This is a genomic window from Brucella pseudogrignonensis (assembly GCF_031454375.1).
In the GTDB taxonomy this organism is placed as follows: domain Bacteria; phylum Pseudomonadota; class Alphaproteobacteria; order Rhizobiales; family Rhizobiaceae; genus Brucella; species Brucella pseudogrignonensis_A.
The window spans coordinates 1-56,728 of the sequence record NZ_JAVDQT010000013.1; the positions used below are offsets into that span (position 1 = coordinate 1).

Below are 56,728 nucleotides of genomic sequence, written 5' to 3' on the forward strand. Positions count from 1 at the left end.
TGAAAATCTTTCCCTCATCGTCGGTGAGCTTCTGGCCCAGTTTAATAAGCGGAGCGACAATTGTTGCGCGACGACGTCTGGAAATTAGTTCATTGACAAGCCATACAGGAGTGGCATCGCCCTCGCCGATCATCTGATCCCCACGGACCGGCGGAAATGCGAAGTTTCAGCCGGCGAGCTATCTGAGGATTGCGTAGGAACGCTATGCACAACGTCATTCCGCTCAGATTTGTTGTTCCCGGGGCGTCAGGGGCGGGCCAATTGAACCGCGTCTGACGGATCGCCGGGTCAACGTCCTATAGGATATCAAAAGCTTCCAGCTTTTCATCACTGGGATCAGCAATGAGCGCACTCTCTTCGCGCCGACGAGCAATGGCACGGGTTGCAGCACAGTTCTGGCGAACAACTTGTATTTGCGCCGGCTCGTAACCGAAATGAATTGTGCACCTAATTCGAACTGGAAAGGTCAAAAACCTAATTTTTGGGCCATCTCGCCGATCATTGATTTATCTTCCACAAAAATCAGAGTTTGCAGCAAATGGATCACTTCTCGCTAAGCGCACAAAAGCTTTCGGAAAACCTGGAAACCGATATCCAGTTTGTTCTAAGCCACAGTGCTCCCGTCCAGTTTGCCGATCTGACTTCCGGCGCAAAGAATTCCAAGGAAATTCGCCTGGTAGATGAATCCCGACAACATGCAGGATCCTTCAAATATAGGGGAGCCATACTCGGAGTTAGCAAACATCCGGAAGGCGTTGTTGCTTGCGGTTCCGGAAACTTCCCCATAGCCGTCGGGTTGGCTGCATCAAAGCTTGGCATTCCAGCGACAGTCGTTATGCCTTACGATGCACCTGCTGCAAAACTAGAAATGGCCCTGAATTCTGGTTCGGAAATCCTTCTCGTACCACGATCTGACTTTGTTGATCGTGCGGAACAGGAAGCGAAAGCGCGTGGATTGCCATTGTTGCATCCGTTCAGGGACGCATCCATGCTTGTCGGCAGCTGTTCCCTTGGCGTGGAACTGGCTCATGCAATGAAGGATGATGCTTCTCCTGACGATGCTATTGTCGTCGCATGCGGCGGCGGTGGTTTAGCGGCAGGAACATCTCTGGGGCTACGGATCAATGGCCTTGAAAACGATATTTATGTAGCTGAGCCTGAGCATTATCCACGCCTGTATGCTGCTTTTAACGTATCGCATCCTGTGGAGATCGTCGCTCAAGAGCAGACAATCTGTGATGCTCTGAGAGTTACCGAAATAGGCTCACTTGCTTTTAGCATTCTCCAGAAAATCGGGGTCCGTACACTCGCAGCATCAGACGCAGGCGTCACCGAAGCGCAAACGCATATGGCCCGTGAAACAGGCATACAGGCGGAGCCCAGCGGAGCGTTGGCTTTAACAGCGGTTTCCGAACAAGAACTTCCAAGGCACTATCGCAGACTTTGGGTGATCGTGTGTGGCGGCAATGTTTGAGGTCAGCATAACTGCGCGTTTCTCTTTCGTTCGACCTAAGCGTACGATTTTGAACTAATCTTGTTCTGACCCCTCATTCAAGTGCAACCAGACATAACTCCAGTTCACCGATACGTTTAGAATCGTCCATCTCACGACGCTTGCGCAAACCTTCCACAGCCTTGCAGCCAGCGCGGTCAAACGCTGTCATGGCGTGGTAGGCCAGACGCCATTGCTTGTCAGCCAATCGCTTCACCGCAGTAGACTTACAAGCAGCACCCGTTCCTACGTTGTAGGAGAGATCGAGCATTGAAGCTTGAACGCTAATCGGAGCCTGATCAAAGGTCCGTATGCACTTGCGGAGAGGTTGTCTAAAGCCAGCTTCAAGATTCTTGATAAGCATTACCTGGCATTGCTTATCAGTATATCTGTCGCCTTTTTTGAGGCCCCTCGTTTCCCCCAGGCACACAGTCCAGACGCTGCCGAGGTTGTCGTAATAGGCGTGGTTTTCTATGCCCTCCCACGGCATAATTAGATAAGTTGCGGTGAGAGCGATTAGACCTAGACCGGACGCCAATGCTGCTTTTGCAAGTTTACTCGCTCCACGAAAAGCCTTCTGAGAAACAAGACGCATCACGAAAGCCGCGACCGATAAAAAACGATGCGAATGCGAATAAGTCAGTAGGAATCGGAAAAGCATCACCGAGAAGCGGCAATGCGACTTCAAAACCGGTTAAAAAGCCAGCAAGCAGGGGCAAGCGGACGGACCACGCCTTTCGCAGGACGTGTCGCCAGCCAGCGACAAGTTTCATGATGTTGCCTTTCGAAAGAAACCCGAAAGCGCCGCGCCTGCTGGAACGGTTCTATCCATTGTGTTTTCCTGATAATGTGAGATTATGAGCGTGCGTGGAGACTTATTGCAAGGTGTCGAAGCGCAGTCCCGGATGTGATACCCCTCCGTCCGGGGCTTTTAATTTTTCATAATGGCCTGCAACATATTAGACGCACTCAAGGCCGCCCATCATACTTGACTCGGTGTGACCCGGGAGTGCACCCACATGTATCCGGGGTTTTTATTATCGAAAGTTTTTGCTAATCGAAGTCCAGCGCGCGCGCCAAGAGTGTTCTAATGCAAGCCTTAGCTTGTTTCCTTTCGCTGGGGCTTTTATTTGACCTTGACCGCACCACGCGGCTCTGACAACGTTTGGCCAATACGGGGGCGATATGGGTATTATTGTGAAGATTATTGGTATTTTGTCACTGATTCCCGGCGCGACTATTGCTGCCTTCGGTATCGCAACGTCAGGAACTGACCGGCTTGTTCTCCTGTCCTGCGGAGTCAGTTTATGTTTGACGGGTATAATAATGATCTGCCTTGGCGTACTGATTGAGCATATCCATGATATGAGAGAAAACCACGAACGTCTGCTTAAACTGTTGGAAGGTCGCTATAAGGTCGACTCTTTATGAGTAACCCCACCTGAACGTTCACCCCTATCCCAAAGTAGGTACTGTAAATATTCTACGTTCTGATGAGTAATGAACGTACTTATCAGGGGGGTGGTGGTTAATACATTCTCCCGCTTCTCGCCAGCAGTGATGCCCGCTTCAGTTATCGTGGTACGGATGTGGTGCATACCCTGGAACGGGTATGTCGTCAGTTCGGTTATCCTGCGGTTATTCGTGTGGATAATGGCAGTGAATTTATCTCTCATGACCCGGATCTGTGGGCTTACCATAAGGGGGTGGTGCTCGACTTTTCCCGGCCCGGTAAGCTGACCGATAAAAGCAACATTGAGAGCGTCAATGGGAAGTTCGGAGCCGAGTGTCTGAACGCCGATTGGTTCATGAGCCTTAAACCCAAACAATTCCACTTCTCTGTGGTCCAAATTCGGTGAGCACGTCACACGGGCACGAAAAGATTTGATGGGTATTTGTCAATAATTGACTTATTATACTTCGCGTTTATATAAACTTTATCGCATACTTAATAAAGAGGATATTATAAATGTTAGAAGAAACCACCCTTCAAAATTTAGATTACACAAGATGCCAACTGACAGCTCAGATTGTCGCGGCGTGGACAGCAAATAATTCTGCCCGTACAGAAGAACTCCTGGAAACCATACACATTGTTCATAAAGCTCTGTCAGAGCTTCAGGCGAGCGGTCTCGATATGAAAGCTGAAGCAGTCGCTGTTGAAGCTCCGAAGCCAGCTGTTGCTATCAATAAATCTGTGAAAGATAAAACGATTACCTGCCTCTTCTGCGGCAAAACGTTTAAGAGTATTCGGCGACACCTTGGCACCGCTCATCAGATAACACCTGACGAGTATCGCAATCATTTTTCATTGCCGCACGGCTATCCTATGGTCGCACTGGGATACAGCAAAGAGCGTTCAGATATTGCTCTGAAACTGGGCCTCGGTCGCAAATCATCCTAATATCCATATGTGCTCATTTTACAGCTTCGATGATGAAATTGATGTTCAAAGACAACTATGAGTCCGTCTCTCTCGGGCTGCCAAGTTGTCTTTAACCGGACAGCAGAGGAAAAGCGCGCTTGAGCAGAGACGCTTCAGATGACCGGTCAGTAGCTCACGAAATCAGAATATCAGCATATCAGCATTTTTCATGCAAAAAACCGCCCCGATCACTACAGCGCCGTTTGATTTGCGCGTTCTTCGGGGCAGATTCTAATGAGAATTATTCTGTCGGCCAAGCGTCCTCTTCTTCCTCTTCAATTTCCTTGAGGAAGCCAACATTTTTCGGAGAAAGAGCTTTAAAGTCGTTGTCTTTCGGCCCCCTGACCATCACCCCGAAAGTCTGATCTTCGTATCGAATACCATGACGGTTAGCTAAACATGCAGCTTTCAGCCGGATTTTATAGAAACCCTTTTTAACGTTTGCGCTGCCCATCGCTGGCGACAGATTCATCAAACCGGGAAATTGGGGAGTGTATACCGTGCGCATTGAAGCTATGGTATTATACTCGTCGCTTCGCAACGACGTTATTTCAAAGTCTGCTCCGCATTCGATGCCTGGCGATCCCCGGTCAGCCGAAGTTTTATAATTCAGCTGGAAATTATAGCGACCGTTTGTTGGTGCGTAAAAAACACCATCGTAAACAATGAGTACATTATTGACCGGATCCTGTTGTCCCGCCTTTGCACCGACTGCTTTCCCTTTATTGATCGCTGTTTGATAGTTGATCGGCGTTGAGACAGGAAGAACGGCACTGCCCCACATGTCGGATTCATCGCGAATAACGAGCTGTTTGTGAACATCGTTATAGCCGGGGAAAGTCCGCAAAAGCCACTTTCCGCGATCAATTTCAACCTTTGGTGCCGCCGCATCGGTTTTAATATTTGCAGCTGTCTTTTCTGCCGTTGGATCTGCTTTATCGTCTCCGCCAAGTTCTGCATTGCCCAGAGTATCTTTTAAAACGCCATCGTCAGCATCATCCGACGCAGTTGTTGTAATGTTTTCCTGGGGCACTTGTGGCATGACTGTGTCTTTATCCAGATCGGCTGGACTGGTCTGTTTGATGGGCGCAGCATCCCTCTCCCCTCCATCGTCAATTTCGTCATTCGACAGATTTGTTTCTTTAATCACTTTTTGCGTCGACTGCGGACTTGCTGCTTCAAGTGTCTTTTTCTGTTCGGCAGTCAGATTTTCAGGATAAAAATCTCGCGTGAAAGGATCAACTGGTGTTGGTACTTGAGAATATGCACCAACTGAAACAAGCATGGATGCGGCGAAAATTGCTATTCTTTTCATCTGTTTATGTTCCTTTTGGTGCTAATCCTGGAAGTCATATTTGGGCGTTTTGGACTTTTTCATGTTGATCGTCGGCGCGTCGTCATCGTTCGACAATTCAAGGATCTTGGGTGACGGCGGCGGTGCAGGCTTTTCTGGTTCCTTTTGTTCCTCTTGTTTGGGTGCAGGTGGGGCATTTACAGGCGTCGGTGCCGGTGTAGGTGGTGGCGGTGCTGTCTCCCTCTCATATGTTTTGAATGGAGACTGATAATCAGCTGAGCCCTTTTGCTCGACAGGTGTAGGAGCTGGCCCAACATGCTGCTGTTGCTTTTCAGGCTCTTTAGGGGATGGAGGCTCCCCCATGTAGAGCATGAAGCCGCAAAAACAGGTTCCATATGCAGCAAGGGTCACGTATCGAGATCGAGTGATGACGTCGAACATCAGTCGCCTCGCATCTCAGCGGCTGCGCGAGCTCTTTCACTTGGCGTCATTCTTTGTGGTTTTGCTGCCTGTTCAGCGGCATAATCCTGATACTCTGTAATAATCAGATCTACATCAATGAGTGTATTGCCAGGCATAATCAGGCGGATCGTCTTGGCGCCAATTTTAGAAGCGTCCGCGAGCTTTTTGCCAAACGACTTTTCAAGCACCTTCATAAATCCGCGCACGCCTTTGGATTTTTGAAGAGCTTCCATTCTAATTAGAGCTTGATAGATTAAATCAGGATCAAGCGCTTTCGCGCTATCCTCCAGCTCAAGTCCGTACTGCTTGACCAAGCTATTAATTTTAAGGACAACAATTTCAGCGGCATCCTCATCAGCCAATTGGCTAAATGTTTCGACGCTATCAACGCGGGAAAGTAAGGCACTGTCAAAACCCTCTTCTGTCAGAATTTGCGTAGTAATTTCCGCAAGCTTATCTTCATCCGGATTTCCCTTGTGGGCCTCAGTAATCCGCTCATGCCCCTTGTTTGTCGTAAAAATGAAAATAGCTTTCTTACAACTAATAGGCTTTCCTGTTTTGCCGTTGATGAAATGCCCTTCATTAAAGGGGATCAGAAAAATATCGAAAATATTCTCATGAGCTCTGTCGATCTCATCGAGAATAAAAACCGTATTTTCATTGATTTCCAACTGGCCGGTTATTTCACCAGGCTTCTCAGAGCCGCGATATATTTCCTGATTGCCTATCAAGCCGCCAAAGCTGTTTAAGTCTTTGTATTGCGACATGTCGATAAGCTTGAAGTCGTACCCAAGCACCTTCGCAATCTGCTTGCCTGCTTCCGTCTTACCGACACTTGGAGGGCCTGCAAGAATAGTGACATAGAGAGCTGTATTAGAGATGATCTGGTTAAAGCGAAGATAGAGAACTTCACCGATCGAGCGCACAACAGCCTTTTGACCAATCAAACCTGCATTCACTCTGTCCTGAAAATCATCTACATCAAAATCAACCACCTTCTTTTTGCGGTTAATTAGAACTTGCAGAGCTTCGGGATTTGAATAACGGCTAACAAGTGACATGAATGCTTTTCTCCATTTAGGTTTAAATGTTTGCGGCCAAACCTTTTCGAAGAGGCCAGCGTTGTGCGCAAAAGCAACAATTACGAGAGTAAGACAGACCCAGAATCCGATTTGAAAAAGCCGGTAATTGCTCGTCGCAATTCCTGAAATCATCGCGCCGCCCTTGAAGTAAAGAACGAGACAAACGATGATAAAAAGGATTGGGCTTGTTCTATAAAAAGCGCCGATTTTTGAGGTAATGCTACTCATCCATCACCGCCAAATGCCGATTGTTTCGGAATTTACAAATGCGGTTTTGCCATTTCTGAATGTAGCAAGAGCCTTGCCTGGGGCGCTTATGTTGAGAGTGTCACCGTTTGGCGGGATCGGCACCTCAACAACAACCATAACGCCAACAGGCACAAAGACTGTTCTCTTAAAGCCGCTAACATCAACACTCACATTTCCGCCGTTCGCGACCTGAACGCCGAACTTGTAAAGCAAGGTGCCATTGTTGTTAATGTCTGCGAGCAGAGCCGCTTTCTGGAAAGAAGTAAGCGGCATCTGCATGACTTTTTCAGAGACTTCGTTCTGAGGCACAAGATCAAGCTGCGCTTTGCCATTCAGAATGTCAGACGGCCACAGAGCATAGGAACCTATGCCGATTGCAAGTGCAGCAGCAATGATGCCGGCAGCAATCTTAGAGGTCGGTTTAGGAGACGCTTTGTCTTTCTCGTTCGAGGAAGAATTGCGTGAATTAACAGCTTCCGCTGTTTTCAGTTCGGCTTGTTTTAGATGAGGTTTCATATCGTCACCTCACTTCGCAATGTTATTTAGAACGACAATAGATTCATCGCCGTCGGCTTGAACGACATTGCCTGCAAATGACAAAGAGGCTTTCCCATCCGCTGTAAAGATAAGCGGCTCATTCCGGGCCGACAGAGGAAAAACAACTGTTTCCCTATCTCCCTTCAGCATGGCCTTTTTGATGCGCCAGTTGCCATATTCCAGCTCAAAAATACCGTCACTGTCAGCAAACAGATCCACTGCACCGAAGGCAATAAAGCCATGATGCAGGCCGTTGTGCAGAAGCTTTGCTAAGCGATCTCCCTGATTTTTGCCAAGCAGGACTTTTATTCCTGAATTTGCTTCTTCATACGTTGCAGCGCGAAAGCGATAAGTCTGCTCTTTGTCTGACGCTATAAATTGATTGATTGCGTCCGCAGCCTGACTGGAGACGTCTTTGGTGTGTTCAATTGCCTTCTCTGCAATACCTTTAGCAAAAGATAGTGGCGTCGGCGGCAGCTTAAATTGCATCTCAGCGCGCGCAGGCTGTAGCAAGAAGAACACGAACGTCATCGCAGTTAGCAAGATCGAAAATGCACAAATAGCAGCTTTCTGATTTTCAGATATGCGCATGTTACATACTCCTAACTAAGCTTTGCGGTTAAAGAAGAAGCGCTTTACGTTCAGCGCGATGAATGCATAAATTGCTGTTCTGATTACTGTTTTCACAACCCAAGGAAGGTTCTTTACGATCCACAAAAACAAGTAGAAGACGATAAAGATGCTGAGAGCACTGGCCTCGGAATGTCCAATTGGACCAAAAATGGAATTAGCCAATTCAAGAACGTAAAATGTCGCGACAGCTGCAAGCCCGAAGTGAGCGATGGTTTTTGGTCGAATTCTGATCATTCGACACCCCCTGCTCCAAATATCCGGATCTCGTCAGCGGCTTTAAGAAGCTTTCGGTCGAAGCCCGATTTCTCAAGCAACCCCTCTATTACCCCGCGCAGGCTCTCAGGCGAACCGCCAACAATTGAGCCTGGCAGATCCGCGATGCGTTTGCCGTGAACTTGTGTAGTCAGAATGTAGATGTGGGGTGGAAATTCTGTGTCGCTTTCAACTATGCCTGCATAGTTTAAGACTTCTCGTTTCGCATTTGCTGATGCACCATCAAAATCTTCCAGAACAGCAACCGCACTAGCTGCGAAATAGGGGTTTATTTCGGGAATACCTAAAGCCGAATAATCAAAGCTAGGACGGTAGGTCATATCCGTGACGATACAATCAATTCCCAATTCCGCTGCAAGTTGCTTCGCTGCTTCGGTCTTGCCTGTGCCATGGGGACCGACAAAAATCTTGACTGTAGCTTTAGCCATTTTTGCACCGCACAAATTATTAAAACTTAGTAAATTATAAGCTAGCCAAGTGCATTAAACAATACATTAGTCATTTAATTATATAAATTATATAACTTTTGTAGTGTGATCAGCGATATCAAAAAGAATGGCGGCATTACCGCCGCCATTTCTGTCAGAGCTCCTGCACATCGCGCTTTTGTGGTTACAAAAAACAGTCAAATTGAGAGAGTGAGGGTGCGCCGTTGGGCGCACCATTTCTAATCAGGCAGATGCCTTAATCGAAACGATCCGTTCCTCTTGCATTATTACTATTTTGGCAATCGCAAGGCCTAAAGCGATAGACGAGAAGAGAACTAAAGAGCCTACAGAATCTGCCTGTGATGCAGCTGGGTAAAGATCAGGGTTACGACGGAAAGTTAGGGCAAATAAAAACCACAAGAATGAATTTATCGCTGCTGCATAAATTAGAGACAGAACAAAGAAAGCTATGTCTTTAGTGTCTTCATCAACGCGCTTCATAACCCAGCTGACTGGCACCATCAATGCACCGAAAAAAACAATAAGTCCAAAGATGCTTGCACCTGTATTCTTCATGAATACAAATATGATCATATTCAAAGTCATCATCGTGTGACCAATTAGACGATCAAAAAAGCCATCGAAACAGCCAGACAACCATAGAGCTGAGATACATAGTACGGCTACAGCAACAACGAGGTTTGTTTTTAAGGTCGGTTTCATTGTTATTCTCCTGCGCGAAGCGCTTTGCTGGTTGTCAGGGGCATGCATAGGGAGAAGTGGTGCAGCCGAAGCGCATCACTAAGTAGTTAATTCAGATAACGCGGGGGCGCTGGATGTAGTTGATGAGCTTTGCTGAAATACAGAAGCATCACTGTCCGCTACAGCTGGAAACGTGAAGACCTCTGATCTTCCTTTTATCGAGAGCAAATTGTATGGAATTGCGTCATACTGTGTGCCACCCACCAAAAAGAACATTAAAGCGACTGCGATGGAAAACTCTTTATCTCTTCCAGATAGTGCACGTTCAATCACTACAGCATCGTTCAAACTGAGTTTATGAGCATTGCTAAAAACCAATGAAACTTGCTCTCGATAAGTCGCTTTAACCGCTGCCGCAACAGCCCCAGGTCTTGAGCAATCGACGCAAACAGAGCGGTATTTGTAATATCGAGCTGCCAATTGACAGAAGCGCTCCGCTGGATTTGCATCTCCCTTCATCAGACAGGAAGTGACGCAACGCTCACTTCTCTGAGATCGGTCACGCCTCTCATTTTCGAACTTTGTAGCCAATTCAATAAATTGCGGCGCTATTCTTGTTATAAAGCGATTGAATGTCAGATAATTAGCAAGCATTCCTAAGCTCCTACATTCTGCTTAAAGTTATATTCTTATATAATATAACGGTTAACTGCTGATGTAAACATATAAACTTAGAATTAATATCCTTTAGGAGCATAAAAAAAGCGCCCAAAAGGGCGCATCATTTCGATGAAGATAGAAACTTACTTTATCAAACCCGAACGGCATCCCATTGCTTCTTTTCTTCATCACTGCGGGGCAAATTGGCCGAATAACGCAACATCATCCACAAACTGAGCGCAAATTCTTTTTGCTTATGCTTTTCTGCAAACAGATTACCGTTATCATGAGTTTTGAAGTTTATTGGCGTGTTCGTAAGACCAGCATCACGTGCTGCGTTAAACGGCTGTGACAGTCGATCAGCAACGATTTTCTTTATACTTAGATCAGCTTCACTCGAAACCATCTCACCGCTTAGCACGGCGCTATTAATAACAACCACCTCATCGAGCATTTCCTTCAAACAATCTATTTCATTAATTTCTAATTCATTTTTCGTTTCAAGCTCCATAATCTCAGCACACAAAAAATGCCTAAGAGGATTAGCCAGCTGCTTGTCTGTTGAGGTCAGCAATTTTTCCTGAATCGACATTCTGATACTCCTAAGTTTTTTGCTTCTAGTATCGTATCAGGCTTCAAAAACATGTCAATATAAATTGATAAGTTATATTATTGTTATATCCATACTCAAAAACAATGAAAGGAGTGCATTTTCATGCACATCCATTTTGAAACAGGGAAGGCTCTCAGAAAGACTAATAGTGCTCGAACCTGAACACTAAGTTCGCGTTTTTGGACTTCTCTGTATATCCAATCACTTTACAACTATTTTTTTCACGCAAAGGTGCTTTGCCGCTTAGCTCAATCTTGCCTTCGCTATTGACGTGACCCTGTACCCAGTATGGAGCAGGCGCACAGCCTTTTTTGAAGGTATAAGCGATGCCTTTGACTGGATTATCGTAATACGTCACCATACCTCTGAAAACGATGCTGAAGGGCTTTATAGATGCTGAACTTGGATGAGGACCATATGAAATGGCGTCTTTACCATGTACAAGACGCATAGACTGTCCATTGTGTCCGACTGTCTCTCCTGAATCGCTATTGTAAGTGCTTTCGGTCATCACGTTCTCAATCGGCAATTCATCGTACGGTCGACCATAAGGACAAAGCGACATCCACTGGTTAGCCAATACCAATCCACCGGACGCATTATCAGTGCCTACACGCTTGCCTGATTTCAAGTCCTTGAAGGCAAACCAACCCTGAAAGTCATCGTCTGAATGTGTGCCATCGAATTTCACCTGCTGGCCATGCGGATCAGTCATTTCGCCGGTTTGACAGTTTGCTGATGCTTTATAGGCATTCGGATGCTCGGATATCAGTCCTGACACGCAGGTTTGATCTTCTGGTCTCCAATTTCCGCACCAATCTTCAGCTCCAGCTCGATCAATCTGAGCTGCAATAGAAGCGTGAGCGGTTCCAATGCCATCTGATTTGGTGATAGTGGCGACTGGCAATTGAGGGTGAAGAACAAATTCTTTCGGAAATTCTTGCGCCAAAACGGATGAAGCTAGAAGACAACCTGCTATCGATAGTATGTACCTTTTAATCACATCTGGCCCCTATATCTTGGTCATGATTTACCAACCGATCGGAAATATGTTTGAATCTCTAAATAAATACCATAAAACAAGAAATCCAAGAGAGGTAAATAATGGTACAATATATGTTTTGCCTCCAAACTTTACTTTGCTCTTTTTTCCTGTTTGCTTAGCAATGATCCTCATTGTATTCCATCGGATGACAAGAAAACTAGCTATGAATGGCATAATGAGATATATAGCCATAACTCCGCTATTGATTTCCCATGGCAATGGTAGATACACTACCCAAATAAACCATAATAATATTGCTGATATTAGTGGCAGTACAACCATCCTTCCACTAATATCCTTAGTGAAATCATTACGACACTTAACGTAGTCGTCGTATATTTTTTTCAGAAAATAACTCCCTAATACACCATGCGATTGACGATCTGCTGCTTTAAGAACCGCATCGTCAACGTCATCATTTATTAGTTCGAAAATTTCCGGCGACACTTCCTTGATTTTAGATGCAAAATCTTTTGGAGGTTGGCGTGAAAGTAAACTCGACAGTTCGTGAAGTTCATCTTTTTCTCGTTCAAGAAACTTGTTAAACCGATAAACAGGATTTGAAATTAGAATACAGGTCCCGTTTATCTCTCCACCCTTGTGTTTCGCACTATAGTTTGCTCGGTAAATTTTAAGACTCAAACCCGTTTGCATCGGCAGAATGGCAGAATCCACTCTCAAGTCCGTGTAATTATGACCTTGAAAGCTATATTCGATCTCATAAGATTTATTGTTATCATCCAAACCAGCAGAGCGAATCCAATCAAGGATTGCCTGGTCGTCTTGATGATATTTGTCGGATACGGACAATCCATTTGACGATGACTTAAGGATAACATCGCTTTTTGCTATCACCTTGACAGAGTAACAATCACTGTGCCAGCCAGTTCTAGCACAGGTATTACACCCAAATTTGCCGCCACCGTTACAGCTTAAACAGCGCGTACGGTATTGAAAGTTGCTCCAGTCACACCAATTGCATCGTACTTTCCCTTGTGCATTACAACTGCCGCATCGGTGTTGCGAATTATCTCCTACGTTATGAATTATACCTGTTCCTGAACAGGAGTAGCAGAACTTATATCCGGTAGCATTGCAGTGGTTGCACAGGCACGTTCCTTCTCCAGAACAATTATTGCAATAGAGGCTGCCAGTTCCATCACATGGATCACACCGAAGTTCACGGATAGCCGCTACGTAATCATCGATGGTTTGGTTAATCTTGCCTTGTCTGATCAATGCGTGAATGGCGGAATGATTGTTAAATTCTTGGCGTGCCGCACTGGACTGCTCAGTAATAACTGATAAGCATTCGCCATGTGAATTAAACCGCGGCGCATTACTCTGAATACGTCCTTGATAGCGGCTCGTATACCACTCTGTCGCTATTGTGGTTTTAAATAGCCACTCAGATTCCATTCGTTCTAATGAAAACTGCTCTTCAGTTATCTCAGATTTGCCACCAACAATTTTGAAAAGGTCATCAATTTCCTTTTTTAAAAGTTTTTTGCCAACAACTGGCCCAACATTATCCTTCAATGAGGTTTGATCAATTTCACTCTTACTCATTTGGAACCTGCTCAGTATCTACACGACTGCCTTGAAGGGAAGTGTATTGCTTGAAAATTGGCCATACACCGATCGCGGCAAGAGCGCTTCCCAACTGCGAGAATTCTGGTTGCAAGGCGAGTGTTTGATGAAGAACATGGTGTTTAAGTTCGGCAGGATTGGACGTAGTCAAGCTTATAGCTGTTGAATAGACCCGATTTCCTTGATTCATTACGTATGCCGCGACTATACCTAAGAAAAGGGCTGCGAAGCTTGCACTTACGACGGAACTACTCAAAAAACCCAGCGGGCGGATGCCCGAGTTCCCCACCAGCTTCAGCCCATAATTCGTAAACTTAAACAAATGCAAGATAGCTCCCGCCAGCGACAACAAGATTGCCATCACCGGCAATTCAATCGCTTTCAGTGATTGAACCCCTCGAAGCGTGTACTCACTTTTCGTCCCAAAATCCTTTGCTGATAGCTTGAGCATCATCAGCAGATTATCGGCACTCCCCTTCAGCGAGGGATTAAAAACGATGTTTTGAAATTCTTCATCAGATAGATCGCTACTAATGGTTTTAGAATTCTTCGGAAGATAAAATATCTCTTGTAGACGCTTTTGAATTGCCTTGTGTTTTACGAATTCGCTGTAGGAAAGACCTGGTGGCACATATGCACCGACAGTGTTAAGAACACCCTTTTCATAAGAATTATTTATCTCAGAACTCATTTTCTTTGAAACTATGTTCTTGAACGTCTTTTCGTCATTAGGATTATAGCCATTAGGAAAATTAAGACCTTCACTTTTGAGCCTCGACACGATCACAGAACGCTCACGTGCAGAATAATTTCTTTTCCGACCAATCCTGTATTCGACCATTCTGCGAAACTCGACCCACTTCTGAGCAGTCTGTGAAGACACTTTATCCAAAGCAGCTTTGTGATCGACGCTAGCTGTTTGATATGATCGATAACTATCACTCAGGTTTCTGAGGGCATCGTGAAATTGTGCGGCTCGAAAAGCAGATGGCTCGCCATAAAGACGCTTTGCTTCATCCTTAGCCAGCTGCTCAAGCGTAACGCCTGTTAAGCGAAACAAATTACCATCTCCGCCATCAGCGAGGGCGGGCAGGTAAGAAACAAACATTTTCCAATCGCCTGTCTCAGAAGCGACAAGGTCATTTATTCCTTTTTCCCCAAGTTGCCGCTTAGATAGATTTGTTAAAAATGCGCTCTTGAGCTCATCTCCGCTCTTGCGCCTTCCAGTTTCCTCACCAACAAAATTCAACATATCGTATGTGAATTTAACTGATGGAACGGCGACAACGGTTGCAATCAGAAATGTAGTGAGAACAGGTAATCGCGTTGCGCATATTGGAAACACAACTGATCCGACAAGCAGGATTGCAACAGCAACTCCTGTCAGCAATCGACCCACTTTTTCAACTTGATCAATATCGCCCTGAGCATCCGAAGCTAAGAAGTCGATCAAGAATACCGAATACGGAATTTCAATTGTTAGATAAATACCCGTTAAGACGAGCATAAACACTGTATACCCACGCTGCACGCAAACCCCCTTGCGCTATCCCCAGTGCAGATCTTTAGACTGTACGGCTAATAAAAATCAATCTTAACTTATCGAGAATAACTGCATTTCAAACGCAATTCAAAATATGGTGCATACCTAGAGCGCGATTTGCTGATCTACAGTTTATGCTCTGTTCGATCTTAGTGTCGCTTCCGGAACTGCTTTTGTTCCGACTCCTATTCCATGTCTCGACAGTGATCGCCTGATCGTTCCATTCAACTGACGGTTTGGAAAATACTTGACAAATAAACTGCTGAAAGTCACACCTCGTTCTACTGAGCCGCTGAGTGAACATGGCGCGATTTTCCTTCACGCTTGGCTTTGTAAAGTGCTTCGTCGGCAACGTGAAGTATTGTAGCCGCAGTGCCTGGGATAGTCAGGCACGCACTTCCTGCACTGCAACCGATGGATACAGTCAAGTCGTCGGAAAGCGAAAATGGCTTTCCTAGAGAAGTGACAATGCGCGATGCCACAACAGCACAGTCATCAGAGCTAGCACCCGGCATATAGACGATGAACTCATCCCCGCCGATCCGGAAAACAATGTCACTGGATCGTGTTACCTGCCTCAACCGCACTGCAACAGCTTTCAAAAGCAGATCGCCTGCCGGGTGACCGTAATGATCGTTCACCTTTTTGAAGCCATCAAGATCCAAGCACATATAAGCATACCCAGACGACCCTGTTGGCAGCGACGCGAGCGTTTCCTGATGACAAGCAAAGGATAGCCTGTTCGGTAGGCCGGTCAAAACATCCGTGTAAGCTAGAGCGCGTGCTTGCCTTTCTGCCCAAATCAATCTGACTAGGATTTGATGATTTTGTGACGTGAGTGAATATGAGCTGAGCAAGAGTGGTATTCCAACTACAAACACGATCCATTTCTCCTCGTCCAGCGATAGGAAAACACCGCTCAGGAACGGCACAGTCACAAATAAGATGGCGAGAAAGGCGATCCTTGGCGTTGCAGCATTGCGCGATGTGATCGCGCTACTAACGCTAATCGCTAAAACCGCAGCATTGATCAGGAGAGCAGGTTCTCTGGTATAGGCCAAAAGAAACATTGCAGTACCAAACACAGCACTCCAGCATAACATCAGAACGGCTAGAAGATACCATGCGCGCTGGCGTGCCTGTGCGCTGCCGCTTATGGCGTGTGACATCACGACCCATCTGACAACGGTCAGAGCGATGTCTGCTCCCAGCCAAATGAACGGCCAAATAGTATGAGTAATTATCCACGTTATAATTACAGTTAACCCGACACATATTGCGCTTATGACAATCATCCGTCGACGGTGAAGAATGCTTTCAAGCAACTCCTTACGATAATCCAGCTCTCTGACATAAGAGGATGCAGTCAATGCTTCGATAAGACTGCGCAGAAAACTCACGGCACCACCCTCAGATAATTTCCAGAATTTACATGAACAATATAATAGGCTATTAGACCACCTTTAACAGATACAAATATTGGTAATGCGTTTCCGCCGGTTACTAACAGCGCGCCATGTGGCTGACCAAAGATACCGGTACTCTATCACGTGAAAGTTCAGCGGCAAGTCAACTTGGCTTAATCTTCGCCATGCCAAGGGTTACGATCAATAATCAACTTAAAATCAGGTTTCTAAAAATATTTGACCTAGTCAATAACGCTGCTCCGCGTAAAATATTGTCCTTTGCGCGAGGAATTAGCACGATGTCATCACTGCCAAGATGTGCCAGTCACAACCAGCTTTTGGACACTCGGTGATAAAGGCAAGCCTAAACAAGAGCTGCTATTTGTTAATTGTGCGGATCATCCCAAGGTTCCAACGGCAGCACTGGAGTTTTCTCCAGCCAATTCATGATTTCTACGCCAAAGTGAGCCTGTATCTCTCCCATGAGGCCGAAGGTCTGGCCATCAACGGTTGCTTCTAATCCGGTTTCAGTATCCACAATTAAGTATTTTCTCTCATCTATCTTGTGCGCAATAAAACGTCTCCACGGCAAAACAATCCTCCTTTAAAATTACGTTTATATTATATCGTATCTCCGTAATTGACAGTTAGCAAATCGCGATTTATTCCAATCTACAATAGTAATCCCTCTAGGATTTTATGGAAAATATGTGGCTAACAAAGCTGAATTATCATGCCTCGACCGTTCAAAATGCATCAGAAACAATATTGGAAATCTTAAATCAAGAAGATCTCGACGAACAGCGAGCGCAGATGGCATTGAAGATTGTTCGTGAAGGCCATTCGGCATTTCAGGCATTCTCCCACGAAATACGTGACGCAGATTTGAATTCTTCATTCTATTCAGCGGCATCTGAGGTTGATGATGCATGGAGTAATTTGGTGCAGATCCTTTTAGAAAAATTACTTAAACTTCAGACCTTGCACACGTGCATTCTAGAATAATATGTCACTATAGCCTGCATGAAACCGCTATGTGCTTGAAAGTCCCATGAATTTTGATTCAAATTTCAAGCCTCATAACGTTCAATCGTCAATGTGCAGAGGATTGCGATCCATGCGAGACTGGAAATCGGGCTGTTCGTAATATTTCACGTTGTGAACGACAGCTGTTCTGCGCAGAATATGATCTTTTGCGCGAGGAATAATGATAATATCATCACTTGGAAGGTTAGCGATATCGTCCACGCTTAGCACTTCACGTTTTACCTCTTGATAGTTCACACCTTCGTTTTTCGATTTGTTCGAGAACATATCAATTGATTTAGATGAATTTCCAGAAGAGCTATTTTTGGTTTCCTGTATTGCTCCGTACGATCCAGACGCTTTTGACACCCATTCGGAACCATCCTGATTGTTAGCTTTTAAGCCGAAAGCGATTATGAGCTCGGCATTGCCTCGCATGTCTTCAAAATCATGTTTACCATAGACCTTTTCCATACCAGCCATTGTCTGGGCGATGGGCATAACCGATAGTCTTGCGCCTGCCGCCAGACGAAACGCATCTGGCAATGCATCAAGACGCCCCATTAACGGAGCTTCATCAACAATCATAAGCACGCGACTTTTCGGAACTTTTCCACGCAAGATAGTTTTTATGGGCATAATCGTCATGATCCGCATAAAGACTTTAGCAATCTTGAGGTTGTGAAGCGGAATGCAAATGTAGATATCGATTTTGTCATCCGCGATATCTTCCATTTTGAAAGTTGATGCTCTTACAGCATCAGCGAGAGGCTTCGACGTTAGCCAGCCCATGTGAACGCGCGCTGTAGTAATAATGCCAGCACCAGTTTGTTCAGCTGTGTTCATAAGAAGTGCACCAGCTGCTTTTGCGCGGCCTCCAATTTTTACCATTGCTTCCCAAAGAGCTCTAAGATCATCAGGATCTGTCGTGTTTAAAAGATCAAGCACGTAAGGAAGATTGCCTCGCTCAGGAAAAGCTTTACGGATGTAATGACAATATTGGATAAGCCCAGCGATATACAGAACCGACGAATTTTCCCAGAAATCCGCGCCTTTTGCGCCATCAGGCGGAACGATTAAAGCTTCCATTATTGCTTCAATATCGTCCTCTACATCTTCTCCAATGTAATCGAGCGGATTCCAAGAAGCATAAGGAGGAATGTAATCACTGCCCTTCTTCTCACAAATTTTATAAGGATCGAAAGCGACGATCTGCCGTTTTTGAGATCGATAGCGTCCAGTCACCATCAAGGATTCCGCCTTGGGATCATTAATGATAATTGGTCCCGCATAACCAAAAATATTGTTCATGATGAAGCCCACGCCCTTCCCCGATCGGGTTGGAGCAAAAACCATCGGATGCGCTTCTAAAGGCCAATAAACTCTCTCGCCTTTTGTACCTTTGATGGATCCGATCAACAGTTGAGCTTTCTTGGTTTCAGCAACTTTAGTAACGTTGCGTAACTCTTTGACAGTCGCCAGACGCGAATTGCCATGCAAGCCGCTTTCCGAGACCTTAAACTTCTTGAAGCTGCGATTGCTGATCTTTATGGCGCCTTCCGTCGCGCCAGGGATCGCTAGGATGAAAGCTCCGATTGACATCACAAAAGTCAGGCAAGTGAGGAAGCCAAGGCCATAGGTGTAGCCATGAATCTCACGCAGTCCGAGTGAGAAGCCATACAGGCTGAACATTTGGCTGAAGTAATTGACGATTTCAGAAGCCTTCGGCCAGGACAACAACACAACGCTGCCAGAAATGATGAAAGAAGCAACCAGATGAATGCGGCTCGTCCAGGCAAGATACCAGCTCATCAGCAATAATGGCCAAAACATTATTGTGCTGCCAAGTGCATCCCCCCAAATCATGCCCCAGAGGGAAACGCCCGATCCATCCGGCTTGTTAAACCAAGGAATAATGAAGAACGCCCAGATCGGCACCGGCCAGAAAAATATGAACCAGAGTTTTGTCTGTTTGACTAAGAATGACCACAGCGCACGCATTCACGTTCTCCAAAAAGATCAAAGTACAGACGGCAACTCTGCTTTTTCAGCGGCCTCAATAAAACGAGCAACAAGGTATTGATCATTGGCTGAGCGCGTTAAAAGCGCAGCGGCTTCTGCAAAAGCATGATCAATTGTGTATTCTCCGTTGCCAAAAATCTCCCCTGCCCGTGCCGTGTAAATGCTTAATGTGACATCTTCGACTCTGGTTCGAAGCTCATCACTTACATCGCCCGATCTCCCTGAAATATCGGTGTTTGATTGCTGTCCGCCCCCCACTCCAGGTTCTGGTTGTTCTGAGTAGGTTCTTCTATCTTCTTCCAAGATTTCCACTTCTTCAGCCACGGATAGCTCCTTTCAGCAGCGTCGTTGACATAACAATTTGCGTTTGAAATATTGCAGCGAGCAGCGTTCAGTTTGTATTCTCTTATTAACTTCGAAAGCTGAGGCATCCGGTCGGATATGTATCTTGGGCTATAAGCCTCAACTACGCTGAGATATGTAAAGCTTGTTAGAGAATGAAAACCAACAAACAGAACGACATAGGAGAACAACAGACCGCTTAAACAACCGGCAGCGACTGCTTTGGCTCTTACCTTGTACGTGTAACGCCAGACAATTATTGTCGTCTCTATGCTCTTCCTTGCTTTTAGGTACTTTGTTTGTGTTGCGCTTCTCATTCGCCGCTCCTATCGCACGAAGAAACCGAAGCAGGCTGCAATACCGAAAACAAAGCCAACGCCAAATACGATCGCGCCGTAGACCCAACCTTCTGAATTCGTAACAACTTTTTCATTGAGCGCGTCTTGTTTGTTATACATATCGCGCTGATGTTGATCGAACTTGTCGAAGTGATCTTTTTGTGCATAGCGCAGGTCTGCAAAACCTTTGCGCAAAATCGAACTCGCATCGTCTTTGTCGAGAAACTTTTGAGAAGCAGCGGCCATCATCTGCTTTTGCAGATCATTAAAAATCTGATCAACCACGCTTTCTAGTTTCTCTTTTATGTCAGCAACCATCGCATCGTGGTTGCTGTTAGACTCGTTCAGATGAGTTACTGCTGCACTTAAATCAGCGAGCTTTCGGGCAAGCTGATCGTCTTTTACATCTATATTGTGTACGTTCAGATTCAGGGTTTTAAGGCCGTCCAGAACGTCGATAAGAAGCGTGCGCAGTGGCCCATCTACCAATATCGTGCGGATCAGGATTTCAGTCATTTCTGGGCTGTATTCTTTTATGTTCAGAATTCGTAGCGTATCCAGAAGACGCGCTTCATCCTGAGACGTAAGCCCTTCCCTGCCTACTTTCTCCCTGATCTTTTCGATCGTCTGTCGCATACCGGATGTGACTGAATGTTCACTCATCGCCTTCATCCTTTTCTGGCTTAGACAGGCCGATTTCCGCGCGCATTTTATCCAACGCAACGTTCACTTTGCGTACAAGGAAGCCGCCTGAGCGACTTTCAGAATTCTCTTTTAAGAAGCGCTCTATGCTCCAACGCTCTGTTTTCTTAGCTTCGTTTTGAACGCCATCAAAAATTCTGGCACGCAAACGGAACGGGAAAGCATGATGCGAAAAGACGCTCCCGCCACGCAGATCAAGCGGCTTTTCGCCTGACAACTTTTCGTTGAACACTTCGAAATCGTCATCACTATCGACTTGAAACATAGACTTTGCGACGAACACTGGTTCGCCTGTTCCAAAGCGAAGATAACGACCTAGAGAAATATAGCTGTCGCGGAATGGCCCCATGGCCCATACAGTCACAATATTAAACTGGCTTTGCATATCTGCAATCCAGTGCGCACCGTGTTCGTCAAGAAACGCTTCAATCTGGGCAGGAAGGTTTACAACAAAAATATCCGCTTCAGTTTCGCGGACAATGACTTCCATATGTTCCCAAGATTTTTCTAGTTTTCCGTCAAACTTGTGCTTTGCAAGGACATTGCCAGATGCCTTTACAACGTCTTCATTTGACTTATCCAAATCGATCACAACGATCTTCAGGCCTTCATATACGTATAAATACGAGATGATCAGCGCGAGCATAGACTTACCCACACCGCCCTTTTCGCCGTGAAAAATGAGAATGTTCTTCTCACCGCGCTTGATATATTCGTCCAGTTTCTTTGTCATAACGCTTGCCTTTTCTGGTACATTTCGCGGGATCAGAATTCATCATCATCGTTCAGCGACGCGCCACTGATGTCGGACTGTTGGAGAGGTGGATCGCTTACAGATGGCTTTACAGCAGCGCGCGTTTCCGCTTTTGCAACAGGCTCTACAACGGCCTTTATAGGCGTCGGAATCTCCTTTGCAGGTGTCTCTACAGACGCTTTTACAAGTGTGGATTTTTGCTTTGCAGAAGACGGCTTCTGAATCTCTACAATCACTTCTTTCAGGCGCGCTGCTTTCACAATTAGGCCGCGCTCATTGAGGATTGAGCGGAGTTCCGCGAGCTTTACAACAGATGCAATTTTGATAAGTGCATCTCTTCCTTCTGCGCCTTTTGCAAACTCTTCAAACGGATCTAGAACTTCGCTTTGGCGTTCTACAAAAATCTTAACAAGGTCGTTTGCAATCGTCTTAAAATCGTCAACGCTTGCTCGCTTTTTCTCTTTACTATCGCGTTTTGCAGACGATCCATATTTTTGCGCATATGTGGAACGAAGGTTGTTTACATTGATTGTTTCTGTCGCAAACGGCTGCACCGCTTTCGCAACTGAAATTCCTTTTGCGATCGCTCTGGTGATCTCTTGCAGATTCTTTTCAATGATCTCTACAGCCGACATTACAGGCTCCTACAACGCTTTTGCAAAACAGCGATTTATCTAATTTACTAAATTTTAGGATACGATTTTACAAATTGCAATATAGCATACTGTAACTAATTATATTTAAGTTTTATTTATCGATCTTTACCGGCTTCTACAGCTCGAAGATTGACTGTTTTTACAGTGTTTTTTAAATCTCGACCTACAGAAAATTACAGTATGAAGCAACAAGTAGCCGAAATCTGCCTACAATCGAGCCGTATAAGGGGCAGAAATGGCTCCTTCAAGATAAGCAATTAATAGCATTGCAAAGCACACGTGCTTTACAAATTTATTTACTAGTTTTACAATCAGGCCATCGCTTCGCGATATTAGCCGGTAACCGGGCCAGACTTGCGCCTTGTGGCCACAAATCTCCGATTTGCTGTCCACTTCGGCGCGCCTGGCTTTCTTCATCGGGGTCGCTTCGCTCAGCCCAATTCGAAAGGAAGTTTCATGAATATTGACGCTTCGCATCAAAAGATTTCCGCAAAGAGGAACAGTGGAAAGAAGACAGCTGAGAACAAAACAGAGTTTTGGAAACTTCGCCTCACAGACGAAGAAAAAGCCGTTTGGCAAAGCCGCGCGGATACTGCCGGACTGACGCTATCCGCTTACGTCCGTCGGTGTGTGGAGGGTGGTATCACGCATACAAACTCTGCTCAGCCAAGTCTCGTTGAACGCGACACAATAATCCGCGAACTGTCCCGCATCGGCGGCAACCTCAACCAGATCGCGCGCTACATAAACGCCGACAAAGGGATCAAAAAACAAAACTTAGCTGACGAGCTTTACGGCACAATCCAACTTCTCGCTATGAAGGTAAAAGAACTATGATCATACGAGATTTACCCCGCCGTAACAGCCGATCCTCTTCAGTTTCACGCTTCAAATCGAGCTTGGATTATATGCTCGAAATTAAGGATAAAGGGCGATCTCAAAATGCTGATCTCAACAATTCACTGAAGCACGCTTTTGGCGAAAATGTTGATTACATGTTAAACGACAAGGCGGATCAACATCTAAAATCTGGCGAACGCGTTGAAGCAACTTTCTTCAACGAAGGCGCTATTCTGTCTCTGCAAACTGCCGCAAAAGAAATGGAAGCGCATGCACGTATTGCAAAATGTAAAGACCCTGTTTTGCATTCTGTGATCGCTTACGCATCTATGAGCGGTGAAGACCCTACCCCGGATCAAATCCAACAAGACGTAGAAAATTTTTTGCGCGAACGCGGCCTTGTGAATGCCCCTGCCCTACGCGGAAAGACGACGCCAGAGCAACGCGCAGCACACGCTGAAAATGAGCTTAATCAGTACGTCGCAGTTGTCCATGGCGACACGAAAAACAAGCACGTCCACATTCTTGTAAACCGAGTAAGTAAGGACGGCCACGTTGCGTCCCTTTCTCATTTTTCACGCAAGAATGATAATCTGGCCGCAAAGATCTCACGCGAAAGAAATTGGGATGTTGTAAATTCCGTCTATAACCGTTCTGCAATTAAAGATCAGGCTCGCGAACGCGGCGCGTCTAAAGATGAACTGGCGATGCTGGAAGCAGGGCAGTTTTCAACGTTCACTGGGATGCGCAAGAATCTAGAAGAAAAAGCGCGGCTAACGACAGCAGAGCTTGCAGCGCGTAACGCAGATAAGGCCTCCTTCGTGGAGGACTATTCTGAAACAGTGCAGAACGCTTTTAAAGACGCCAAAACGATGCAGGACTTTAAGGATAAATGCTTCGCGGCTGGTGTCATTGTAAAATTTTCAGAGAAAATGACGAAGACAGGCAAAGTCCTGCCTGGCGTGTCATATGCAGATATATTTGACGGAGCAGGAAAGTCGGGAACCCAGATCGGTGTCCCGGCTAAAGTGTTGATAGAAAAGTTCGGTCAGCCTCAAAAGAATTGGATCGAGCAAGCCAAGCCGTTTGATGCAGATCAGGCAGCACAAGAATCTCTCGCTCAGCGTAGGGAAGAAGAAGCAAAAGCACGGCGCTCTATTGTTCCTCAAATCACCCCTATTGATCAACCTATCCCAAAGGCCGCGATTGTTGAAAAAACAGAAAACCAAAAGGTGTTTGAACGACTTATCGACGTTGACCGTCTTGCTGTACATGTAGATCGGCAGGCAATTGCGAAAGAAAAAGCATCTTTACAATACAAGATCGTCAGGGCTGGATCTAAACTTGGTTTATTTCAGAAGTCGATGCAGGATCGGCAAGCGCGCCATGTCCGCTTGCAGCGCCGTGCAGATTCCAATCAACGCCTTGTCGATGAGGGCAACAAGATCCTCATCGCGTTTGAAAAGGAGCGCATAAAGCTGCAAAAGCAGCTAGATGCTATTCCTGATCATCAAACAGATAGGCGTGAAAAAACAGAGCTCAGAATTTACGCACTGGATGCAAAGGCAGAATATGAGATCTTTCGCAAAAAATTTATGCTTCAGAAAAAGCAGATGCGTGACAAGATTTACAAAGATGCTACGCACAGTCTCCAAGCTAAAAAGAAGCTGATAGCCTTTAGAACAAGCGTTGATAAATTCCTCTTTGGCGCACGATCAGCGTACCGCTCAAAACGGCAACGCGAAAATGAAGCACGCTTTTCGGTTAATGCCGACAGAGACGTGCGCCTCAAGTTTCTGAGCAACCAAAACCCCGCAACTTATCTTGATTGGTTAAAAAACCAGCCGAACAGCGCACGCAATATGGCGGCTCTTGAAGTTGAGGTGTCACGCCTCAAATGGATAAAAGAACAGGAAGCGAAGCGAGCCGCCCCTGCCCCCCGTAAAGCCTATGAAGCCCCTACGCCCGAACAGTACAAAGCAGAACTCGCAAGAAGCAAGGCCCAACGAGAAGAACAGGCGCGCATAAAACAAGCGCAAATTGATGCGGAGCACAAAAAGAGGTTGGCAGCGCAGCGCCAACGCGCAGCTGAAGAACAGGCGACGAAAAAGGCGCCAGAACAACAAACAAAAAATAAAGAACCTATTTACGTTGCCCCTACCCCCGATCGCAATGACAGGAATAGAGGGCCATCAAGGTAATAATTCTAAAATACGAAACGGCCTTCGGGCCGTTTTTTTTGAGCAGGCAGATCTTCTGAAGAGAAATCAATAAATTTCCCAAAAAGGAAGAGACGTATGCTAACTGACAAGCAAAACCTGATAATTGAACGCCGCATTGAAGATGCGAAAAAAAAGACCTGGCTGGCATACGTTCTTCTTGTATTACTTGGCGGCTTAGGTTCTCACCGCTTCTATGTAAACGGCCCGTCAGCAGGTGCCGTCGGAATGCTGCTTTTAGCGGTTCTAACAGTTGGATTAGCTATCATAGAAGCTGACAAAGCGTCAGACATGACACTAATTGCACTATGCGTATGGCAACTTGTAGACCTCTTTTTGATACCGAGCATGATACGCCAACGCAGCGCAAAAATGCGCAAAGATCTAGAATTTGACGCGATGATGCGTGCTTAAAAACAGCGGCCTATGGGCCGCTTTTTTTTCGCGTTCCGCTCAATCTCAGTGGTTCACTCGCAAAGCTCTTTCAAATTCAAAAATCTTGAAATTTCCCAAAAAAATGAAGAGCACTATGGCGAAAACATCTACTACTAAAAAGGACTACGCAACGACTGTAGCGGAACGCATCATTGAGCTCATCGAAGCGGGCGAAGCTCTATGGATGAAGCCTTGGAAAGCTGGCGAATTACGCCTTCCTTATAATGCCGCAACAGATAAAGAATATCGCGGCATGAACTCTCTTTGGCTTGCAATGCACGGCTTCAGCGACCCGCGCTGGCTGACATTTAACCAAGCGGTTGCCGCAGGTTATAAAGTCAAAAAGGGATCGTCTGGGGCTCTCGTTGACTATTGGAAATTCACTGAAGAACGGACGAAAAAAGACGAAAATGGAAAGTCTGTGCTTGGCGAAGACGGGAAGCCAGTTAAAATCACCATTAAACTATCGCAGCCACGTGGTTTTCGGGCAGTAGTATTTAATGCGCAGCAAATTGAAGGAATCCCCGACCTGCCGGTTCCAAATCTTGGAATTCAGCCAGTCGTGAACGTTGCAGCAGATGAGATGATTGCCGCATCAGGTGTTGAGATCCGACACGTTGCTGGGAATAAAGCTTTTTATAATCCTGTTGTGGACAGTATCACTCTGCCCCTGCGCAGCCAGTTTAAGGGAAACGGGGAATACTATGCAAGCACGTTTCACGAGCTGGCACATAGCACAGGCCATAAAAGCCGCCTGGATAGAGACCTCACCGGCAAGTTCGGCAGTGAGACATATGCGAAAGAAGAGTTGCGCGCAGAAATCGCCGCGATGATGCTTGCGGAGAAGCTACGAACAGACTTTTTGCCGCGCAACCACGCGGGTTATGTGCAGTCTTGGATTAAGGCGCTTAAAGAAGATCCGCGCGAGATTTTTCGAGCAGCATCTGACGCCGATAAAATCAAAAACTATCTTATCGCCGTCAATGACTAGAGATTTCTTCAGTTTTGTGTCCATGGACACAAAACACAAAATCTAACATTCAGCTGCATTGTCGTAGATGACCATGTGTCCATGGACACATGGTCGAGAAAATAGCACGGATGGTAAACCGTTTGTAAATTAGTAACGAATCTGAGATAGCTTTAGGATCGGTGATTTACCATCATTGGACCTTTTACCGATCATAGGGCGTGTGGGATGTTAACAAAGAATAAAGAGCCGCAATCGAAACAGCATCTACCGACCGTGCTCGGTGAAGACGCGGGGAAGCTGATTCAGCAGTTGCAGCATCATACACAATTACTATTCCCTCCACATTCAAAGAAAACCATTCGTAATTTTTCACCAGCTGAAGCAGCTTATTTCATCGGCATCAGCGACAACTATTTGCGCAAGTTCGCCCAGGAACTAGATCTTCCTGTCGGTGCAAATGGAAAGCGCAGCTTTTCCATTTCTGAGATGAACTCTATCCGTTCTATGCTTCAACAGAAAAATACGGATGTTGACTACATCCGTCATCGCCGAGAAGGTGAGGGGCTTCAGGTCATCTCGCTCGTGAATTTTAAAGGCGGATCAGCGAAAACGACAACATCAGCGCATTTAGCGCAGTATCTTGCATTGCGCGGCTATCGCACGCTAGCCATCGACCTCGATCCGCAGGCATCGCTGACCACTCTTTTTGGCATGACACCTGAAACCGAAGTCAACAAAGACGATACCCTTTATTCAGCGATCCGTTACGAGGACGTGCGCCCGATTTCGGAGCTTATCTGGGAAACATACATTCCTGGTCTTGATTTGATCCCTGCGAATTTGGAACTGGCTGAGTTCGAGCACGACACTCCTAAAGCCCTTATGAACCACAACCTGGAGCCCAAATTCTATTCGCGGATTTCAGAAGCGCTTTCTACAATCGAGCAGCATTACGACGTCGTGATCATCGATTCAGCGCCACAGCTTGGCTTCCTTACAATGTCTGCTCTGTGTGCATCGACATCCATTTTGATCACTGTCCACCCCGAAATGCTCGACGTCCTGAGTATGTCTCAGTTTCTGTTAATGATGCGGGATCTGATGTCCGTTATCGATCAGGCGGGCGGCAAGGCTGAATACGATTGGATCAAGTATCTTATGACTAGATATGAACCAAACGACATGCCGCAATATCAAATGTCCAGCTTTATGCGGTCGATCTTCGGCAAGCGTGTGCTTGAAAATGCGATGTTAAAATCAACCGCGATCTCAGATGCCGGGGTGACTAAAAAAACCCTTTATGAGGTAGAGAGAAGTAATTTCACCCGCGCTACCTTTGACCGCGCTATGGAATCTCTCAACGGCGTCAATGGAGAAGTTGAAGCTTTAATTCGTCAGGTGTGGGGTAGGGCGTAATGGCAAAGAAAACGCTCATTCAATTCACCGAGATCAACGAACCAATCGTTTCAGATAAAATTGAAGAAGGTGCGACTTCTAATACGCGAAAGAAATTTGACGGGAGCGAAGTGCGCTCAAGCCATGGCTATGTAAGCGAGCTATCGCGCTCGCTGCAAAGCATCGACGAAGTTAAGCAGAAGGCTTCGGAATACGAAACGAAGCAAGCCGAAGGCCAGGTTATAAGTGCGCTGAGCCATGACCTGATCGACTTCTCGTTTGTCAAAGACCGCATTGATGTCCAGCAAACCAATATCGATGAGCTTGCCGAAGACATTAGTGCCCATGGACAGCAGTCGCCAATTCTGGTTCGTCCGCATCCTGATGCACCAGGGCGATATCAGATTGTCTATGGACACCGTAGGTATCTCGCGACCCAAAAGCTGGGAATTCCTGTTCAAGCGCTCATCAAGAGCATCGATGACAAACAGCTCGTCATCGTGCAGGGACAGGAAAATAGTAGTCGCGAAAACCTGTCATTCATCGAAAAAGCGCTGTTTGGCCTCGAAATCCGCAAGCAGGGTTTCGCACATGAAGTTATAATGAGCGCACTAAATGTCAGCTCGTCAATGGCTTATCGATACCTAAAGATCGCAGAGCAAGTCACGCCAGAGCTGATCTATAAAATTGGCCCAGCGCCTTCAGTTGGTCGACGGCCATGGACGGATCTATCTGAGATCATTCAAGAGAGGCTAGACACCGCCAATGACTTCATGGACACTTCAGAAGTCAAAGGTATAGACAGCGACGAGCGTTTTCAGGCACTTTTGGCTCACTTAACTGAAGCCAAACCTGTACAGGAAAGCCCGAAAACTGCGCCTAATCAGAAGTTTGTGTCCATGGACACAAACAAAAAGACACCGGAATCTAAGTCTTGGAGATCCCACGACAATTCGGTTACTTTTTCAATGAATCGGAAGCCAAAGAAAGTTGCTATCGAACTTGCCAGTGAGAGGGCGGGAGCTTTTGGCGAATGGCTATCAACCCGTTTGGACGACCTATACGGGGAGTTCGAGCAAGCAGATAAACAAAACGGAGACTGAGTCGCAAAAGAAAAAAGCCCCCAAACGTTGCCGTCGTGGAAGCCTTTTCAATTAGTGTAAGCAGCTACTGAATCGCATTTTCACGAATCACTGTCAAGAGTTTTTGGCACCGTTTTGGTGAGAAGATTTCTTTTGCCTTCAAAAAGGTAGAGTGAAATGCAAATTCTGGAGACTGTCACGTCTGCCCTGAGCGGACGAATGACTCAGCGTGTCTCAACATCTAAGGCGTCAGGCGATGGCATCAAGAAATGGGAATTATACAGACATCTGTGTATCGCAAAGGCTCACTACGGCCTGAATGACCGCTGTCTGACTGTTCTCAATTCTCTGCTGTCATTCCTCAGCGATGACGTCATCTCAACGAAATCAAAGCTTGTAGTCTTTTCGTCCAACAAGCAGATTTCCATTCGTGCCCATATGATGGCTGAATCCACTCTTAGAAGACATCTCTCGTCTCTTATTCATGCGGGTCTGATCACGCGTAGAGACAGCCCCAATTGCAAACGCTATGCTCATAAGAATGGGGGAGGGGAGGTTGAACTGGCTTATGGCTTTGACCTGTCGCCCTTCTTTGCAAGAGCATCTGAAATTACACAGGCGGCTGAGCTTATTCGTGATGAACAGCGCGCGCTCAAACGTATGCGTGATGAAGTTTCCGTTATTCGAAGAGACTTGGCAGCAGCATTTGAACAACTGCCTGAAAAGGCAACCAATGCGTTGTTCAGCTTATTCCGCAGTGTCGTTGATGGCATTCCGCGTCGCGCCACAAAGGCTGAACTGACAGCCATTAAGGCTGCATTAGAAGCAATTCAGGCAGATTTATCTATCATATTGAAAAACAATGGTAATGTTCCAGAATTGAGCGGCAATGGCGCTCAGTTTGAGCGGCACCATATAGAGTCACTTCCAGAATCTCTTTTAGAAGGAAAAGATGATTTTCAGAATTTGAAAGAGACTGCATCTGAAGCCGTGGTTCAGAAATCAAACGTATCGCAAGCTGAAACCATTTCTCTCGATTTAGTTCTCAGAGCTTGTCCTGATATCCAAACCTATTCACCATCTGGCATCAGGAGCTGGCGTGATCTCGTGGATGTGTCGAAACTGGTTTCTGGATTTCTTGGGATTTCGCAGGCTGCTTATAGCGATGCTGTTCGTATGTGGGGCATTGAGAGCGCTTCAGCGGTCATTGCTGGCATTCTACAGAAAAGCAGTGAGATTGCCTGTGCTGGTGGGTATTTGCGGTCTCTGGTGCAGAAGGCGAGGACAGGGGGCTTCTCAATTAGTCAGCTCTTGTTTGCGTGGATCAACAGACCAGAAAGTCGTCAATTTTATAGTTAGTCTCATGCTTGTATGTTAACATAATCTGCCTTATTATATTTATCATATAATATATGCGGAGATGCAGCATGGCGACCCTTAATGAGAATTTAGCATTCCGACAAGCCAAAGAGCAGATAATCCTCCAATCAGCAGACGAAGCACGAGACTTTAACAGTTTTAGAAAAAAGCTGGCTGAGCAGGGGGTTCTAATAAAACTAGTCTTAAGGGAACGGCATGATGTAGAATTTGGCAAACCAACAAAACATCGTGCAGTGTCTTTTACAGATCTAAACGACCATGCGGGTTTTGCAGGCCAAGATATTGATTTATCGGTGCATTTGCTGATTTCAAAGTTTGGCGAACCAAATCAGGATTGGTATCAGACGCCTGGATATTATGCTGAGTGGCAAGAGCAAAAGCAGCTTTTCCCGGAATTAGCAAAAGTTGATCAGGAAGCAGCAGCGCAGTTTTCGGTAAGCAATAAAGAGTATGTGCAGCTCGAACGGGCTCAAAAAATGCTTGATCGTCCTGAACAGGTGCCAGATGAGATCGATCAATTTACATATTACGATACATTGGAAAAGATTGGCGCGGATGTTGAAGGTCCAGAATCTGATTTTGGTGTCTACAATGTTTGGACCAAGCAAAAGTCATCTGATTTAGCATTAGCGAAAACAGAGCTCGATAAATCAATTAATTCAAAAACGATGAAAAGGCTTGAGCGCGGCGCGCGCATAGGCCTGTTTAAAGAAGCGCGTGAAAAGAAAGATCTGGAACACAGTTTTAAAGCGCAACAGGTGACCTCAAAAGCTTATGCTCTTCATGAAGACAGGAAGACGATGATCTACCTAGCTTCGGAAAAAAAGAAGTTAGACAGATTACTGGCTGACACGAAGCCTGAAACACCTGAACGCAAATTCGTCGTTGAGCAAATTGCTTTACTGGAAATGAAGGCTGGCTACGCAAAGTTTGCATCAGAATTTCGCTCTAGAGAAATCAATGCTGTCTTTAAAGATCAAGGCAAGGCGTTAAATGCATCTAACGTTCGAGAAGGCTGGCTGGAATTAAAAGCACAAGCCAAACGAGATTGGACAGAAGCGTTTAGCGGAAAAGCTGCCGCCGCACGCGCATATCGAGAAATGCGTGAGGACAATAAGCTTATTGTTGCAAAAACTCTTAAATACGCGATGACCAGCATCAAACCAAAGGAGCCGATGCGTTTTGAAGCCTGGCTCTACCAACAAGAGATGACGCCGCATGTAGCGGCTGCGGTTAATGGTATGCAGTCGCAAAGAATGACTGCACAGCAGCGTGTAGAAGACACGAAAACCATTTCTCAACCCACTGAAATATCTTTTTTTTGGCAGAAGAAGTCTTTGTCAGATGAAAAAATCGCGATGATCAGCAACGAAGTTGCTGAAAAATTATACGGCGACAAGCCGACCGAGATTTCGTCCAAATTGACCGAAAAAGGGCGTGAAAAGCAGCAGGACGAGACTTCTCCTGAAGTTACTTTGCTCAATGATGACACACTGAACAAAAACACAAAACAGCAAGGCGAACGCATAGCGCGTGACGCAACAATGGAACGCGTCTCAGAGAATACAGAAGATAGAAAAATAATACAGGAAAGGAAGCAAGCAGAGCATCTTGTTAAAGAACAGGAAAATAGATCAAAGGAGCTAAAGGAGAATAAATCACAAGGAAAAAAGCCAGTACTCAAACTAACTAAGCCCATCTAGATCTACGTTGAATAGGGCGTAAATATTAATTTCCAGAGGAATGAAGATGAATAAGAGCGAAAATAATCTTGATAGTACAGAGCAGCGCAATCAAGCGCGTTCCCAAAATGACAGCAACAGTAAGACCGAGATTCCAGCTGAAGAGCTCGTGGCAGCACAAGAAGCACGTGCTGCGCAGCTTCGTGCAGCAAGACAGGAAGGGCTGAGCAAGCAACAACAGCAGGAACAGGAGAAAGAACAAGCCAATTCTTTAACCAGATAACAAGTTGTCCGCACAGTGCCGGCAAGCAGCCGCCAGAGAGGAACGTAATGTTTGACATGTCTAAAAATCCGCTACGCGAAACGCTTGAGACTACAAAAGTCGCACTTACGATTGCTGCGACAGCAATTGCTATCACACTGCTCATGCAGCCAGCGATAGCTGAGAGTAATGAAGTGGCTCCAAAGCGAACAGCCTGTGTGTTAGACAAAAATGAACTATCAGCCGATGAAGCTGTTATTGTTACAAAAAGCGGCTGTTTTGTCGTAGATGCGCACAAAGACGGCTTCACTCTTATTAAGATATTAAGTGAACACATTCGTCGCCTCCCTGAAGTTGAGGTCACGCAATGAAAGATTCTGTGCAACGCGCGATTGAGCATGTTCATAGCTTGGAAAATGCTGAGCATAAAATAAGTGACAAAGAAGCGCTGCGGCGTGGAACTCTGGCAGCACGGATGGATGCTGCTTTGTCAATTCCGTCACAATCCAAACGCAATTTTGATGATGATTTTGATGATTACATTCTTCAGAAATCGCCTGAATGAGAGCGGAAAGTTATACAATCAAGAAAGAGAAGCAGAGAGATCTAGCTTGATGGATATAAAGTTTCAAATAATATGAATTTTCGCTTGCCAACGTGAACAGATGCAGTACACTAAACAAAAGAAAGGCAGCCCTGTCAAGACTGCCTTTCTGACACAACCGATCTAACCGAACCACCAGACAGATCATTTATTAATACAGTATAAGCATATTGAACTAACATTTCAAGACTACCCAAAAAAAATCTGTCTTACAAAAGTGGCCGGTCCAGATCTTTAAATTGAACAATTTAAGGATTAAGTAATATGACCGCACACAACCAAAACACATTTGTTGTAAAAAACAGTAAAAGCGAAGCGGCAAAAGTGCGTTACCTCGCCGCGCAGAGCTATACATTTACTCCAGCGCATTCCCTACTAGATAATATTTCTTTTAATTCTCCAGTTATTATTCCATTAGATTCAGTGAGATTCGAAGCACTGACAGGCAAAGCACTGTTTCCCGTTTCAGACTTAGAAACAGGTGAAGTGCGAGGAATTGTTGAAATCGCGGTTGATGACATGGGCAACGTGCTGTCACCTGAAAAGCGAAGATATATTGACGCGTCTGGCTATAAAAAGCCACTTGCTGTCGTTTTAGAGCGAACGAAGGGTTCAAACGAGAACATTAAGTTCGTAACCAACACAGTATTCGATGCGATTGCGGTCTACGCGGCACTCGACGGACAGTTCACTGTATATGCAGCTTGTGGCCTGGAGCCGTCACTTTTACTCAACGACGGTGGAAAATACATCGTATGTGCGAATGGTGTTGCCGATGAGTTAAAAGACTGGTCAACGCGTGCTATCCAAAAAAATGTACTGAAGCACAAAGGCCTTGCTCAAGTTGCCCGACTTGCAGGCGTAGAAACATTTGCAAATCTTGGTCATGAAATAATTAAAGTCAAGTTATTGAAATATATCAATAACTTTAAGAACCAAGTTAAGTCTACGCGCATCTCACTTAAAGATGCAGAAGACATAATAAGCGTGGATGAGTTTAACGACCTTATATCGCGTAAGGTTGAGGGCGCGTTGCATATCGCGAACATAACAACTGGCGGCGGAAAATCCTATCAAGCTATTGTTAATATTATTAAAAAACGCATTGAAGAGATTAATGCAGATGAGAATCTGAAGAACCGTAAAATTGTTTATGTAACTCAAAAACACGACTTTTCGCAGCAGACGCTTACCGACATCAAAAAACATCTCGGTAGTTCTGTGCGTTCGTTTATTTACAGATCGTTTGAATCGAAAAATCCAGATAATCCAGAAGAGCTGATGTGTCAAAACATCGAAGCTGTTCGCGAAGCGCGTGCTGTAAGTGCAAAGGTTGAAGAAGAAGTTTGCAAGACATGCCCTTTCGCTAAAGCGTGTGCATTTCAGCGGCAACAAAAAGAAATGGCGATTGTTCAGCCACAAGTCATTATCATGAACAATAATTTTCTTGTTAATGGCAAACTACCAAAACCGATACGCAATCATTTAGGTGAAAAAGCAGTTATTGATCTCGTGATTGCTGATGAAAATCCGCAATCGAGTGTAATTAAGAATATTGAGATTAAGAAGTCTCAGTTAACAGATCCTATTGACAAAATAATATTAAATAACCCTGGTCGAAGCATTGATCTGGTTTTCGCTGAGCGCGTAATGCAAGCTATTGCAACGACAATAGAAAAATACAAAGGTCAAAAAATAACAATAACGGAATTCTCTAAATCGGTATTTCAAAATGAAGACGCATTGTCTCATCGTTTGTTTACAAACATGACGGAGCAGGAACAGCACGATAATCTTTATAGAGCACTGCAAGGATACGCTGACAATATATTAAAATTAAAAATAACAGAGCAAGAAGAGAGAGATTATCGCAAAAGAGGGTTTAACAAACGTGTCTTTGATATCGAAAAACTACTACGAGTGATGCAAAATGTAGCTTTTCTAAAGAGAGAAAACTATTATTATTCTAAGCCTCGAAGCGCAATGGATGCGTTTCAGATGGAAGAATACGGATCTGGCCGTGAGCCGGTCGTAACTGTTGCGGAAGACGGGGTGTGCGTTCCTGTTGTTGACATACACAAAGATCTTGCAGACGTCCCCATTGTCGCGCTCGACGCGACAGCCGATCTGTCCCTCGTTTCGCGCCTGTTTCAGCGCAACATAACATCGTCTTGTGTTCAAAACATTGAAGCGCCCTTCGCGACAATCGTACAAGACGCCTCGCGTGCATACTCTATGCAGTTTCTTCAACGAGAGAGTAATATTGAAAAGATTGAGAATTATATTCTACGTGAAAGTAAAAAAGCTACAAAGCTTTTGGTAGTGACGAACAAGGATATTGAACGCGTACTTATTAGACGGGGTTGCATTTTAAGACATTCTCTTAACTGCGAGATTGCATTCGCGCATTTTAACGATGTGGCGGGTATGAACACTTTTTCTGATTTCGATATTGCTGTTGTTATAGGTAGGCCGCAACCGCCAGTTTCAGCTGTCCGCCACACGATTGAGGCCTGCGGCGGTCGCCACGACGATGACAATTGGCATCTCATCGAGCGCGAACGCGAGATTGTTGATGGAGGCATTAATAAAAAAGTCTCGTTTGAAGCGATGGGGTCGAAATGTCCGATCGCAGATGCCGTGCTACGTCAAATTTGTGATGCGCAGGTTGTCCAGGCAATTGGGAGATTGAGACAGATCCGCCGCGAAGCGCACAATCCTTGTAAGATTGTGATCCTTGGTGATGCGGTTGTGCCATTTCCAGTGCGGCTGATGAGCCAAGCAGAGGTCGATGTTATTGACGATCACAAGCGCATCATCGAACGTGGCTTTTTTTCGAACAATCCTGCTCATGAGAGTAAGATCTCAGAAGGCTCATCTCTCAGTATTTCGCTAAACACTCTTACTCAGCGCCGTGCCATGCAGGAAAAGGCAGGAGTGAAAAAAGAATGGATGGAAGGGCTCGTTCCATTCCGGTATCAACAAGCTGGACAAGGCAAACGTTTGAACGTGGGCTATTATGACCCAGCAAAGCTATCAGCAAGCGAATTAAAGCATGAACTGGAAGAGAAGCTTGGTGAATTGGTCATTTTGGAAACTGATGAGATCGAACCGCTTGCAGCGGAACTTTATGACACAGATTGCGTCATTCCAGATGCTCTAATTAAGAAAGAACAGAGTAGATGCGAAGTGCCGACAGAAGCTGCCGAGCTTAAAGTAACAGCTTCGCCACCGCCAATCTGAACGAATAATTGCGTAAAAAGAAAAAATAAATCGCAGTCTTAAGTATCTGCATTATCTAAACACGCCATAACTTTGTAATTTTCATGCAGATTGCGTGAAAATCAAAAGAACTGTGTCGAAAAATTTCAGAGAGTACCAGATTCATAGTATCATTTCGGATGGTATTCATAAATGGCTTGTAGCACTTCTGACGTTTAGGGTCATAAAACCTATATTCCGTCATTTTTCTTCTAGGTATTTTGAGTTTCACGCCAAATCTTAAATGAAGTGTTGGTAAAATCCTATATATTATTATTTACCTTTTTACCAACACTTAAAGAACCTGCGCCATGCACTTTCGTGAGCCTTGCTGCGAATGAAGCAATCAAAAACATTGAGTAGTTCAAAACCCCCAAAAAACTAGACTCTGCTAACCGACATGCCATACAAATGCATTCAAAAGCATTTATAATGAAAGGACGCCGGGATGGCACGTAAACCAATTCAAAACATGGATGGTTCAACCTTCATTTCCATAGCCAATGACATCACTTTTGGCGCGCTGGAAGCCGGAGAAATCAACAAAGAACAAGCCCAAAAGCTCTTCCGCCGCATCTGCGCTGCACTCGAAAATAAAATACACAAACAATACGCACCTCTACGCGACACTAGCAATCCTGCTGTTCCAATTGACCAATCCGAATTTCCCGATCGCCTAATCTGTTTAGAAGACGGTCGTTCTTTTCGCTCGCTCAAACGCCATCTTAGTGAAACGTACGGAATCACAGAAGCTGAATACAAAAACAGATGGAAGCTGCCACAAAATTACCCAATGGTATGCAAAGAGCTTTCTGACAAGAGAACGAAGAACGCCAAAAAACAGGGTCTCGGCACAAAAGATTAAGCAGCATTCCTACCCAAAAGCCCCGCAATTGCGGGGCTTTTTTATGTCCTCTGTTCCAATTTAAGGGCTGATTATAATTCTTCATTTTATATGAAAATATCGTTGACATATAACATATATATAATATTATATTTTATATAGATTAGAGAGATGAATGGAGCCCCTCATGTCAATCACGACTTACATAGCAGCAGTATTCGTTCTTGTCGGTTCCATTGCCGCATCAGGTGCGGCGATGAGCGCAAGAACTGCATATGAGCACGCAGAGAGCTTTAAGGCTCAGTCTTATGACGCACTTGATTGCGCGACCAACTTTGTTCCTGGAACTCTCCCAGATCTCTCGAAATGCGTGATTAACGGCGTTCGTGCCGACGCTCTCTAATCCATTATGCAGGGAAGGAAATGACAATGACTGAACAACAAAAAGTAGAAGACAACTTCGAAAAAGCCATTAAAGCAACAATGACAACAGGAATGTTTGTAATAATTCTGTTCTCCGTTTTCGTCACTTCTTCAATTGTTGCCAACAAATTCTTTGTGCCAAACAAATATGAACACGTCTCATCCAGCAAAACAGGCGAGCGGATTCAAACGCAGATTTTAACAGCAAAAGACATCGCGCTTGCAAGTGTTTCAGAGAGGGATCTTATCGATGAATAAGTATCTGAAAGCTGCGCTCATTATTAGCGCATTTGCGTTTCTGCTGGGCTTTACTTTTTGGCCTCACACCTCCGGTGGAGATCAGCAAGACGCGCACATTAAGTTTTATTTCAATAATAAGGATTTATAGAAATGAATAGCAAAAAGTATGACGCGTCTCACACAATCGATTTCGAAGATCACGATTTGTGTGGAATTCTGGTCAAAGATTTTGATGATTTTGAAGTCGATCGTGACCTTATTTTTTCTCTCAATGAAACAAGCAACGCCACACGGCATCTTAGAAGATGTAATTAAGAAAGTTAAAGTTAATAGAATGCGCATAGTTCAATAAAAACCCCGCTACAGCGGGGTTTTGTTTTATCAAGCGAGCTTTGCATTACGTCTTCGTGAGCGCCATGCTTTTTTACCTCGGCCTTTTACTGATGCTCTTGCAACAAAACTATAATTGTTCGGAAGTTGCCACTTTGTGATGTATTCGTGCGGCGTCATACCGAGCCTTTTGAGATGACATTTTAGATACTTAACATGCTTACCATCTTCGAGGCAAATAATGTAACTGCTGTGCTTGTGTGTCGCTTCAGCAATCTCTTCCGGCGACAGAATGTTCGCAATCTTTCGCAGAGCATTTCCGGAGATCAGATCGTAGGCGGTGATGCCATGCACCGCCAATTTATAAGCATTTGCAGACATTTAAACCTCCTTAAAACTTAATCTTAAAGCCCGCAAAGGCACCGGCGCTGTAGGAGCTGGACGTCAACGACTTCTCAACTCTCGCTTCTCCGAAAATTGTGTACGTGTCGTTTTCGTTATACCTCGTCTTTCCCCATGTGTGTTGCGCACCGATTGAGATGCTGGCGCGTGTACGATCGCGACGATTGTTGAAGTCTGAATCACCAACGCGGATACTAGATCCCTTTCTGAACTCCTGATGCACATTTGCTGCCGCATAAACCTTCGTGCGGCTTTTAACCTTGCCTTTTGCGTCCTTTTTGACCGTTTCCTTTGTAATTGAAACGCCAAGACGACCATCAAGGCTGTCTGCATAATTATGCGAGACAGTCGTTCCGTATGTGTCTACAAACGGATCAAACTTGACGCGGTTATATTGGATCTGCGCTTGCGGAGTGATCACCCAGCCATTCTTCAGATCGTAGCGCTTTCCGACCTCAACAGAGGCTGCATAGCCCATCCCCTTAATGCTAGATGCCATTGATCGACCACCCGCATCAATGTCAGAAGAGTACCATGTTGCCTGAAGCTGACCGTCAACATAGAGGCCATTGTTGCCGTACCATGTCGCCGTCAATCCAGCGCCGTAGCCAGAAGTTGTGATTTTGCCCGAACCATAGCCGTTTTCGCCACGCAGAGACGTCTTCATCGCTGAATTGACGTAATGCATTGTAAATCCGCCGATTAGGATGCCGTTATCACCATTGTAAAGCAGCATGTCGGTTCCAGCCTGCATCTTAAATTTATTATAAGTGTAATCCGTTCCTGAAGTGGTGATTGCTGACTTAATGTCGCCGTGCTCGCCTTCGACACGACCCCACCAGCCAGATTTGTTTGCTGAAAGAGCTCCAGTATCGATCATCAGCCTCCCTTCTGAAGACCAATAACGATCGCCAACGCGCTGCTGAAGGGTAGGCAAGCTATTCGCGATTAGCATGTTCTGTGGCAAGGCTTCGTAGCTAGGAACACCTGGAGCGACGACAGGACGGCCTGGTTCAGGATCGACTGGTTCAGGTATAATCGGCACTTCAGGATCAATCGGATCGACTGGAACCACGGGCGGCTCTGGGTCCACAGGGTCAACCGGGATAACCGGAACTTCTGGATCAACCGGATCGACAGGGTCCACAGGATCGACTGGGTCTACTGGGTCTACCGGATCAACTGGCTTATCCCTTACATCAGAGGTCAAATACCAGTTACCAGAATTATCCCCAGCACCTCGACCAAGCGCATAGAGATATTCGCCCGCAACAACCGCCTGGCGTCCGTTATAAACAACATCACCAAGAAGATCGAAAGTGCCAGCCGACACGCCACCAACGTAAATCACGCCGATCCCGTTTACCGTCTTAGCGCCTAAACCACCGAGATTGTTCATTTTGACATAAGTCTGACCGGACGTGTCTCCTGCAACCGCAAACACATCGGTTTCACTCTCATCGCCACCGAGCACCGTGTCCAAAACGAGCGTGCCGCCGATGCCAGCGTAGTTGCCGATGACGCTAAACGTGTCACCTGCTTTGCCGTTAGACATTGTGATTGTGCCAGAATTTGAAAGAGAAACAGCACCCCAATAGTCCGAGTTTGCATACAAGCTGGAGTTGCCATTAATCGCTAGAACAGCGTTTTTAGCAATGTCTGTTTTGACAGCCTGGACAATATTATTGTCTAACTGCACAGTGCCTTCTTCTATTCCAAATTGTAGGAATGTATTGGCATCTATTCCGCCATTTCTGCCAGTTAGGGTCAGAACATCAGCCCCTGTCTTTTTTAGAATGCCGAAATTTGTGAAGATATTGGCCGTTCCATCGCCGTAATAGAACGCATCTGAGCTATTATCAATTTTTGATAAATCGAATGACATAGCCTCATTTGCATTCAGAGTAAGGGTTGAATCCTGATAATAAAGAGCGCGCACAGAGCCATCAATTTCATATCCCGCTGACAGAATGAGATTGGCTTTTGCGTTGTTGTACGTATTCAAACGTATAGCGTGTGTGCCACCGCCCTTTATGTAGCGATCTACGTAAAAGTCTATGTCAGCTCCAGTGGAGTTAATAACAACGCCGTTTCCACTTTGCGAAATAATATCGCCGGTGCCTTTTACGACTACCTTTGAACCTGGATTCGATTGGTAATTTGTAATTTCAAGAGCAGTTCCAACAGAACTAATTGAACCCAAATTAATATCGAGATTGCCGCTACCGTTCGCAGAGTTGTAAAGCTCAACGCCTTTGCCGCCTGCAACAACAGAACCAATATTAACATTAAGATTAGCGTCACCATCTGACATATTGCGTATGTCAACAGCTCTTCCGCCTGAAGTTACGGAGCCAATGTCTACATTGACATTAGCTTGAGAATTTAAATTCCCGTTCAAAGCACTGTTGCTTAAAATTACGCCGTTATCAACAGCATTTATGGATACAGCTGTTAATTCTGAAGTTGCAACGTTTTCTGCATTAGTATTACCGTTAGCTCTGTTTGTAGAGTAAAAACCCCACGAATTAACGGTTACATTTCCAAGTTCTATTTCACTTGAAGCAGATGTTTTACCATCGTTGTAATTGTTAATAGCGTAATCATTGCTTGCTTCAGTGTTTATGCCTGTAACATTATCAACTTTAAGATACGTGTTAGTCTTGTAAGCAACGGCTTCAACGGACGCGCCATAGCCGTTGATTTGCAAATCTTTTGCAGTAATCTTCGATTGAGCACTGTCTGTAGCATTTGCACTCGCAGATAACGCGATTCCAGATTTAGCTTTAACATTACCCGCAGAGATTTCTACATTACTATTTTTTGTATAAGAAATTCCTGAGCGACCGCTAACGCCAATGTCGCCTTCCACATCTCCTGTTTTGATAACAACATTAGAGTTCTCATATGCGTGAGCGTACACATCGATAGCCGAACCCGTAACGTTAATGTCACCTGTTTTTACAGAAACATAGGAAGATCCAGTCTTAACTTTGTCTTTTTCATCGACAGCGGATCCGTTTACAACATTTCCAAAATACTTGATTCCATCTGAACCGCTGCCGCCTGAAGAACGGCCAACAGCAGTAATGTCGCCCACTTCAATATCAGCTGTAATGTCACCACCGATTTTGTTAACACCGTTTGTTTGGACAATCTGATCAATTTTTACAACTTCCAGACCCTTGCTGTCGGTGTAAATATTGCCAGTTTTTATTGTGATATTATTGTCTAAACGAGCGTTGCCACCAGCTGATAAATTATCGGTCGCATTTTGCGTTACAATAATACCGCCCTGCGATGAGACTAACTCATCTTTAATAGAAAGTGTTGTTTCAACACTTCCATTTCCAGCCGTATTCCATATTCTTATTCGTGAAGCGAAATCGTAAAACTGTTCGAGCTGATTTTTCATCGAGCCGATGGCAATAGTTAAAAGATTGTTGCCGTTTTGAACCCAATTTTTGGATTCAATTTGTCCATTCACATTTCCTGTGACGATAGCAGAGCGGTCTGTATCACCGATTGTTTGGGTGCTGCCCATACCGATATTTTGCGCATCGCCGTTGAGCGAGCCACTCCATATCTGTTTTCCATTTGTACCTGCTATTGTACCCGTACAGGTGTAATTTGTAGAAGTACCCACTTGCACGCAATCAGCGCGCGCAGAAGCGCCTGACATCGCAAACGCAACACCGATCAGCGCGGTGGATACGAGCAAATTTCTTTTGTATTCACTTTTCTTCATCCTAAATCTCCACAGTCACAAGTTTTACTTTGGATATAATAAAGTGATGAGAATACGAATGTAAGTACATCACTGCATATTTTGTATAGAATTATATGAAAATATAACATACGCAGCTTTTGCTACGGCGCTATAATGTTTGCGCGCGTCAAGCTGCATAAAAAAAGCCGCCCCGGAGGGCGGCAATTTACACACATAAGGAGACAGTGTTTTTAGTTAAACGTATTTCTCAGAGAAGTGAGATCGAGACCGCCATTTTGGACGCTAGTTTTTTCTTTTTGTTTAACTATGCCATTAAAGCCTGTATTTCGCTTACCTTCAGCAGTCAGTACAACCTTACCAGCAGTTATCGCTGGATCTGGGCTATTAAGTGTGAATGTCTGTCTGCTGCCAGTAATCTCATTTTTAATCGCCTGATACATTTCTTGTTCAATCTGAGCGAACGCATTGTTTACATCGTTTGCTGATGCGAACTGCCCGTAAAAGATGTTTTTGGCAGCTGAATTACACGCATTGACTTTTGTGCCAGCGCCAATGTTCCCTGAATAGTCTGTGTCGATGTAAACATCCCACTTGTCAGTACCAAGCTTCGTGTTTTCCTTCAAAATGCACCCAGCGATACCAGAAATTGAAGGTGCAGCCGTTGCAGCCGTCGCGCTTAGGGCGAGGGCGGATGCTGCAATAATGTAAGCTAAAGGACGCATAAGATACCTCATATAAGTTAAGGGGGTATTGCAGCTGGTTCCACCTCCAGCTGTATCTATTGACTCACACCTCAGAATCGAAGTCAAGAAAAAGATTCGTGTTTTGTTCCTGATGATGTCCAAAAACCTTAAGTTTTGGACTACCTGATTGGGGATAACGAAAACAAGCCGTTGATAGGTTCAAAAACTAGGTCCAAAAATGCTCATGAAAAATGGGGATTATTTTGTGATTTATGGCTATGCGCGTGTTTCGACGCTTGATCAGAAATTGGATGGGCAGATTGCGCTTTTAAAATCGGCGGAATGCACTGTTATATATAAAGAGAAAAAGTCGGGAGCAGACGCTGCTCGGCCAGAGCTTAAGAAACTTCTGGCTGCGATCGGGCAGGGCGACACTATAATTATAACCCGCCTTGACCGCCTTGCTCGATCTACAATCGACCTTCTGAGAATTATGAAGGATTTAGATGAGCGTGGCGTTTCGCTGAAGTCGCTGGCAGATAGTTGGTTGGACACGACAACAGCGGCAGGCAAATTAATAATCACTATTTTTGCGGGCTTAGCGGAGTTTGAGCGTGCGCTTATTAAAGAGCGAACAGCTGAAGGGCTGGCGCGCGCCAAGGAACGTGGTGTTGTTCTGGGCCGAAAACGTAAAATGAGTTCAATTCAGATCAGGGAATCTGTAGCGATGCGTTCAGCAGGCAGAAGTTTTGAAGAGATAGCGGAGATTTTCGGAATTTCACGCCAAACCGTGGCTCGTGAAATCAGCAGACGTGAGAAAATTTAGATCAGTTTGCATTTGCTTCAGCAGAGCTAGGGAGCCAGCCATCTTTAATAGGATGGCATTAAAAATATTGAAAAATTTCTGACATCCTCTGAACATATATCAATGTATAACTATTTTGTCCTTGTTTCTTTTTATCGCTAGAGTTATATTATTTGTATAATTATATTCCGTGACAACAGGGTTGTAGATATGTTTAAAACAAGTATTCGCAAAGTCGGCGGATCCACGATGGTCGCCATCCCTCCTTTCGTTTTAGACCAGAGCGGCATTGTGGCGGGTCAAAGGTGCGGCATTGAATTTAAGGATGGCCGTATTCAGATTATGGCAGATCCTCTTCCTGAATATCGTTTCGATGAATTACTCGCAAATTCAGAATTTCCAGAAGTTGATGATCTTGGAGATGAAGAACTAAATTACATCAATGCAACTGTTGTAGGGGGGTGATTATGGAAAAAGTAAAACGTGGCGATGTTTATCGCATATCGTATTTAAATAATGACAGCAAACGCACTCAATCTGAAGTCGTTGTTGTTTCTCCATACGCTTATAATAGTGTGTCTGGATTGGCAATTGTTGTTCCTGTTATTAAACAAAAGTTTCAAAAAAATGCATTCGCGGTAGAGCTTGAGAACACAGCAACGGGCGGCTTTGTGCGGTCTGACATGCCACGAGTTATGAATGTTGAAGAATTTCGAGGAGAGCTGATTGAGAAGCTTCCGGATGATACTGTCAATGAGATCTTGGCAAGGACGATAACTTTATTCAAGTAACATAAGCCCCGGTTTATCCGGGGTTTTTTATTGCCCTATGAGGCTAATATCCCGAAAATCAGGAGCATGTAAAAATGGACGATGAATCCGAGCTCATTAATCAACTGCGCAAGATCTGGACAGCAAAAGGCATTTGCGGCGCAGAGCAGGACGAAATGCTGGCGATTACCGCACGCAAAGCGAAGGCCGGAATCCATTTTGACGAGAGCCATCTCTCTGAACGTACCCCTTGAATTAGTGTAGTTTTAAAACTACAGGTGTGATATGGTCATCGAGATTCAACAGACATCGGTTTTCCAGAAATGGGAAACAGGGCTTCGCGACAAACGAGCAAGAACCATTATTGCTGCGCGTTTGATGCGTCTAGCTGAAGGATTGCCGGGAGACGTTGAGCCCGTAGGCGAGGGCGTAAGCGAACTGCGCATACATTATGGCCCCGGCTATCGAGTTTATTTTCAGAAGCGCGGCAACGTATTGATAGTGCTTTTGTGTGGAGGCGATAAAAGTTCGCAGAAACGTGACATAGCAACCGCGAAAAGATTGGCATCAGGTTGGAGTGAAGAAAATGGCTGAAAAACTGACAACGTATGATCCAGCCGCTGCGCTGACTGACGACGAAGAAATTGCTTTCTTCATGGCCGATGCTTTTGAGACCGGCGATGCAGCTTATATCGCAAAAGCGCTCGGCGTCGTCGCGCGCGCAAAAGGCATGTCAGAAATTGCAGAGAAAACGGGCCTGTCGCGTGAGCAGCTCTACAGATCTTTCAGTGAACGCGGCAATCCAACTCTAAAGACAACGCTCGCTGTTATGCGTGCGCTTGGTGTTGATCTAACTGCTAAGCCGCATCATGCTTAATTTGATCATTACAGCTTTAGCTCTAACCGTAATGCCCGCTATTGCTCAGCGATCTGCTTAAGACGATCAAGTCAAAACTTTTGAGATGATCTTGTCTGGAAAGCCTGCCGCTAATGAATGCAATTGATATTCAAAGCGTCATCAGATTGTTGCGTTCAGTACTATGAAAAGCGCCTTGCTTCCGCATGTAAGCGGATGCCGAGCACTGAAACTGTTCTTACTTGTTTTTTGAAATTCACGAAGTCGGCTTTTGGAAATCCAAAGTGTCATCGGAACACGAGCCAGGGTTTTGCCAGTCAATATGAGAAGCAGCGGAAAGTGAATGTAGAGCGATCGCGTCTAATTGAGCCAACGAAACGAGCTGCACTGGATGCTCTATCCTTTAGAAAACAGCACAAGACATGTTTACAAAGAGAAGAATGAGCAGATTTCGAGACAGGATAGCGAAAGTGATCCAATTTATTAGTTATGCAGAAAGATATTCGGCGAATATTAGGTAGGCCTTTAGCGGTGAATGAAACAACCAAAAGCCACTAAACAGCGTCTGGGGTAATGACCTTGCGTTAGGCGCACATTGTTGTAAAGTAAACGAATACGTGGATGTTGAAGCTAAAGCGCCACCCCTGCTTTAAAAGCCCAGTCCAACATTCATGTTAAGCCCCGCTTTATGCGGGGTTTTTTATTGCCAAAATTTCTCTAGTTTCAATAAGAGGAATTTCCCAAAAATGGCGAATTTTAACACCGAAAATCCGCAAAAAGTCTGTTTCCGTAGACACAAAAAATATCGCGAGGACGTGTTCGCGGTATTGCTCGACTTTTACGAAGACGATCGCACGCGTTTTCTGACATTTGATGGAGCTCACAACGACATACAGCTCTTGTATATCGCTGACACCGAGCCGGTTAACCGCGTGGACGAAAAGGCTATGCAATTAAGACATATGATGGAGGGTGGGGCGTACCATTATAATTTGGAAATTCTGGACAGGTTGCCCCGTGACTGGAGGAATCGTGCATGATCAGTGTTCGGTCAAACTCACACAAAATTACTGTTTGTCTGCGCAGAGACGAAGAGGGGCAAATTTTTGCGGTTTTGCTCGATCAGTATGACCCAGACTCGTTGGTCTTTATGATCTTTCGAGACGAGCTGGAGCAAGCGTTTTTTTATGAAGTCGAGATCTCAGAAGAAGTCGATGCGCACGCTCCAGAAGCGGAAAAACTGCGCGTAGCACTTGATGCGGAGCTTAAGCGGCAAGAGATTGATTACAAAATCCTGCATCAGTTGCCCCAGGATTGGGAAGACAGAGCGTAACTTCTCTTATTGTACCCGCCAATCACAAATTGCGTGACCGCATCCACGAGCTAATCAAAAAGTTTCAGCGAATGCTCTTTCAAGAGGCTGACAAACCAGAGCCTCTTAAAAGCAGTTTGTCTCGATTTAAAGCCGTTCCGACGACTTTATCGTCTTATAACGTCTGCTTCAATTCAAAGAACGCGTGAAATAAATAGATTTTGCTAAACAATGATCAAATAGGAAATGAACATCGATAATAGGAAAGTCTATAAGATATGCAAAATTATGGTGTTTGATGAATTCAGGGTTTTACATTTTATTTTAAGTAACTGATTCTATTTAGGAAAATCAAAAAAACAGATTTGTCAAATAAAGATTTTTGAAATATACTGGATACATTGGTGCATAATGCTTGTCCTTTAACAAAGGCAATCATGATTCACAGAGAACATGCGCGGTAAGCGTGGAAAGTGGTGAGAGAAAATGAATTTTATGCAGGTCGATAATAATGTAAGCTTCGAGGACGAGACTCTATACTGTGTTGTTGCGCAGGGGATTGACCTTGATTTTCTACAAGAAGACGTTGCCAATTTTATTGGCGAAGCTGTCGGTGAAAATGACTATTCTGATCTATCGGATGACCACACTTTAATTGAAAGTTATCTACTTGACAGTGGAAAAAAGCTTCACGTCAAAATATCAGACATAGGATTAGAAGACATCAGCAAATATACATTTGTCGTAAGTGACAGCGTACTAACCGATGAGACGTTCGGATAAATGTAGGATAACAAAACCCCGCTCAGGCGGGGTTTTGTTATAGTTCTAAATATTATTGGCGCAATAGATCAGCGATGTCTGAAGCAATGGCTCATTAGGAATGATGGTTTGATTTGGACTACGTATTTTGCAAGTTTATCTATAGTAATATCTGAATTTAAGTTACTAAAGATATATTATTCCATAATACATATTATGCGATCATTGCTAACTTTTTATCAAAATGTAATCTAAAAGACTTACTGCCAACAAAGATATTCTATATAGCTCATTATTATTGTAATTGTATATTATATAGTGTCAATCTTCTAACTTTTTAATTTTCGTGACGGCAATAATATTATGAAAAGACCGTCTTTATCTATATTACATTCTTTAAAACAATGTTATCAAACGGCCGCTTCATTCACTGTGGCGAAGCATATATGTTGGTTCCGCACACCCATCCCAAGCCCCCCGCCTGTAGGGTGTGCATGCCTCGGAAAGACTTCTGTCTTCCGAGGCCTTTCTTTTCACAGCACTAAGTAAAAGCAGATGCGTGGATTGGTTTTCACTCAAGGTCGTCAATATTCGGATTCCGGATTGCCTCGGTTCCTTTGAGGTTCTCTTTTGTTCTCAAGTTAGTCGTTTCGAGAGTGACTTCGCTTAAATTCTGATCGGAGATCGTCAGCCTGGTGAAGGCTTTGAATGATAGCCCGTTAACTGGCCCACTTCTAAGATTTTGCGCTGGCGGTTATCAAGCATGTGCCAAAATGGAGAAGACAAAAGGTACTGTGTAAGCAATTTGCAACCGGCATGTATCTGTCTTTGATCGAATTGCGGCACCCACAACATGCGGCTAACCTATATTTTTTCATTTTAACTTTGCGAGAGATGATGTTGAGGGTCGAAGCCCCCTCTTCGAGAGCAGCACTGGCACTTACTGACTTCCTAATCAGTAACGACGGCCTTGTGTAGTAAATTGCGATCAATTGTCTTAAGCGATTAAAGAAGCTAGAGTTCCATTTTTAATTGATTGGTTTATAAAGACCAAGTGACTTGGCGATTTGTGCGCATTGCGTCGAGGCACTGCCCCGGCGTAGGGAGTGCGTCGGGGCCCATTGTTATCACACTAGCTTGAACAGGTTACAGTCCGTTCTATTCCACTATCTATTCATGTAGCGTAAAATATAAAACGATCTGGGGCTTAGTTAAGATTAAAAAATTGCTTAGTGTTTCAAAATAAACCATTCTTGCAATAAATTGAATATCTAGATCCTCAAATTTTTTTATATGGTTTAAAGGCAACCGGCATTCTATGCTCTGAAATCTATTTTCATTCTTTGAACTGTTCTTGAGACCTTCATTTTCCAAAGGAATATCAAACGACTTCCATTTTTACGCACAACGCGAATTGTTTCTCTTTTCAGGATAGCAATTGCACCAATCCGTTTACGCTTCGAACGCGGTTGTTTCTTTCGCTCCAGCTCGATCTCACTTTCGAGAAAACCCGCAGTTGTTCCTTTGCTTGGTGTTAAAATCACGTCTTGAATAGCGATAGCGGGTTGAAGCTGCCATAGAGAAAATGACGTCACGCTGGGATCAAAGAGATAATCGTCGATTGGAGTTGATCCGGGCCTATACTCGTTCAGCATTCTTTTAGCGGCACTTTTGCTGATGATATACGCGCCCGAACCCCAATGCTTATAGCTCAGACGACGTAGTTTACGATTGTTTTTTGCCTGGATTACTCTCGTTGAGACAAGCGTAGGTTCATCCACAGTCTCAATTTTGACGAGTTCTGATCCCTCGGGAACCCAGTCAGAGGAATTGACGAAATCGCCGAAGTCTTCAGATAAATGTAAATCATCTTCCATGACAACTGCGTATTGATCGTTTCCATTCAGGATTTGTCGGTACGCCAAAAGATGAGATTCGGAGCATGCAATTTCCCCCACGGTCAGTGGTTTACCCTGACTGCGTTGACTTCTATAGTAAACAATCTCGCTTTCTGTAAAATATTTGCCATCAACAGCGGGACAACGAACAAAATCTACCTTATGTGATCGCATAAGATCTGACATTCGGTGCATTCGTTCTGGCGCTCGGTCAAGGTTAATAATATAGCACTTCATAAAGCCCCCATTTCCAAATTAATTAATTTCAGTTGGTCACTAATGTCTGTCCCCGTTCTTCTATATCACCAGATAGCTGAACTGAATGACAAAACAGCTCCATATAGGGGACTTTTTGTACATCCACGCAAGTTTCGTTCCCAGATGATTTGGCTGAAGAAATTGGGTTACAGGGGGCTTTCTGTACGAGATGCATGGCCATATTTAATAGGCGAGAAAAAGGGGAAGATAGTTGTAATTACCTTTGATGATGGTTTCTTGAATACCTTAGAGAACGCAGCGCCGTCGTTAGCTGAAGTGGGTTTTACAGCTACAAATTACTTCGTATCAAATCAAATCGGCGGCAGTAATGTGTGGGACGCGAAAGAAGGGATTCCCCCCTCACCTTGTATGAATGTCTCACAACTCCGTCAGTGGCACGCCTTAGGTCACGAGGTTGGCGCGCATACATTGGATCACTGCCTTCTCCCTCAATTAACTTTCCGAGAAGCGCGTCGGCAGATTTCTGACTGCAAGGGCGCCCTAGAAGATATTCTGGGGTCAAAAGTATCAAATTTTTGCTATCCGTACGGTGGAAATGATCCAGTTCACAGGCAAATTGCCCGAGAGGCCGGATATAAAAGCGCGACGACAACAACAAGTAGACGAGTTACTTCCAATGATGATGTGTTTGGTATTCCTCGCATTTACATCCGGCATACGCACTCAACATTGGAAGCGATCTTACGCATAGCTTTAAAATGACCCTTTGATAAAAGCGTCAATAATCCTGTCACGATTTGATAGAAATCTTTTCTGGATATGCATCTACGCTGTCGAAACGTATTGGTTGGGAAAAATACGAACCTTGTCCGTGTGATGCTTTCAGTTCTTTTATCAGCGAATATTGCTGATCAGTCTCTATTCCATTCACAACCACAATGGGAGCAACACTGGTCGCGAATTGTATTATACTTTCCAGAGATGCCACCTTTTCAAGATGATTTCTGACAAATGACGGGTCAATCTTTATGAGATCGACATCCAAATCTAATAATCTCAACGGCGTAATGTATCCGCTTCCGAAGTTTTCAATTCCGATGCGAACGCCCATGCGCCGTAGCTGGTGAATTTTTCTTTTTAACCCAAATGCGTTGCCAAGTGGCCGTGTTTCCGAAACTTGTAGAAACAATCTGTCAATAAAAGGTTCGTTCTTTATTAAATAACTATATAGCTTTTGCCAGGGATCGGTTTCAACTAAGCAATCAGAAGATATATTATAGCCTAACACAGCAAAGCGATCATTCTTGAGTTCATCTAATATTCTTTCGATAACCTTCAAATCAAGAATGGGACATTTTCCAATGAGTTCCAAAAAAGATTTTACGTCTTCGACAGGGATGAGTTGGGATGATGTATTGTGGATCAACGGTAAGACGTCGCCGTACAGGATGTTGTCAACGTCATTTATACCATGAACGGCCTGGATTTCGGCTGCGATTGGTTGCTCTTCAATGGCAGCTATTATTCCGTTCTCCCAACTCAAATGCTCGCTACTCGGCATGCCGCCCCTCCCCTGAATAGATCATTGCCGAAAAATATATCATCTTTTTGATTATTCGTAACACAGAATGATGATCACGAATAACTTAGACTAAAAAATTTGATTTCTAGGCAAGAAACTGAATATCAAAATACTATTTTTCAACAATTTTTATCCCTCACGCTGTCTTTTCATGCAGGTAACAGTCGTATAAGAATTACCTGCAAGTTGCGGGGTAATTATGTTTTGGTTTAATGTCTCCTTAGCTGTTCTCGGTGGGTCGATAGTCCTTGTTGCCTGTTATGGCTATATAGTGATGCACCTAAGAAACAGAATGAATCAAAATGCCTTTGATAGGGACTTGAACTAGACTCTTGAGTTTCAAAAATGTAATGATTTTTGGCTAGCGAATTCAGTGTGTGGCGATTAGGACACAGTGTCAATTCTATTTCATTATTTGTCATTATGAGCTTTGCCAATAAGAATTTGTTGACTATTTTTGACTTAAGAAATTCGCGACTGAAATTAAATAAGGAATGGTTAGATGAAATTAATCGCGCCCATCGCAGCCGCAGTAGTTCTGTCACTGCCAGTTGCAGCGTTTGCTGCTGATGCCATCCAGGATTATGCACCACCTGCTCCTGTGGTTGAAGTTGTACCTTTCAGCTGGACTGGCGGCTATCTGGGTGTGTCGGCTGGTTATATGTTTGACAATACAACCAGAGCCACAGCGTCCGATCTGGGCGGTGACCAGTTTTCTCGCCGTTATATTAAAGGCACAGACGGTTTCGTCGGCGGTATCTTTGGCGGCTACAACTTCGCGTCAGATAATTTTGTATACGGTGTAGAAGCGAATATCGACTACGCTGACAGCAAGAATAGCCGCGATACTTTCCGTGGTGCAGCAACAACTCATTCTGACATTGGCTTCAACGGTGCTCTACGTGCTCGTTTGGGCTATTCCATCGACCGTGCATTGATTTACGCAGCCGGTGGTCTTGCTGTGGCAGACATCGAATATAAGGCACGCGATATCAGTGGAACGGCTAAGAAGTCGTCGACTGAAGCTGGCTATACCGTTGGCGGTGGCGTTGAGTATGCTGTAACTGATAATCTGCTTCTGCGTACGGAATACGCTTTCAGTGATTACGGTGATAAGTCTATTTCGACTGACGTTGCGAAGTATAAGTTCGAAACAAAGACTCATACACTCAAAGTCGGTATTGGTTATAAATTCTAATTCTGTGTAAAGTTTATTTGAAAGCCCCGGACGCATCCGGGGCTTTTTTGCTAAAAGAAGTTGGCTACTCGCTCTGGTTTTTATGTAGCTAATGATTGCATTCGCAATCGTTTGCGCGTGTTATCAGAATTCAGTTCCAAAAAGATGCCGAGGCCGAGGTTGATGTTCACCAATGAAATAATGGCGCTGGCCTTAACAATTTGTGTGGCCATTGTGATCATAGTTTCGCTTCGTTGGAGATGTGGAAAACGGGGGAAATAATTGAAGTATTATCGTACATTCGAGAAAAAAGTTAAGCATGGAGTTATGATTTATAATTCGCGACCGTTTTTGCCATTTCCAGTAAAAGTGAATTCGTTGATTGTTGATACAACGAGCCTGCCTAACGGAAGTGAATATGGTTTTGAATTGAGCGATTTAGGAGAACTTTTGTCAAAAGGTTGGATAGGAAATTCGAAGGTATTTCGCTTTCCAAAGCCTTTAAGAATTGGCATCGGGAAACATGAGTTCAAGATAATTATAAGCGGTCTTACAGATCTGTCGGAAATTGAGGGAAAAATAACGATAGATTATTCGCTGACTATCTAGTTTCTTGTGTCTTTGCGTTGTGTCGATAGTTTAAGTGGAAATGTTAAAATCGGAACACTTTGGCGGGGGAATTGCGACTAAAATATAAGTTGCGCCGCAGTCGTACAATGACTACCAGTCACTTTGATTCAGATTAGCTGTCACTTCTATAGTCTGCGTTGCCACATGGTGTAATGCTAAATAAGTGATGATCTTATATTCCGCCAGGGGGTGCTTTTGTCCAGGAATGATAACTCCAAGTTGCCCGATGAAGTCATCGGACTGCCACGGAAAGTTATTTCTGCACGTTTCGGCAGGAAAGTACGTAAACTTGGATCAAAATCATCATTGCGCGTACTTCTGCTCCAAGGCCCTGTGGGGCCCTTCTTTGATGAACTGCAATCTTCTTTAGGACAGGATGGCTACGATACCTGGCGAATTTGTTTCACCGCAGGGGATCGCTATTTTGCGAGAAGAACTAAGAGAATTAACTTTGGTCAGGGTTTGGAGCAATGGCCTGGTTGGTTTGATCAATTTTTAGCATACTCCGAAGTCGACTGTATTGTATTGTTTGGGTGTGAAAGGCCAGTTCATTCTGTCGCGCGTGAAATAGCAAAAAAGAGAAATATTCCGGTTATCTCTTTGGAAGAGGGATACATCCGACCCGGTTACGTAACTATCGAGCGGGAAGGCAATAATCGCTACTCTCCATTAGCGGGAAAGCTCCCGCCTGCAAAATTCGACATACCCCCCGTTATCAAGAAACAAAAGAGCTTTTCTGACTCATTTTCACGGATGTGCTGGTATGGATTTAAATACTACACGCTAAATCTTCTTAGCGGTTTTAGCCAGCGTGGAACATTTCATAAGAAACGATCCCTGGGAGGAGAAGCGTTTTATTGGAGCCGTAATTTGGTCCGTAAAATCTTGCATCAGGGACGAAATTTCGCGTCGATCGAGCGACTCCTCGAACATCATGATCGAAACTTCTTCGTTGTCCCACTTCAAGTAGCTGACGATAGCCAGCTGCGAGGTGCTGCAAAAGGCTGGACTAACGAAAAACTGATAATAGCAACCATTTCGTCATTTGCAAAAAAAGCTAATGAGGACAAGCGGCTGGTGTTTAAAGTTCATCCATTGGCTCGGGGACATAGCAATCATAAAAAGTTAATTGAATCTCTTTCGACGCTTCATGGGGTTTCAGATCGTATTGATGTTATCGATACCGGCTCTCTGGGTTTGCTGGTCAGGCACTCTGTCGGAATGATCACAATCAACAGTACCTCAGGTCTATCTGCCATTGCCCATGCTATACCGCTACTGGTAACTGGAGAAGCTATCTATTCTGGCACAATTCTTACAAAAACTGCTAAAACAAATGATGATTTCGACGCCTTCTGGGAAGAGAGTGTTAATCCAGACAGAGCGTTGTGCTCGCGGTATCTTTCATGGTTGAAGACGAACTCTTTAAAAAAGGGTGATTTCTATGCGCGTGAAGGACTTCCAATGGCAGTTCAGGAAGTGAAAAGAATAATTGGAGCTACGATATCCGAGAATAAGCTTCTCGATGTTGAAACATTAACAAACAAAGATATTGTTAAATTTTCCAATCAAAGCAGCTATTACGACAATAACAAAGCACAATCGAAAGTCTTACGAGGATGAGCGTGGAGAACATGATTACTTTGAGCGTAGAAGAATCTTCAAAAGAATCTCTAATGAATGTTTGCAAAAATGCTATTAAGGCTGAAGGACTAGCTGTCTGTAACTTTGCAGACCAAATCAACGATGACTTTTCAAAAGCAGTTGAATTGATGGCCAGTGCAAAAGGGCATGTCGTTGTCGCAGGGATAGGTAAGTCAGGACATATCGCTCGTAAGATTGCATCCACTTTGCGCTCAATTGGAAAACCGTCAGTTTTTCTTCATGCTTCAGAGGCGAGCCATGGTGATCTGGGATTAGTTGGTTCAGACAGTACCTGTCTGGTTTTTTCGAATTCTGGTGAAACGTCAGAGTTGTCAGATCTGATCTTTTATTGCGAAGCGCATAGTATCCCGATTGTTGCTGTGACAGCTTCAAAAGATAGTACGCTGGGAAAGTGCGCCAAGTACACCATCGCCTATGGAAAAGTCGAAGAGGTGTGCCCAAATGGCTTGGCTCCCACTACCTCGACGACTCTGTCACTTGCGATAGGTGATGGATTGGCTGTTGGGATTGCCGAGTTTTTAGGGGCTACGTCTGAAGATTTTCGCAGATATCATCCAGGTGGCAAACTTGGGGCAAAACTGTTGCGAGTGCGCGACTTGATGCATCTGGGTGATGCTTTGCCTTTGGTCGATGTTGACACACCCATGAATGAAGTTGTGATCAAGATGTCTGAAAAAGGCTTTGGTATCGCTATTGTTACATCTCCGGAAGGAATTGCCGGCGTCATCACAGACGGGGATATGCGGCGACGTGCTGGTGAATTGTGGACCAGTCGCGCGAGAGATATGATTCTTGGTAAGCCCCTGACTATTTCGCAAGATTGCTATGCTTTTGAAGCGCTTGAATTAATGACGGCCAAGAGCGTGACGTGTCTTGTTGTAGAAAATGGGGCTGACGATTGTCCCGGAATTATCCATATTCATGATTGCTTGAGAGCGCGAGTGCAGTAATGTCTGAAAACGTTATCATAATCCCAGCTAGATACGAATCTTCAAGATTTCCAGGTAAGCCGCTTGTCGGGTTGCGTGGCAAGGATGGAGTAGTTAAATCACTCATTCATCGTACCTGGGAAAAAGCCTTGGCGGTAGAAGACATTAGCGCCGTTTACGTTGCTACTGACGATGATCGTATTGCAGATGCCGCAAAAAGCTTCGGAGCTGAGGTCGTTATGACTAGCAGCAGTTGCAAGAACGGCACTGAGCGTTGTGCCGAAGCTATTAAGAACCTTGCTATCACCCCGGAAATCATCGTTAACCTTCAAGGGGATGCTCCACTCACGCCTTCTTTCTTCTTAGATCGTCTAATCAATGGATTAAAGGACGATAGCGCATCGGACGTCGCCACTCCTGTTCTGCGATGCAATTCCGAAACGCTATCGCGTTTTGTTGAAGACAGGGCAAACGGGTCTGTGGGCGGAACAACTGGCGTTTTTGATCGAAATGGGCGGGCTCTTTATTTCTCCAAGGAAGTAATTCCTTACAGAAATCCGGGGCAGACTTTTGATCCTATTCCAGTCTTTCACCATGTGGGTGTCTACGCATATCGGTATGATGCCCTCCAAAAATACACGGGACTTGGAGAAGGTATTCTGGAAAAGCTTGAAGGACTGGAGCAGCTTCGGTTCCTTGAAAACGGACTTCCTATACTGTGTGTCGAAATGCAAGACGACAAGCAGGAGTTTTGGGAAGTTAATAATCCGTGGGATATCGAACGCGTTGAAGCCGCATTGTAGTCGAAGGCGTGAAAGTTAGTGTAATGAAACCGGTAAAAATTGAAGACGTAACAATTTCTAATGATCTTCCCTTCGTTTTGATAGCTGGCCCATGCCAGATCGAAGGACTAGATCATTCCTTGATGCTCGCTGAACAAATTTCAAAGATTTGCCAAGATTTGAAAATTGAGTTCATTTTCAAATCCAGCTTTGACAAAGCCAATCGCTCCTCTGGAGCATCGGCACGCGGTATTGGTATAGATAAAGGCCTCGAAATTCTCG

At 44.8% G+C, this 56,728-nt stretch carries 61 protein-coding genes and 1 pseudogene (1 of these 62 cut by a window edge); 35 read left to right on the forward strand and 27 right to left on the reverse strand.

The annotated features are described in order from the left end of the window. The first annotated feature begins 538 nt into the window (after positions 1–538). Positions 539–1,474: a pyridoxal-phosphate dependent enzyme gene (locus J2782_RS21420; RefSeq protein WP_310016075.1), complete on the forward strand. Its 936-nt coding sequence runs from the start codon at positions 539–541 to the stop codon at positions 1,472–1,474. A gap of 73 nt (positions 1,475–1,547) precedes the next feature. On the opposite strand, the gene J2782_RS21425 is transcribed toward J2782_RS21420, so the two are convergent. Further along, complete coding sequence (locus tag J2782_RS21425) at positions 1,548–2,153, reverse strand: lysozyme (RefSeq protein ID WP_310016146.1); 606 nt, start codon at positions 2,151–2,153, stop codon at positions 1,548–1,550. After that, the gene (locus tag J2782_RS21430) at positions 2,047–2,265 is read right to left on the reverse strand and encodes a DUF7940 domain-containing protein (protein ID WP_310016147.1); all 219 of its coding nucleotides are present in this window, start codon (positions 2,263–2,265) and stop codon (positions 2,047–2,049) included. The genes J2782_RS21425 and J2782_RS21430 overlap by 107 nt, the downstream gene beginning before the upstream one ends. 412 nt (positions 2,266–2,677) lie before the next feature. Between J2782_RS21430 and J2782_RS21435 the strand changes: the two genes are divergently transcribed. From J2782_RS21435 to J2782_RS21445, 3 genes and pseudogenes are all read left to right on the forward strand, one after another. Further along, positions 2,678–2,923 carry a hypothetical protein gene (locus tag J2782_RS21435; protein ID WP_310016076.1) on the forward strand — a complete coding sequence of 82 codons (246 nt, stop codon included), beginning with the start codon at positions 2,678–2,680 and terminating at the stop codon, positions 2,921–2,923. Positions 2,924–3,016: 93 nt separating this feature from the next. Then, positions 3,017–3,309, forward strand: a pseudogene (locus J2782_RS21440) (DDE-type integrase/transposase/recombinase); the annotation flags it as partial. Between the two features lie 152 nt (positions 3,310–3,461). After that, on the forward strand, positions 3,462–3,896 hold the full coding sequence (locus tag J2782_RS21445; RefSeq protein ID WP_310016077.1) for a Ros/MucR family transcriptional regulator: 435 nt from the start codon (positions 3,462–3,464) through the stop codon (positions 3,894–3,896). A gap of 262 nt (positions 3,897–4,158) precedes the next feature. Here the strand turns inward: J2782_RS21445 and J2782_RS21450 are convergent, their stop codons facing one another. The 15 genes from J2782_RS21450 to J2782_RS21520 form a co-directional block, all read right to left on the reverse strand. Further along, positions 4,159–5,232 carry a hypothetical protein gene (locus J2782_RS21450; protein ID WP_310016078.1) on the reverse strand — a complete coding sequence of 358 codons (1,074 nt, stop codon included), beginning with the start codon at positions 5,230–5,232 and terminating at the stop codon, positions 4,159–4,161. Between the two features lie 21 nt (positions 5,233–5,253). Further along, the gene (locus tag J2782_RS21455) at positions 5,254–5,652 is read right to left on the reverse strand and encodes a hypothetical protein (protein ID WP_310016079.1); all 399 of its coding nucleotides are present in this window, start codon (positions 5,650–5,652) and stop codon (positions 5,254–5,256) included. Next, entirely contained in the window at positions 5,652–6,983 is a 1,332-nt protein-coding gene (locus J2782_RS21460) for an AAA family ATPase (protein WP_310016080.1), read from the reverse strand. The genes J2782_RS21455 and J2782_RS21460 overlap by 1 nt, the downstream gene beginning before the upstream one ends. A gap of 3 nt (positions 6,984–6,986) precedes the next feature. After that, the gene (locus J2782_RS21465; protein WP_310016081.1) at positions 6,987–7,520 is read right to left on the reverse strand and encodes a hypothetical protein; all 534 of its coding nucleotides are present in this window, start codon (positions 7,518–7,520) and stop codon (positions 6,987–6,989) included. A 9-nt stretch (positions 7,521–7,529) separates the two neighbouring features. Then, positions 7,530–8,030, reverse strand: coding sequence for a hypothetical protein (locus tag J2782_RS21470; RefSeq protein WP_310016082.1), 501 nt, complete (start codon positions 8,028–8,030; stop codon positions 7,530–7,532). A gap of 117 nt (positions 8,031–8,147) precedes the next feature. Further along, a complete protein-coding gene (locus tag J2782_RS21475) occupies positions 8,148–8,408 on the reverse strand; it encodes a hypothetical protein (protein WP_310016083.1) in 261 nt (86 codons plus the stop codon). Continuing rightward, positions 8,405–8,875, reverse strand: a complete 471-nt coding sequence (locus J2782_RS21480) for an AAA family ATPase (RefSeq protein WP_310016084.1) — start codon at positions 8,873–8,875, stop codon at positions 8,405–8,407. The genes J2782_RS21475 and J2782_RS21480 overlap by 4 nt, the downstream gene beginning before the upstream one ends. Positions 8,876–9,118: 243 nt before the next feature. Beyond that, the gene (locus tag J2782_RS21485) at positions 9,119–9,598 is read right to left on the reverse strand and encodes a hypothetical protein (RefSeq protein WP_310016085.1); all 480 of its coding nucleotides are present in this window, start codon (positions 9,596–9,598) and stop codon (positions 9,119–9,121) included. Between the two features lie 78 nt (positions 9,599–9,676). After that, positions 9,677–10,231 carry a hypothetical protein gene (locus J2782_RS21490; protein WP_310016086.1) on the reverse strand — a complete coding sequence of 185 codons (555 nt, stop codon included), beginning with the start codon at positions 10,229–10,231 and terminating at the stop codon, positions 9,677–9,679. A 157-nt stretch (positions 10,232–10,388) separates the two neighbouring features. Then, positions 10,389–10,829, reverse strand: coding sequence for a hypothetical protein (locus J2782_RS21495; RefSeq protein ID WP_310016087.1), 441 nt, complete (start codon positions 10,827–10,829; stop codon positions 10,389–10,391). A 163-nt stretch (positions 10,830–10,992) separates the two neighbouring features. Further along, entirely contained in the window at positions 10,993–11,853 is an 861-nt protein-coding gene (locus J2782_RS21500; RefSeq protein WP_310016088.1) for a hypothetical protein, read from the reverse strand. Positions 11,854–11,880: 27 nt separating this feature from the next. Beyond that, positions 11,881–13,464 carry a hypothetical protein gene (locus tag J2782_RS21505; RefSeq protein ID WP_310016089.1) on the reverse strand — a complete coding sequence of 528 codons (1,584 nt, stop codon included), beginning with the start codon at positions 13,462–13,464 and terminating at the stop codon, positions 11,881–11,883. Beyond that, positions 13,457–15,016, reverse strand: coding sequence for a hypothetical protein (locus J2782_RS21510; protein WP_310016090.1), 1,560 nt, complete (start codon positions 15,014–15,016; stop codon positions 13,457–13,459). Before J2782_RS21510 ends, J2782_RS21505 begins: the two co-directional genes overlap by 8 nt. A gap of 293 nt (positions 15,017–15,309) precedes the next feature. Continuing rightward, positions 15,310–16,197 (reverse strand): GGDEF domain-containing protein, encoded by an 888-nt coding sequence (locus tag J2782_RS21515; protein WP_310016091.1) that lies wholly within the window; start codon positions 16,195–16,197, stop codon positions 15,310–15,312. 622 nt (positions 16,198–16,819) lie between these two features. Further along, on the reverse strand, positions 16,820–17,026 hold the full coding sequence (locus tag J2782_RS21520; RefSeq protein WP_310016092.1) for a hypothetical protein: 207 nt from the start codon (positions 17,024–17,026) through the stop codon (positions 16,820–16,822). A gap of 107 nt (positions 17,027–17,133) precedes the next feature. Here J2782_RS21520 and J2782_RS21525 point away from each other — a divergent pair, with 107 nt between their 5' ends. Then, positions 17,134–17,439, forward strand: coding sequence for a hypothetical protein (locus J2782_RS21525; protein WP_310016093.1), 306 nt, complete (start codon positions 17,134–17,136; stop codon positions 17,437–17,439). A gap of 81 nt (positions 17,440–17,520) precedes the next feature. On the opposite strand, the gene J2782_RS21530 is transcribed toward J2782_RS21525, so the two are convergent. The 5 genes from J2782_RS21530 to J2782_RS21550 all read right to left on the reverse strand — a co-directional run bounded on the left by J2782_RS21530 (position 17,521) and on the right by J2782_RS21550 (position 22,253). Then, the gene (locus J2782_RS21530) at positions 17,521–19,461 is read right to left on the reverse strand and encodes a type IV secretory system conjugative DNA transfer family protein (RefSeq protein ID WP_310016094.1); all 1,941 of its coding nucleotides are present in this window, start codon (positions 19,459–19,461) and stop codon (positions 17,521–17,523) included. An 18-nt stretch (positions 19,462–19,479) separates the two neighbouring features. Continuing rightward, positions 19,480–19,806, reverse strand: coding sequence for a hypothetical protein (locus tag J2782_RS21535; RefSeq protein ID WP_310016095.1), 327 nt, complete (start codon positions 19,804–19,806; stop codon positions 19,480–19,482). 344 nt (positions 19,807–20,150) lie between these two features. Next, entirely contained in the window at positions 20,151–20,834 is a 684-nt protein-coding gene (locus J2782_RS21540) for a hypothetical protein (RefSeq protein ID WP_310016096.1), read from the reverse strand. Then, the gene (locus J2782_RS21545) at positions 20,818–21,597 is read right to left on the reverse strand and encodes a nucleotide-binding protein (RefSeq protein WP_310016097.1); all 780 of its coding nucleotides are present in this window, start codon (positions 21,595–21,597) and stop codon (positions 20,818–20,820) included. Before J2782_RS21545 ends, J2782_RS21540 begins: the two co-directional genes overlap by 17 nt. 32 nt (positions 21,598–21,629) lie before the next feature. After that, a complete protein-coding gene (locus J2782_RS21550) occupies positions 21,630–22,253 on the reverse strand; it encodes a hypothetical protein (RefSeq protein ID WP_310016098.1) in 624 nt (207 codons plus the stop codon). Positions 22,254–22,730: 477 nt separating this feature from the next. Here J2782_RS21550 and J2782_RS21555 point away from each other — a divergent pair, with 477 nt between their 5' ends. The 15 genes from J2782_RS21555 to J2782_RS21625 all read left to right on the forward strand — a co-directional run bounded on the left by J2782_RS21555 (position 22,731) and on the right by J2782_RS21625 (position 37,932). Beyond that, positions 22,731–23,111, forward strand: a complete 381-nt coding sequence (locus J2782_RS21555; RefSeq protein WP_310016099.1) for a plasmid mobilization protein — start codon at positions 22,731–22,733, stop codon at positions 23,109–23,111. Positions 23,112–23,182: 71 nt separating this feature from the next. Then, on the forward strand, positions 23,183–25,315 hold the full coding sequence (locus tag J2782_RS21560) for a relaxase/mobilization nuclease domain-containing protein (RefSeq protein WP_310016100.1): 2,133 nt from the start codon (positions 23,183–23,185) through the stop codon (positions 25,313–25,315). A gap of 96 nt (positions 25,316–25,411) precedes the next feature. Next, complete coding sequence (locus tag J2782_RS21565; RefSeq protein ID WP_310016101.1) at positions 25,412–25,747, forward strand: NINE protein; 336 nt, start codon at positions 25,412–25,414, stop codon at positions 25,745–25,747. Between the two features lie 115 nt (positions 25,748–25,862). Beyond that, positions 25,863–26,759 carry an ArdC family protein gene (locus J2782_RS21570; RefSeq protein WP_310016102.1) on the forward strand — a complete coding sequence of 299 codons (897 nt, stop codon included), beginning with the start codon at positions 25,863–25,865 and terminating at the stop codon, positions 26,757–26,759. Positions 26,760–26,966: 207 nt separating this feature from the next. Continuing rightward, entirely contained in the window at positions 26,967–28,157 is a 1,191-nt protein-coding gene (gene repA / locus J2782_RS21575) for a plasmid partitioning protein RepA (RefSeq protein ID WP_310016103.1), read from the forward strand. After that, on the forward strand, positions 28,157–29,239 hold the full coding sequence (repB, locus tag J2782_RS21580) for a plasmid partitioning protein RepB (protein ID WP_310016104.1): 1,083 nt from the start codon (positions 28,157–28,159) through the stop codon (positions 29,237–29,239). The genes repA and repB overlap by 1 nt, the downstream gene beginning before the upstream one ends. A 198-nt stretch (positions 29,240–29,437) precedes the next feature. Then, complete coding sequence (gene repC / locus J2782_RS21585) at positions 29,438–30,577, forward strand: plasmid replication protein RepC (RefSeq protein WP_310016105.1); 1,140 nt, start codon at positions 29,438–29,440, stop codon at positions 30,575–30,577. A 68-nt stretch (positions 30,578–30,645) separates the two neighbouring features. Beyond that, entirely contained in the window at positions 30,646–32,301 is a 1,656-nt protein-coding gene (locus J2782_RS21590; protein WP_310016106.1) for a hypothetical protein, read from the forward strand. Between the two features lie 46 nt (positions 32,302–32,347). Continuing rightward, positions 32,348–32,563 (forward strand): hypothetical protein, encoded by a 216-nt coding sequence (locus tag J2782_RS21595; protein ID WP_310016107.1) that lies wholly within the window; start codon positions 32,348–32,350, stop codon positions 32,561–32,563. Positions 32,564–32,610: 47 nt separating this feature from the next. Beyond that, entirely contained in the window at positions 32,611–32,913 is a 303-nt protein-coding gene (locus tag J2782_RS21600) for a hypothetical protein (protein ID WP_310016108.1), read from the forward strand. After that, positions 32,910–33,107, forward strand: a complete 198-nt coding sequence (locus J2782_RS21605; RefSeq protein ID WP_310016109.1) for a hypothetical protein — start codon at positions 32,910–32,912, stop codon at positions 33,105–33,107. The genes J2782_RS21600 and J2782_RS21605 overlap by 4 nt, the downstream gene beginning before the upstream one ends. A gap of 303 nt (positions 33,108–33,410) precedes the next feature. Continuing rightward, positions 33,411–36,389 carry a hypothetical protein gene (locus tag J2782_RS21610; RefSeq protein WP_310016110.1) on the forward strand — a complete coding sequence of 993 codons (2,979 nt, stop codon included), beginning with the start codon at positions 33,411–33,413 and terminating at the stop codon, positions 36,387–36,389. A 466-nt stretch (positions 36,390–36,855) separates the two neighbouring features. Continuing rightward, entirely contained in the window at positions 36,856–37,272 is a 417-nt protein-coding gene (locus tag J2782_RS21615) for a MucR family transcriptional regulator (RefSeq protein ID WP_310016111.1), read from the forward strand. Positions 37,273–37,438: 166 nt separating this feature from the next. Next, on the forward strand, positions 37,439–37,654 hold the full coding sequence (locus J2782_RS21620; protein ID WP_310016112.1) for a hypothetical protein: 216 nt from the start codon (positions 37,439–37,441) through the stop codon (positions 37,652–37,654). Positions 37,655–37,680: 26 nt separating this feature from the next. Beyond that, positions 37,681–37,932: a hypothetical protein gene (locus tag J2782_RS21625; protein WP_310016113.1), complete on the forward strand. Its 252-nt coding sequence runs from the start codon at positions 37,681–37,683 to the stop codon at positions 37,930–37,932. A gap of 363 nt (positions 37,933–38,295) precedes the next feature. Here the strand turns inward: J2782_RS21625 and J2782_RS21630 are convergent, their stop codons facing one another. From J2782_RS21630 to J2782_RS21640, 3 genes are all read right to left on the reverse strand, one after another. Continuing rightward, positions 38,296–38,625: a MucR family transcriptional regulator gene (locus J2782_RS21630; protein WP_310016114.1), complete on the reverse strand. Its 330-nt coding sequence runs from the start codon at positions 38,623–38,625 to the stop codon at positions 38,296–38,298. A 10-nt stretch (positions 38,626–38,635) separates the two neighbouring features. After that, positions 38,636–42,394 carry an autotransporter outer membrane beta-barrel domain-containing protein gene (locus tag J2782_RS21635; RefSeq protein ID WP_310016115.1) on the reverse strand — a complete coding sequence of 1,253 codons (3,759 nt, stop codon included), beginning with the start codon at positions 42,392–42,394 and terminating at the stop codon, positions 38,636–38,638. 212 nt (positions 42,395–42,606) lie between these two features. Beyond that, entirely contained in the window at positions 42,607–43,098 is a 492-nt protein-coding gene (locus J2782_RS21640) for a hypothetical protein (protein WP_310016116.1), read from the reverse strand. Positions 43,099–43,297: 199 nt separating this feature from the next. Here J2782_RS21640 and J2782_RS21645 point away from each other — a divergent pair, with 199 nt between their 5' ends. The 9 genes from J2782_RS21645 to J2782_RS21685 all read left to right on the forward strand — a co-directional run bounded on the left by J2782_RS21645 (position 43,298) and on the right by J2782_RS21685 (position 47,585). Beyond that, a complete protein-coding gene (locus tag J2782_RS21645) occupies positions 43,298–43,885 on the forward strand; it encodes a recombinase family protein (protein WP_310016117.1) in 588 nt (195 codons plus the stop codon). A gap of 189 nt (positions 43,886–44,074) precedes the next feature. Continuing rightward, positions 44,075–44,329, forward strand: a complete 255-nt coding sequence (locus J2782_RS21650) for an AbrB/MazE/SpoVT family DNA-binding domain-containing protein (RefSeq protein ID WP_310016118.1) — start codon at positions 44,075–44,077, stop codon at positions 44,327–44,329. 2 nt (positions 44,330–44,331) lie between these two features. After that, a complete protein-coding gene (locus tag J2782_RS21655; RefSeq protein ID WP_310016119.1) occupies positions 44,332–44,655 on the forward strand; it encodes a type II toxin-antitoxin system PemK/MazF family toxin in 324 nt (107 codons plus the stop codon). A gap of 74 nt (positions 44,656–44,729) precedes the next feature. After that, positions 44,730–44,888, forward strand: coding sequence for a hypothetical protein (locus J2782_RS21660; RefSeq protein ID WP_310016120.1), 159 nt, complete (start codon positions 44,730–44,732; stop codon positions 44,886–44,888). 31 nt (positions 44,889–44,919) lie between these two features. Continuing rightward, positions 44,920–45,228 (forward strand): type II toxin-antitoxin system RelE/ParE family toxin, encoded by a 309-nt coding sequence (locus J2782_RS21665; protein WP_310016121.1) that lies wholly within the window; start codon positions 44,920–44,922, stop codon positions 45,226–45,228. Continuing rightward, on the forward strand, positions 45,221–45,511 hold the full coding sequence (locus J2782_RS21670; protein WP_310016122.1) for an addiction module antidote protein: 291 nt from the start codon (positions 45,221–45,223) through the stop codon (positions 45,509–45,511). Before J2782_RS21665 ends, J2782_RS21670 begins: the two co-directional genes overlap by 8 nt. A gap of 725 nt (positions 45,512–46,236) precedes the next feature. Further along, positions 46,237–46,530, forward strand: a complete 294-nt coding sequence (locus J2782_RS21675) for a hypothetical protein (RefSeq protein ID WP_310016123.1) — start codon at positions 46,237–46,239, stop codon at positions 46,528–46,530. Then, positions 46,527–46,823: a hypothetical protein gene (locus J2782_RS21680; protein ID WP_310016124.1), complete on the forward strand. Its 297-nt coding sequence runs from the start codon at positions 46,527–46,529 to the stop codon at positions 46,821–46,823. Before J2782_RS21675 ends, J2782_RS21680 begins: the two co-directional genes overlap by 4 nt. 465 nt (positions 46,824–47,288) lie before the next feature. Further along, complete coding sequence (locus J2782_RS21685; protein WP_310016125.1) at positions 47,289–47,585, forward strand: hypothetical protein; 297 nt, start codon at positions 47,289–47,291, stop codon at positions 47,583–47,585. A gap of 1,295 nt (positions 47,586–48,880) precedes the next feature. On the opposite strand, the gene J2782_RS21690 is transcribed toward J2782_RS21685, so the two are convergent. Then, entirely contained in the window at positions 48,881–49,699 is an 819-nt protein-coding gene (locus tag J2782_RS21690) for a glycosyltransferase family 25 protein (RefSeq protein ID WP_310016126.1), read from the reverse strand. Between the two features lie 42 nt (positions 49,700–49,741). On the opposite strand from J2782_RS21690, the gene J2782_RS21695 reads away from it, so the two are divergent. Then, positions 49,742–50,443 carry a polysaccharide deacetylase family protein gene (locus J2782_RS21695; protein WP_310016127.1) on the forward strand — a complete coding sequence of 234 codons (702 nt, stop codon included), beginning with the start codon at positions 49,742–49,744 and terminating at the stop codon, positions 50,441–50,443. A 28-nt stretch (positions 50,444–50,471) separates the two neighbouring features. On the opposite strand, the gene J2782_RS21700 is transcribed toward J2782_RS21695, so the two are convergent. Beyond that, positions 50,472–51,242 (reverse strand): EAL domain-containing protein, encoded by a 771-nt coding sequence (locus J2782_RS21700; RefSeq protein ID WP_310016128.1) that lies wholly within the window; start codon positions 51,240–51,242, stop codon positions 50,472–50,474. A 523-nt stretch (positions 51,243–51,765) separates the two neighbouring features. On the opposite strand from J2782_RS21700, the gene J2782_RS21705 reads away from it, so the two are divergent. The 5 genes from J2782_RS21705 to kdsA all read left to right on the forward strand — a co-directional run. Next, complete coding sequence (locus J2782_RS21705) at positions 51,766–52,461, forward strand: outer membrane protein (protein ID WP_310016129.1); 696 nt, start codon at positions 51,766–51,768, stop codon at positions 52,459–52,461. Positions 52,462–53,265: 804 nt separating this feature from the next. Further along, complete coding sequence (locus J2782_RS21710) at positions 53,266–54,693, forward strand: capsular biosynthesis protein (protein ID WP_310016130.1); 1,428 nt, start codon at positions 53,266–53,268, stop codon at positions 54,691–54,693. 11 nt (positions 54,694–54,704) lie between these two features. Continuing rightward, positions 54,705–55,685 carry a KpsF/GutQ family sugar-phosphate isomerase gene (locus tag J2782_RS21715; RefSeq protein WP_310016131.1) on the forward strand — a complete coding sequence of 327 codons (981 nt, stop codon included), beginning with the start codon at positions 54,705–54,707 and terminating at the stop codon, positions 55,683–55,685. Beyond that, positions 55,685–56,467, forward strand: coding sequence for a 3-deoxy-manno-octulosonate cytidylyltransferase (locus J2782_RS21720; protein ID WP_310016132.1), 783 nt, complete (start codon positions 55,685–55,687; stop codon positions 56,465–56,467). The genes J2782_RS21715 and J2782_RS21720 overlap by 1 nt, the downstream gene beginning before the upstream one ends. Positions 56,468–56,490: 23 nt before the next feature. Then, positions 56,491–56,728: the beginning of a 3-deoxy-8-phosphooctulonate synthase gene (gene kdsA / locus J2782_RS21725; protein ID WP_310016133.1), read on the forward strand. The gene runs 584 nt beyond the window's last position; the window shows 238 of its 822 coding nt (coding positions 1–238); its start codon is at positions 56,491–56,493; the stop codon falls past the right edge of the window.

What these genes read in the sequence shown, in the direction of transcription:
- J2782_RS21470 (WP_310016082.1), bottom strand. Translation starts at nt 8,030, where the DNA reads ATGCAATTTAAGCTGCCGCCGACGCCACTATCTTTTGCTAAAGGTATT.
- J2782_RS21645 (WP_310016117.1), top strand. Translation starts at nt 43,298, where the DNA reads ATGCTCATGAAAAATGGGGATTATTTTGTGATTTATGGCTATGCGCGT.
- repB (WP_310016104.1), top strand. Translation starts at nt 28,157, where the DNA reads ATGGCAAAGAAAACGCTCATTCAATTCACCGAGATCAACGAACCAATC.
- J2782_RS21455 (WP_310016079.1), bottom strand. Translation starts at nt 5,652, where the DNA reads ATGTTCGACGTCATCACTCGATCTCGATACGTGACCCTTGCTGCATAT.
- J2782_RS21565 (WP_310016101.1), top strand. Translation starts at nt 25,412, where the DNA reads ATGCTAACTGACAAGCAAAACCTGATAATTGAACGCCGCATTGAAGAT.
- J2782_RS21615 (WP_310016111.1), top strand. Translation starts at nt 36,856, where the DNA reads ATGGCACGTAAACCAATTCAAAACATGGATGGTTCAACCTTCATTTCC.
- J2782_RS21620 (WP_310016112.1), top strand. Translation starts at nt 37,439, where the DNA reads ATGTCAATCACGACTTACATAGCAGCAGTATTCGTTCTTGTCGGTTCC.
- J2782_RS21665 (WP_310016121.1), top strand. Translation starts at nt 44,920, where the DNA reads ATGGTCATCGAGATTCAACAGACATCGGTTTTCCAGAAATGGGAAACA.
- J2782_RS21515 (WP_310016091.1), bottom strand. Translation starts at nt 16,197, where the DNA reads ATGTCACACGCCATAAGCGGCAGCGCACAGGCACGCCAGCGCGCATGG.
- J2782_RS21480 (WP_310016084.1), bottom strand. Translation starts at nt 8,875, where the DNA reads ATGGCTAAAGCTACAGTCAAGATTTTTGTCGGTCCCCATGGCACAGGC.
- J2782_RS21425 (WP_310016146.1), bottom strand. Translation starts at nt 2,153, where the DNA reads ATGCTTTTCCGATTCCTACTGACTTATTCGCATTCGCATCGTTTTTTA.
- J2782_RS21690 (WP_310016126.1), bottom strand. Translation starts at nt 49,699, where the DNA reads ATGAAGTGCTATATTATTAACCTTGACCGAGCGCCAGAACGAATGCAC.
- J2782_RS21695 (WP_310016127.1), top strand. Translation starts at nt 49,742, where the DNA reads ATGTCTGTCCCCGTTCTTCTATATCACCAGATAGCTGAACTGAATGAC.
- J2782_RS21595 (WP_310016107.1), top strand. Translation starts at nt 32,348, where the DNA reads ATGAATAAGAGCGAAAATAATCTTGATAGTACAGAGCAGCGCAATCAA.
- J2782_RS21550 (WP_310016098.1), bottom strand. Translation starts at nt 22,253, where the DNA reads ATGTCGGCTGTAGAGATCATTGAAAAGAATCTGCAAGAGATCACCAGA.
- J2782_RS21660 (WP_310016120.1), top strand. Translation starts at nt 44,730, where the DNA reads ATGGACGATGAATCCGAGCTCATTAATCAACTGCGCAAGATCTGGACA.
- J2782_RS21450 (WP_310016078.1), bottom strand. Translation starts at nt 5,232, where the DNA reads ATGAAAAGAATAGCAATTTTCGCCGCATCCATGCTTGTTTCAGTTGGT.
- repC (WP_310016105.1), top strand. Translation starts at nt 29,438, where the DNA reads ATGACTCAGCGTGTCTCAACATCTAAGGCGTCAGGCGATGGCATCAAG.
- J2782_RS21495 (WP_310016087.1), bottom strand. Translation starts at nt 10,829, where the DNA reads ATGTCGATTCAGGAAAAATTGCTGACCTCAACAGACAAGCAGCTGGCT.
- J2782_RS21685 (WP_310016125.1), top strand. Translation starts at nt 47,289, where the DNA reads ATGAATTTTATGCAGGTCGATAATAATGTAAGCTTCGAGGACGAGACT.
- J2782_RS21505 (WP_310016089.1), bottom strand. Translation starts at nt 13,464, where the DNA reads ATGAGTAAGAGTGAAATTGATCAAACCTCATTGAAGGATAATGTTGGG.
- J2782_RS21720 (WP_310016132.1), top strand. Translation starts at nt 55,685, where the DNA reads ATGTCTGAAAACGTTATCATAATCCCAGCTAGATACGAATCTTCAAGA.
- J2782_RS21460 (WP_310016080.1), bottom strand. Translation starts at nt 6,983, where the DNA reads ATGAGTAGCATTACCTCAAAAATCGGCGCTTTTTATAGAACAAGCCCA.
- J2782_RS21435 (WP_310016076.1), top strand. Translation starts at nt 2,678, where the DNA reads ATGGGTATTATTGTGAAGATTATTGGTATTTTGTCACTGATTCCCGGC.
- J2782_RS21445 (WP_310016077.1), top strand. Translation starts at nt 3,462, where the DNA reads ATGTTAGAAGAAACCACCCTTCAAAATTTAGATTACACAAGATGCCAA.
- J2782_RS21675 (WP_310016123.1), top strand. Translation starts at nt 46,237, where the DNA reads ATGGCGAATTTTAACACCGAAAATCCGCAAAAAGTCTGTTTCCGTAGA.
- J2782_RS21490 (WP_310016086.1), bottom strand. Translation starts at nt 10,231, where the DNA reads ATGCTTGCTAATTATCTGACATTCAATCGCTTTATAACAAGAATAGCG.
- J2782_RS21485 (WP_310016085.1), bottom strand. Translation starts at nt 9,598, where the DNA reads ATGAAACCGACCTTAAAAACAAACCTCGTTGTTGCTGTAGCCGTACTA.
- J2782_RS21525 (WP_310016093.1), top strand. Translation starts at nt 17,134, where the DNA reads ATGGAAAATATGTGGCTAACAAAGCTGAATTATCATGCCTCGACCGTT.
- J2782_RS21655 (WP_310016119.1), top strand. Translation starts at nt 44,332, where the DNA reads ATGGAAAAAGTAAAACGTGGCGATGTTTATCGCATATCGTATTTAAAT.
- J2782_RS21555 (WP_310016099.1), top strand. Translation starts at nt 22,731, where the DNA reads ATGAATATTGACGCTTCGCATCAAAAGATTTCCGCAAAGAGGAACAGT.
- J2782_RS21610 (WP_310016110.1), top strand. Translation starts at nt 33,411, where the DNA reads ATGACCGCACACAACCAAAACACATTTGTTGTAAAAAACAGTAAAAGC.
- repA (WP_310016103.1), top strand. Translation starts at nt 26,967, where the DNA reads ATGTTAACAAAGAATAAAGAGCCGCAATCGAAACAGCATCTACCGACC.
- J2782_RS21570 (WP_310016102.1), top strand. Translation starts at nt 25,863, where the DNA reads ATGGCGAAAACATCTACTACTAAAAAGGACTACGCAACGACTGTAGCG.
- J2782_RS21715 (WP_310016131.1), top strand. Translation starts at nt 54,705, where the DNA reads ATGATTACTTTGAGCGTAGAAGAATCTTCAAAAGAATCTCTAATGAAT.
- J2782_RS21545 (WP_310016097.1), bottom strand. Translation starts at nt 21,597, where the DNA reads ATGACAAAGAAACTGGACGAATATATCAAGCGCGGTGAGAAGAACATT.
- J2782_RS21680 (WP_310016124.1), top strand. Translation starts at nt 46,527, where the DNA reads ATGATCAGTGTTCGGTCAAACTCACACAAAATTACTGTTTGTCTGCGC.
- J2782_RS21420 (WP_310016075.1), top strand. Translation starts at nt 539, where the DNA reads ATGGATCACTTCTCGCTAAGCGCACAAAAGCTTTCGGAAAACCTGGAA.
- J2782_RS21475 (WP_310016083.1), bottom strand. Translation starts at nt 8,408, where the DNA reads ATGATCAGAATTCGACCAAAAACCATCGCTCACTTCGGGCTTGCAGCT.
- J2782_RS21600 (WP_310016108.1), top strand. Translation starts at nt 32,611, where the DNA reads ATGTTTGACATGTCTAAAAATCCGCTACGCGAAACGCTTGAGACTACA.
- J2782_RS21465 (WP_310016081.1), bottom strand. Translation starts at nt 7,520, where the DNA reads ATGAAACCTCATCTAAAACAAGCCGAACTGAAAACAGCGGAAGCTGTT.
- J2782_RS21700 (WP_310016128.1), bottom strand. Translation starts at nt 51,242, where the DNA reads ATGCCGAGTAGCGAGCATTTGAGTTGGGAGAACGGAATAATAGCTGCC.
- J2782_RS21630 (WP_310016114.1), bottom strand. Translation starts at nt 38,625, where the DNA reads ATGTCTGCAAATGCTTATAAATTGGCGGTGCATGGCATCACCGCCTAC.
- J2782_RS21625 (WP_310016113.1), top strand. Translation starts at nt 37,681, where the DNA reads ATGACTGAACAACAAAAAGTAGAAGACAACTTCGAAAAAGCCATTAAA.
- J2782_RS21530 (WP_310016094.1), bottom strand. Translation starts at nt 19,461, where the DNA reads ATGCGTGCGCTGTGGTCATTCTTAGTCAAACAGACAAAACTCTGGTTC.
- J2782_RS21430 (WP_310016147.1), bottom strand. Translation starts at nt 2,265, where the DNA reads ATGAAACTTGTCGCTGGCTGGCGACACGTCCTGCGAAAGGCGTGGTCC.
- J2782_RS21540 (WP_310016096.1), bottom strand. Translation starts at nt 20,834, where the DNA reads ATGAAGGCGATGAGTGAACATTCAGTCACATCCGGTATGCGACAGACG.
- J2782_RS21590 (WP_310016106.1), top strand. Translation starts at nt 30,646, where the DNA reads ATGGCGACCCTTAATGAGAATTTAGCATTCCGACAAGCCAAAGAGCAG.
- J2782_RS21605 (WP_310016109.1), top strand. Translation starts at nt 32,910, where the DNA reads ATGAAAGATTCTGTGCAACGCGCGATTGAGCATGTTCATAGCTTGGAA.
- J2782_RS21560 (WP_310016100.1), top strand. Translation starts at nt 23,183, where the DNA reads ATGCTCGAAATTAAGGATAAAGGGCGATCTCAAAATGCTGATCTCAAC.
- J2782_RS21635 (WP_310016115.1), bottom strand. Translation starts at nt 42,394, where the DNA reads ATGAAGAAAAGTGAATACAAAAGAAATTTGCTCGTATCCACCGCGCTG.
- J2782_RS21670 (WP_310016122.1), top strand. Translation starts at nt 45,221, where the DNA reads ATGGCTGAAAAACTGACAACGTATGATCCAGCCGCTGCGCTGACTGAC.
- J2782_RS21640 (WP_310016116.1), bottom strand. Translation starts at nt 43,098, where the DNA reads ATGCGTCCTTTAGCTTACATTATTGCAGCATCCGCCCTCGCCCTAAGC.
- J2782_RS21705 (WP_310016129.1), top strand. Translation starts at nt 51,766, where the DNA reads ATGAAATTAATCGCGCCCATCGCAGCCGCAGTAGTTCTGTCACTGCCA.
- J2782_RS21650 (WP_310016118.1), top strand. Translation starts at nt 44,075, where the DNA reads ATGTTTAAAACAAGTATTCGCAAAGTCGGCGGATCCACGATGGTCGCC.